We start from the raw sequence: 54,882 nt of genomic DNA on the forward strand, positions 1-54,882 counted from the left end.
GCGGTCCGGGGCCGACGAGGCGGGACCGTCCGGGGTCCGCCCGGGCTGCCCGGGAGCCGGGTCGGCGCGCGGTGCGTCGTTCGCGCCGCGCGCCGGGTCGGCGGAACGGCTGTCGGCCTCGTCCGCGCGGCTCGGCGCGGTGCTGTCCTGCTGCGCGGGGGTGCTGTTGGGCTCTGCCGGGGTGCTGCTCGGCCCCGCCGGGGTGCTGTTGTCCTGCTGCGCGGCGGCGGATTCCGCGCGCGGCGCGTTGTCCGATGGCGCGTCGGCGGTGCGGTCCGTGGCGGCGCTTCCCGGGTCGACAGCTCCCCCAGGCGTGTCGCCACTCGTCTCCGACCGGGTATTCGCGCCGTCCGTGCCCGCCTGGTTGTCGCCGTCGTTGTTGTCGGTCTTCGCGTCGCCGGGCGGGGTGGGCGGGGCGGGCGGAGCCTCGCCTTCGGGCCGGGCGGGCGAATCGCTGTCACCGTCCTGCCCGGTGGTGTCCGAGCCGGGGTCGGTGGCGTTCTCGGGCGTCGTCCCGGCCGCGGGCGAGGTCTGGGGGGCGGGGTCGCCGGTCGAGTCGGCTTCGGGACCGGCGGTGTCCGGGGCGGCGCCCTCGGGTGCGAGACCCGCTCCGTCCGTGCCGCTCCCCGTCGGATCCGCGGCGCCGTCGGTGCCGGTCGGGTCGGCGCCGTTGGTCCCCGTCGGATCGGCGCCATTCGTGCCGGTCGGGTCGGCGCGGTTGGTCCCGGTGGGATCGGCACCATTCGTGTTCGCCGGATCGGCACCGTTCGTGCCGGTCGGATCGGCACCATTCGTGTTCGCCGGACCGGCACCGTTCGTGCCGGTCGGATCGGCACCATTCGTGTTCGCCGGACCGGCACCGTTCGTGCCGGTCGGATCGGCACCGTTGGTCCCCGCCGGATCAGCGCCGTTCGAGTTCGAGCCGAGGGGATCCGGAGTGCCGCCGATACGCGGTTCCGGGTCGGGTGGCGGCGCCGGATACCACTCGGGATGCCGGTTCTGATAAAAACCGTCGGCCAATGATCGGCTGGCGCCCGACATCGCGCCGTTCGACATGCCCGCGGTGAGCATTCGCGGGTCGAATTCGGTCTGCTTGGCGGTCTCCCACGCCTTGTCCCAGCCGTCCTGGTAGGCGTCGATCCCGAGCTGGGTCAACACGCTTCCGCCGAAGCCGGCCACCGATCCCACCAGACCGGCCGTCGTTCCGACCACCGCACCGTTGATCGAATGGTGCCCGAGGTTCGGCAGTTTCTTGCCGATCCAGTCGCCGAAGGGGCTTGCCGCACCCGCGCCCACCGCGGAACTCGCGGCGGTCACGGCGACCTGCTCCCAGTTCATGTTGTCGCGGTGGCCCGCCTGGACCTGGTAGCCCTGGATCGCCACTTCCTGGAAGGTGCCGATGATGGTGTCGAGGGCGATGTGCCGGACCAGGAAACTCGCCGCCCGCTGGCCGACCAGTCTTGCGGTCAACTGCACGATCCGGTTCATCACCCGCTGGGCGAGGAGCCGGATTCCGACGCGAGTCAAGCCGATGGCCACGGCCTCCGCGGCGGGGGCGGTGGGCGGGAAGATCCACGCGGCCGCGATCTCCGCGGCGAGCAGCGCCAGCGAGCTGATCATCATCAGCTGGGCGTATTCGATCTCGGTGCCCACGTCGTCGGCGGAATCGCCGATCTGGTCGAAGAACTTCGCCAGTTGCTCCAGCGAATTGTCACCGCTGCGCAGCGCGTCGAAGGACTTAAACATCTTCTCCATGCCCTCGCCCTGCGGGTAGGCCGCGAGGGTGGTGCTCTTGGCGTGGTCGATGTCGCCCAGGATTTCCCGCAGGCCGTTCGCCGCGGTGCGCCAGTCGCCGGCGATGTCCCACATACCCTCGGGTTCGCCCGCAGGCCAGTCGGAGCCGGCCACCCATTCCAGCCACCGCAGGTAGCCGGGCAGCTCAGCCATCAGTGCCTACCACGGTCACCAACCGGAATCGGTGACTCCACGGTCACGCTCCACCGGATCGACCGCCTCGACATCGGTGAACCGCAGCGCCTTCGACTCCTCGTCGGATTCGGTCGTCGACCGCTCCCTGGCCGACGGCGGCGCCGTCGAGACGACCGGCGCGACCGGTATCGCGGCGCCGAGATCCGGCATGCCCTCGACGAGATCGGAGAGTTTGGGCAATCGCGCGCGACGGTCCCGCAGCGTGGACATGAGCTCCTGCCCGCGCCGGGAGACGTCGGCGGCCGCCTGCTGCGCCGCGTCGGTGACCGCCTTCGCGATCTCGGGATAGGTCAGTTCCTCGATGGCCGAGCCGAATTTGGTCTCGATCACCACACCGTCGGCGTTGACCGTGACAGTGACCTGCTTGCGGATCGTGGCGGTGGCCGTCAACTGGGCGCGGTCCCGCTGGACGCGCGCGATCACCCTCATCTGCTGCTGGACCTCGTCCAGCACCGACAGCATCTCGGCTTTCGCGAACTCGTTGGTCATCTACGCGGACCGATCTACGTCGTGTACTGGTTGCCGTTGCCGTGATCCATCTTTCGCAACTCCCGGGCGGCGTCGGTCTGCGTCTTGCTGAAGTTGCCGAAGCTGGTCGCCATGTTCTCGGCGCTCTTCTCCAGGTTCTCCCTCGACTTCGTATACCCGTGGTCGCCCTCGGCGAACTGCTTGCCCAACTTGTCGTTGCCCCAGGGTTCGCCACGCGAGGCCAGCGAGGTCGCCAGGGTGTTCAGCACACCGTTGATCCGATCGCGGACTTCGCCGGTCGCCTGCGCCGCCTTGTCGAGCAGCGGCGGATAGTTCTCGACAGTCATGCCCTCGACTCCTCGACACTCGCACCGATCCCTCGACGGTGCCGGAGGCGGGCGACCGAGCGGTATCGGCAGCGTGAACGCAAGGTGCCGTGCTATTTACAGTCGGGCGCGCGAGGCGATCAGCCCCGCATCTCCCAGTGGCTCTCGGTGCGCGCGAGCATGTCCTCGATGACGTCGTCGACCTTCTTGGTCAGCCACTTGCGTCCCATTCCGACGGCAAGCGGTGCGACAGCGGGTAATTCGATCACGTAGCGGCCGTCACCGGGCAGATCGCGCCACACCAGGATGTGCTCGACGAGACCGCGCGGTCCGTACATGGAGTGGCCCTGATGCACGGTAATGGCGCCGGTCCGATCGGCCGGAGTCTCGAAGAATCTTCTGCTGCGGCTGATTTCGGGGTCATCTGCGGTCTCGGTGACCAGCGAACGCGGAAGTTCGTATTCCTGCATGACATCCACCTGATCGGCGACGAGGGGAATCGTGCCCGCCCGTCCCGCATCGACCCCCGGCGGGAGCAAATTCACGATCGCCTCCGCCAGGCCGCGCGGTCCACAGTCCATGACGGTGTAACCGCCACTGTGACCGATGGTTTCGCCGGGCTTCTGAACGACGAGATACCCGTGCGCCCCGGTGCGGCCGGCACGCGCGCGAACCCACAGCTTCGGATCGTCGCGCCCGCGGTCGTGCCAGCTGAGGACCCGGACGGAGACCTCGGGACGGACCAACACCCGAGTCATCTCGGCGAACCTCGGGTCGCCCGTGGCGCGCAACCGTTCCCAGGTCGATATCTTCTGACGCTCGTAGTCGTCGGCGGACTCCGCGCGGCCCTGGTACGTCAGCGGCGGCGGAATATGGCTGTCGGCGTGGCGTTCACAGAGCACCCGGAACTCGAGGTCGGTCAGTTCCCAGCTGTGCATCAGGGCCGGACCGCCGGGCGGGACTCGCCGAGCGATTCCTCCTCCGCCACCAGTTGTTCCGTACCGAAGTCGATCTGCCGGATCAGCGGCTCCGAGCCGGTGGATCGCGCGATCACGCCGGGGACCACCGCGCCGCTCTCGGTCTCGGAAGATACGCCCGCCCCCCATGAAGCGTCCGAAATCGTGGCATCGGCGTCACCGGAAACCGGTGCCGGGGAGAACTTGTCCGGAGTCGAGAAGAGGTTCAGCGGAACATCCGGTAGGGCAGCGCGCGGGAACAGGTGCGTCGAGTGCTCGGCTGCTGATCCCGAGCCGAAGTACGCCCCGGTCTCTTTCGACTCGACCTCTTTCGACGCCGTATGCGCGGCGATCGCTTCCTCGGGTATTCCGAGCAACCCGGCGAGTGGGCGCAGTTCCGGGTGCTCGGCGATCAACTGCGTGAGCTGCGGCGATTCGGCCAAGGCGGCGCGCAGGTCCGGGAACTTCTCCAAGAGCCCGCTCAGCGGGCCGAGATCGGGACCGCCGGAGACGGGGTGCAGTTGCTGCAACGACTCCAAGAGGGTGGGTAGCGCCTGCGCCAACGCGGGCGCCGTCGAGGACAGGGCGCTCACCAGTGAACTGAGCATCTGCGCGGCGCTCTGTCCCGCGCCGGTGTCCTGCGAACCGGGGGCGGGTGAGCCATTCCCCGGTGAGCCCGCACCCCCCGGCGACTTCCCGGGCCCCGGGGCGCCGGCTCCGGGAGTTTGGCTGTTCTGGTTGTTCTTCGGATCGTTCTGGTTGCCCTTGGGGTCGTTCTGATTCTTCGGATCGTCCCCGACGGCCTTGGGCTCTTTCTGGTTCTTCGGATCGTCTTTGAGGGCCTCGGGCGTGCTCGCGGGTGCCATGTTCTGAGTGGGACCGCCCTGGCCTGGTCCCGCGCCCGGCCCCGCGCCCGGCCCCGCGCCCGGCCCCGCGCCTGGTCCCGCGCCCGGATTCTGTCCCGGATTCTGTCCCGGATCCGTCTTCGCATTCGGGTCCTGCTTTGCGGGGTCCACCTTCGGCGGCGCGGGAGGCGCGCCGGGAACCGGCGGGCCTTCCAGCCCGGGGAACTGCTTTTCGGAGGCGCGCGCACCCGTTCCGTAATACTTGTCGAAGTCCTCCCGGATATGGTCCAACTGCCCCGAGCCGCACGGTTCTTCCGCTTCGGTCGGCATGTGCTTCTCGGTCAGATCCAGCCAGTCGGCGGTGTATTCGTAGTTCAATTCCAGCGCGCGGGAAGCATCGCTGAGCGCGAGCACCGTCCCGGCGTATTTTCCGATCGCCGCGAGCGCCTGCTCGCCGCCCTCACTTTCCCAGCTGTCGGCGGTGATCTGCTTGAGGCCGTCCATGAGCTGCGTGGCTTCGTTGTTGGCCCGCTTGGCGATCTCCCCCCATATCGGAGCCCGGACCATCAGGCTCTCGGCCTCGATGGCCTGGCCGACCTTGTACAGATCTTCCCAACTCAAGGTTTCGCCCGCTTCCGGCCTGGCGGCGATGGGCACTGCCGTACCGAGCTTCACGCCTTCGGGTTTGACGAGCCCTTCCGGGACCTTCAAGTCCTGGTGATACCCGCCACCGTTGGAAACGGGCGTCTTGTGATAGGTGCCGCTATCGAGATCCCACTCGCCATCCTTCTTGCCGGGCAACTTCCAGGGAATGGACTCCGCGCCGGGGTCGGTCTTCACGTCTTTGAGAGCGTCGAGAGTCGCCGCGGATTCCTGCTCGTTCTTCTTGTACAGATGGTCGGCGTTCTGGAAGAGCTCGATCAGATCCTGCAATGTCTTGATGTGATTGCCGAGCTGCTCATAGAAATTGCCCGCGGCTTCGTTGAAACCGTGGGCGAGACGCCCGCCCGAAGGCAGATCACCGAAGTCCTTCTGCGTCAGCTTGTCCATACCGACACTGTCGAAGAGCGCCTTGTAGCCCTTGAACGCGGCGATGGCGTCGGAGCAGGCTTTCGCGGCCGCGAGGGCGGCGCCGGGAGCGACCTTGACCTTGCGCGACTTCGCCAACCCTGACCAGGCTGTGTTCTCTCCCACGCCGATACTCCTCGATACCTGCCACCGACCGCCCCGGGGCACCTTAAGCTCGATCAGTGACGAGTCTATGACACCGCGGTGAATCATCGGCGGGAGATGTCTCGGGCTCGTCGACGAAAGAGGCTGTCGCACTTGCCGATAACAACCGGCGCACCTGTTTGCCGGTATCGACGTGACCCGTTCCGACCTGGCCGCGGCGGGGCATCCCGAGATGGGAAGATCACCCGATGCGGGTACTCCTCCAGCGTGTCAGCTCCGCCCAGGTCACCGTCGACGGTGAGCTCGTCGGCCGGATAGAACCCGACCCACAGGGTCTCGTCGCGCTCGTCGGCGTCACGCACGGCGACACGGTCGACACCGCGCGCGCCCTGGCGGAGAAGTCGTGGCGGTTGCGCGTCCTCGACGGAGAACGATCGGCGGCGGAGACGAACGCACCGATCCTGGTCGTCAGCCAGTTCACGTTGTACGCCGACACCGCCAAGGGCCGCCGCCCGTCCTGGTCAGCGGCCGCGCCGGGAGCGGTGGCGGAACCGCTCGTCGAGGCGTTCGCCGAGACACTGCGCGCACTGGGCGCGACCGTCGCCACCGGCCGCTTCGGCGCGCACATGCGTATCGAACTCGTCAACGACGGTCCGGTCACCGTCCTGCTGGAAGGGTGAGGCGGACCTACCGACCTCCGCCCTGACGACCGCGACCACCTGTGACGAACTGTGCCGCTACGAGGACGGCACGCCGACCCGGTACGCGCCGCTGATCGATCACGACCACGTGCTGCATTTCCGTACCGAATCTCCCTGACGGGCAGGTGATCCCACCTCCGACTCGCCCGGCCGCGGTTCGATCCACCCCTGCTCTGACAGCGGATGTTCTCCTTGAGTTCACTTTCCGGCTGTGGCACAGTCAAGTGTTCACGTGTTGTCGTCCGGCAGACGCGACCCGGAGGGGAGTCCACCATGAGCAGAGTTCGAGTGACCTCGCAGAGCGTGGCGAAGCTCGCGGGGGACGTGGAGGGGTTCGGCGGCCGGCTGCGTAAGATCGCCGACGCGGCCGAGGCGGCCCTCTCCCCGAAGAGTTCGGCGTGGGGCGACGACAAGTTCGGCAGCGAGTTCGCCGACAAGGGCAAGTTCGACGGCAGCGCGACGACCATGCGCGACAACACCCGCAAGATCGCCGACACCTTCGACAACCTGGCCGAAGGGCTCTCCGACGCCGCGCGCGGGCTCCGGCGCACCGAACGCGCCAACACCTTGCGGTTCTAGGTCGGAGGGGCGAGGGTGCCGAACGAATTCGCCCGGCAGGCGACCTCCGACATCCTGGACGGGTTCGCCGCGCAGATGCGCGCCGTCGCGGCGGCCGCGCAGCAGCGCGCCGAATTGACAGCGACGGCGTTCGCGCAGGGCAAACGGGTCAAGGTCACTGTGAACGCCGACGGCGTCGTGCTGGAGACCCGCTTCTCCCCCCACATCGGCGACCTCACCTACGACGAGATCGCGCGAGCCGTGACCACCGCCGCCCAGGAGGCCGCCAAAGAGGCGGCGAAGAAGGTGGAGGCACTGGTGGCGCCGATCAACGAGCAGCGCGCCCGCATGCCGAAGCTCTCGGATCTGATCGACAACCTGCCGGATCTCGAGTCACAGCACCCGGTCATCCCGCCGGCCTCCACGGTCCCGCTGAGCGCCAGGAAGCACGCCGCGGGCGACCCGGACACCGGCGGAACCGACCCGGACGCCGCCGGTGCCGAGTCGGCGGAGGAGTACCGAGCGCGGTGGGACAGCCGGGGCAGCGTCACCGACCAGGGCTGGTGAACGCCCTCACCAGGTCGACAGAGTCCCCGCGTAGTGGTCGCGGATCGCCTCGAGCCGCGCGCGGGTGAACCTGCCGGGCTCCCGCTCGTACACCGCCCGCCCGTCCATCGACGAGAACGCCGTCGCCGGGACCGCCTGCGCGGAGTCGGGCAGGAACTTCAGCACCTCCTCGACGGCGGCGAGCGCGGTCGCCAGCGTGTGCCGGGCCGCGCGCCTGCCGCGGTCGTCGAGGTTCGCGCCGCGCTCGGGCACCTGGCGCGCGCACTGGTCCGAATACCACAGCCACATACCGGGATCGAGTAGTTCGGAAGGGTTGTCGGCGCCGAACCGGACGGTGTCCGTGGGCGGCGGCAGCACCTGGTCGGGCATGCGGAACTCGTACTGCCGGGTGGTGCCGCAGCCGGCGCATTCTCCGCTGTAGCGACTGGCGAGTTCGCCGTCCACGGTGACCACGGCACTGCGGAACGCGCAGTCGGCGGTCCCGCACACGTGACACGGCTGCAGCCGCAGGAAGAGCCTGGCCTCGGCGTTCGTTCTGGCCGGCGGAAGAGTCTGTGGCACAGCCGCTCCCCTCACTTCGATCCGTCGGGTAGGTGAGCGTAGTTGGCTCGCTGGACCGGGGACAACCGCGCGACGGCGAGTTCACCCGCGCCCTCGCAGATGGGGCAGACGCGCCGATCGAAGCACTCCGGGCAGCGGCGCCGGCCGAGACGCTCGTCGGCGATCCATCCGCGGCCCTCGCACACCGGACACCATCCCGTGCCGGCGCATTCGTAACAGAGGACGTGACCGGGATCGACGGTGTCGGCGGAACGCGCGGGCGGGCGGCGGTCCGGCTCCGGGGTGGTGAGCGCGATCGCGGGTGTCTCGCCGGTGTAGAGCACGACGGTCGACGTCGTCGAGAAACGCACGCGCAGTTGCGATCCCTCGCTCGAGCCGTCGACGACCAGCCCGCCCGCGGACTCGTCCCGATTCGCTGCCGAGTTCTGCGTGTTCGCGGCGGCGACCTGCCATTTCGCGGCGGTCAAGGCGGCCGTGACCTGGGCCGCCAGGGTCTCCGGCGATACTGCCGGGTCGCGCGATCCCCGGACGGTGAGGCTGTGCCGGTAACGCGGGGGCTGCTGCCAGTCCGCCACTTCCGGCTCGCCGAGCGCAGGCATAGCGGCGAGCGCGTCCGGTGTACAGAGCGCGACGAGTTCGGCGATCCGCTCGTGCAGCTCGCCACCCCTGCGGTCCAACTCGGCACGCGCGGCCGCTGTCTGTGCCATCGGTCCTCCGGATCTCGACGCTACCACCGACCCGATCACGCGCGGCGGCGCCGCGGCAACCGGGCCCCTCCGAGTATCGTTCGTTTCCCGGCCCACCGTTGTTCGTATTGTCTTCACCGGGCGGTTGTGCGAAAGTCGACAGTGCAACACCGATCGAAAGACGGTACACGGCAGGGTTTTACGCGGTCGCCGAGTCCGCGTTCCGCGCGGATGCCAGGCCGGCGCGTCGAGCGAGGAGCTGAAGTGGGAGGGTTCACGCCATCGGCCGCTCGCTGCGATCGCCGCCTCGCTCACCTCGGTGAAGGCTGAGACCGCCGGTGGCACTGTCGTTTCCGAGCTGGGCCGAGCCGATCGAATGGCTCGTCGGCGCCGACTGGCCGCACGGCAACGAAGACCTCATGCGCGAGATGGGCCGCGACCTCGACGATGTCGCCAAGGACATCCGCGCGCTGATACCGGAACTCGACGGCATCATCAGCGGCCTGAAAGAGGTCTATCCGGAAGGCAGCGGCGGCGAGAAGATCGTCGCCTGGATGCAGCCCCTGCGCGACAGCGCCGACGGCAACCACGGCTCGCTGGAGAAGTTCGCGGCCAACTACGAACTGCTCTCCCAGTCCGCCGATTCCATGGGCGACCAACTCGAGGCCGCCAAACTCAACTTCTACATCTCCTTCGGTTGGGTGCTCGCCGAACTCGCGCTGGCCGCGATGAGCGGGCCGGTCGGATGGTTCTCCTCCAGCGCGATCTTCGCCACCGCCCGCGCCGCGTTCCGCGTGATCGCCAACACCCTGTTCGGGCGGATCGCGGCGATCATCGCACGGATCGCGGGTGGACGGATCAGCGAAGCGATGGTCAAACGCGTGCTGATGGAAGGCCTGCAGGAAGCGTTGGTCGAGACGCTGCAGGGCACCTCCCAGGAACTGCTGGTCCAGACCATCCAGAAGCAGTCGGGCAATATCGACGGATACAACTGGGACGCGGTCTGGAAGAACGCGGCCGTCTCGGCGGTGGCGGGCGGCGCGGGCGGGCTCACCGGCGGACTGGCGAGTCTGCGCTTCGACACGAGGATGGGCGGCAGGCAGGGCGCGCTGAACGGCGCTGTGGTGGGCGGACTGGGCGGCTTGGGTGGCGCATTGGCGGCCGGCCTGGTCACCGGTGAGTTCGATCCGCGCAGCCTCACCGGCGGCATCTTCTCCGGCGCGGGGCCGGGGGCCATCCGCGGGTTGCGCGGCAACGGCACGGTCGCGGTGAACATCGACCGGATGCCGACCGCCCCCACCCTCGACGGAGCGGTCCCCACGGTCGAGCCGGTCACCGCGGCAGACCCGGCCGCGGCCCTCGCCCAACCGGCCCAGGCGGGGGACCCGAATTCCCCCGCGAACAGCCCGCAGTCGACCCAACCGGCCGGTTCGAGCGGCGACCCCGGCAAGGGGGCCACCGAATCGCCCGAGGCGGGCGATCCCGCCGCCGCTCGAGCCACCGAGTCCGAGCCCACGGACAGCGCACCGCCCGCGGCGGACAGCCGCCGGGACAGCGACGCCCGAGAGACCTCCGACGAGTCGGGCGCGCCGCGCGACACCACGGGAACCACCCAGGCGAACTCCCCGGACTCGGGCGCCTCCCACCAGTCCACCGGCGACACCGGACCGGCCGACCGAGGAAGTCAGGACCGGTCGAACGCCGGCGATCCGGCGGCCGACACTCGATCCGCCGCCTCCCCCGACCCGGCGACCTCCGAGGCGAGGGCCGCCGCCGATTCGACCAATTCGGGGACCGACTCCACCGCCACCTCGGCCGATCGTCCAGCCGACACCACCCCCGCCTCGGCGAGTCCGAACGGTCAGGCGCCGAGCGCGGGCGCACCGAACGGCCTCACCGGGGCATCTCCGGCAGCCCCGACGGCGGCGGCGCCCGGCACGTCCGGTCCCGGTACCGCGGGCGCGCAGTCCGCCGCCTCCGCACAGCCGGCCGGGACCTCGCCGGCGGCGCCGAATACCTCGTCACCGGCCGCGCCACCCCCTTCGGGGTCCACCGCCACACCGGGCTCGTCCACACCCGGCTCGTCCACACCCGGCTCGTCCACACCCGGCTCTTCAACGCAGAATCCGGCGCCGTCCCAGCAGCCCGCCCACCCGCACGAATCCGGCCGGACGTCCCGCCCGGACGGCGCCGCATCGCTCGACGCGACCACCGACGGTTCCCGGCCGCCGGTGGTCGCCTCGCCGTCGCGGGCCGGGCTGGTCGACGCCGCGCAGACATCTCCGTTCACCGCCGCGCCGCAGGCGATCTCCACCGGCGTCGCGGTCGATCCGGCCACCTCAACCTCCTCAGCCCCCTCAGCCACTTCGGCCACCGACACCGACTCGACGCCGGCGGCCGCTCTGGTCGCGCCGGTCGCGCTGTTCGTGGCGGCCACGGACACGCCGCGAACCGCACCGCGGATGCCGTGGGACGGCCGTGACAGCGGGCAGCGCGGAACAGCGAGCCCGGTCGGCGAGTTCCACGGCGACGCCCGACCGGCCGGCCAGCCGGATCTGGACACCGCCCAACTGCTGACCGCGATCAGCGACAACCTGCTGCTGATCACCCCCGAGACCGTGTCATGGAACCGGGATGGCGGCCATTTCGTCCTTCCGGACGGCCGCCGCATCCACCTGACCATCGCCGCGACCGCGAACGGCGCGGTCGCACAGTTCGGTCCCGCCACGGACGGCGACGGCTACGAGGTGCGCGTCTCCCCACGCGCCCGCACATCCGACGTGCCGCGGGCGCTCGCGCACGAACTCGCCGAGATCGCGCTCTCGCTCGACCCGGACATCGATATCGACCCGGTCACCGAGACACCGACCACGATGACGACCCACCTCGGCGGGCGGTTCGCCGAACTGCGCGTGCTGCTCTCGCAGGTCGACCGCGCCACCTTCGATCCCGCGCGCGCGGCCGAACTGCCCGCGCTGCGCCGCGATCTCGCGGATCTGTCCGCCCATCTCGATCTCGACGACCCGGCCGGCAGCCGGAATCGTGACCTCTTGCGCGACCACGATCCCCGCCTGGCCCAGCGATTCGGCCTCGAACAGAACAATCCGTTCGCCGCGCGGCCCACCATCGGCCCGGATACCGACCTGGCCGAGGACACTGCTCCCTACGACGCGCGCCTCGAAGGGCACCTCGATGGCGAGTACGCCGACAGCCTGCGCCGGATGGAGAACGCGGGCTTGCAGGGACGAATCCGCGAGGAACTGGCACGCCGCGTCTTCGATCCGCTGTTCACCGGCCCGGAGGCGAAGGCCGCGCGCAGGACGGTCCCCACCCCGGACCTGCTCTCGGCACTGGACCCGATCAACGCCGCGCTGAACGACACGACGACGACGGAAGCCCAGCGCGCCCGCGCCGTCTCCGCCGCGATCGACGGCTTCCGCGACGCCATGCCGCAGGCGTTCCGGGACACCTTCGGCGACAGCGGTTTCCAGCGCATGTACGACGCGGCGGCCGACCTGGCGAACCATCCGCGACGGATCACCGCCGAGCTGGACCAGAATGCCGGAACGGTCACCGTCGACGGTCGGCCCCTCTCGTTCGTCGACTTCCTACGCGACGTCGACCACGCCAATCGCGGTGCGACCGCCCTGGGTGTCGACGTCGAGTACACCGTCGTCGTGCACGATCCGGTCGACGGCAGATCGGCGGTCGAGATCCTGCCACGGCCCAGGCCCCAGCATCGGCTCCCGCTGCCGCAGAACGTCTTCGGCGAGGACGACCATCGCATCGAGCACCAGCCGCGGCCCGCGGCCTCGGCGACCGCGGCGGGTGCGCACACCATCGACGTGGGTGTCGGCCGCAGCGCCTTCGGCGTCGAGATGACGCCCGCGGCGGATCGCGCCGCGGGCGGATTGATCATCAAGACCGAACTCGCCTCCGAGTTCCCGGTCGCCGCCCAGCGCCGCCGCGACCGCGGCATCCTCGATCCGGGACCGCTCACCGCACCGGGAACGGTGATGGTCTTCGGCGACCTGCTCTCCAACGGCGGCGCCCTCGTCCACGGTGGCACGGGCACCGTGGGACGCATCTTCATCAACAACGTCAGCGCGCACTTCGACCCGAGCCAATACGACGCGCTCGCTGCCCAGTTGGTGCGGAGTCTGGCTCCCGGCGGACGCATCGAACTGCAATGGGACACCAAGCCGGAGAGCGAAACGGGCTATGTCAACGACCGCGGCCACATCGACGGCGATCGGCTCTTCGCCGCGCTGCAGCGGCTGTACCCCGACACCGACCTGCCGTTCCGGGTGCAGGAGCGCACGGAATTCCCCCCGCCGGGTAACTCCGACTACGACTACACCATCGACGCGGGCGGCAGCAATGTCCTGAACCGGCAGAAGATGGCCGAGTTCTCCGCACCGCGCCCCGACCACCGCATGGTGATCGTCTACGAGCCCGCCGGCGCCGGGGGGCCGTCCGAGCATCGTGGCGCCGCGGCGGCGGTCGGCGACTTCCACGGCCACGCCCGCCCCGACGACCGACCCGACCTCACCGACCCGACCACCGAGGTCGACTCCACACCCACCGTCGACACCGACACCCCCATCGACCTCGAAGCAATCCACAACCAACACGCCGAACACACCCCCGCAGGCATCTCCCACCACCGCGGCGACCCCACCATGGGCGACCTCCCCCACCGAGTCCCCCCAGACCCCAACCACTACACCGCAGACACCCACATCACCCCCGACGGCCACGCTCAAATCGGCAACCACACCCTCACCCCCCAGCAATACGCCGACCTCCTCCGCCGCTCCGGCTGGGACGGCGTCACCCCCATCCGCCTCATCGGCTGCGACGCCTCCACCAACGGCTTCGCCCAACAACTCGCCCGAGAACTCGGCGTCGACGTCCTCGCCCCCACCCACGCCGCCTGGACCGACACCAACGGCAACATCTACAGCAGCACCCCCATCACCAACCCCGACGGCACCCGCAGCCCCCGCATCCCCCCCGACGGCCAATGGCAAACCCACCACCCCAACGGCACCACCACACTCGCCGGACCCGACGCGAATCCGCCCGGAACGGCGGCGCCGATGGCAATCGATACGAGCAGTGCTGTCGATCGATCACAACCGGCCCAGTCACCGAATGCCGCTCAGAGTCCGTCAACCACCGGAACCCCCACTCCTGCCTCGAACACGACGAGTACTCCACCGGGATACCAGACACCGTTCGGTGACCGTCGGGACGCAGTGCGTGATCGAATCACTCCTCCTCAGCGAGTAGTGGACGCACCTCCGCTCGCTCCCAACCAAACCGGCGTTCATGGTGTTCTGCGCAACGATTACCCGATTCCGATTCCAGCGGGTGACCCGACGAAGATCATCAACGGGAAGACGGCATCCGGCGAACCGTTCACCGATCACATATTCGGAGATCCCCCGAAGGAAACGGTGGTCCGGAATTACCCACCCCGCGCGGTGGATTACCCGAGGAGCGCGAGGCACGGTGGCGGCACCTTCACGGTGATGCGCCACGAGCAGCACATCATCTACCCACCGGATGACAAGGGAAATGTCCGATCGATCTCTCGATCCCAGGTCGGCGACAACGTGGTGAGCACCGAATCCCTGAACGGCCGTCACGTGCGGACCGAAGGTGTCATCCGACATGACTTCGCCAGGTCCGACCGGGTCGACCGCGATGATGACAGCCGCGAGAGCACTGCGGCAACAAATACCGGACACGAAGGCGTGGACCCGACCGGAACTGGCTTGACGTACGATGGCGGCCACGCATCGAGCTACCGGACCACACTGGACAGAGGACTGGTGAATCTCTTTGCACAAGAACGAGTATTCAACCAGGTTCAGTTCAGGGTGTTGGAGAATGCAATTGCCGACTGGGCAAGATCGGGCGCCGGAAGGGAAACACAGATCAAGATCGAAACCACTCCCGCAGGCGCTGTCACCCCAGACAGAGTGCGGGGGCGCATACGAATGGTGGACGGGAAAGGCAAGATCTACAGATCGATTCCGATCAACTTCAGCAACCAGGGCGGAAACGTGTTCGATCGCAAGGGTCACGGCATCCGATTGATCGACTACAAAAAGCATGTCGACGGCAGGTGAGAGGAGAGTTCATGGCCGATCTCGATGAGTCCGAGATCATTTCCGAATTAGTTGTAGCGACCGGCGAAGCTGCCGCTCTGGCATATCCGGACTGGACACATGCAGTGTCCACCAAGGTTTACCCGTCCCGCGGCGTAAGCACATGGGAGGTCGTGGCATACAAGGGCGACAACGGCCAACATGTCGATCTGTTCGACCACGACGACATCGATCGACGAATTTGCGATCATGCGGACAGCTTGTTCCAGGCCCAGGGTTCCGACTGGGTAGGCATGAAGTGTTCGATCGCCCGCTCGGGGCAATTCCGGATCGAATATTCCTACGACACCGACGAAGCGATCAAATGGGCAGGGGACTTCTTCGGAGGAAGCACGCCCGAGGAGTTGGTCGAGATATTGCGGCCTGTCGATCTGTGACGCACGCGGCCGACTCGGAAGGGAAACAGTGAGGGGCGAGGTCGCGGCATCGGCCGAACGTATTCGAGATGCCCTGCTGGAAAAAGGTTTCAGCGCTCGATCGGAGCGCGGTACCGGCAAAGCCTCTCGCTACGAGGAGTTGACCGGTGTGGCGGCCCCGCCGGAGGTAGTCGAGTTGTGGTCGGTCCTGGGTGGGGTCGATGTCGCGGGTATGTGGCTGGAAGACACGGACTCGGCTGGGCAGGCGTGCGCGGCACGCGCGAGGGAGGCCGAGGAGAGCGGGCCCGGCGTGCCCTATGAAGAATTGGACGGCTCGACCGATGGCGCGGTTCGGATGGTCTGGTGGGATCGCGGTTGGTGCCCTTTGATTCTGACCGCGGACAATGCCATTGCCGTCGACGGTCACCCCGGAGAAGCCGGCCGCATCGGGCAGGTGGTGTACTGCAGTTTCGAGGTGTACTCGGACCGGGAAGCGGTATGGGAGTCGGTCGCGGAGTTCCTCGGCGACGTGCTGACGGTCATCTCGTCGGAGGCGCTGATCATCGACGATGGGTACGGGTTGCTGCGAGGCGATGACGGCCGGACCAAGACCGTGATGATGGCCGCGGTGGAGATCGGACGAGCGCGGCGAGACGGCAGGCCCTCACGGTTCTCCACAGTAGTCTGAGCGGGAATTCGCCGACGACGGCCGGGTGGCGGTGTTGCGCAAATGGGACGAGGACGGCAACCCCATCGAAATCGTCGGCCGCCGCGCTCGTCCCGGTTCTCGAGGCCTACTCCGGCCGCAACGTCAGAATCCGCGGCCCGTCCTCGGTCACCGCGACGGTGTGCTCCCAATGCGCGGCGCGACTGCCGTCGGTGGTGACCACGGTCCAGTCGTCGTCGAGGATCTTGGTGTCGACGGTGCCGAGGGTCAGCATCGGTTCGATGGCCAGCACCGAGCCGACGACCAGTTGCGGCCCGCGGCCGGGGGCGCCCTCGTTGGCCAGGAACGGGTCCATGTGCATCTCACGGCCGATGCCGTGACCGCCGTAGCCGTCGACGATGCCGTAGGCGCGGCCGTGCTCCTTCTCGGCGGCACGGGTGCCCAGTTCGATGGCGTGCGAGATGTCGGTCAGGCGGTTGCCCGGCACCATCGCGGCGATGCCCGCTTCCATCGACAGCCTGGTGGCCTCGCTGAGCAGCCGGTCGGCCTCGATGACGTTGCCGACGCCGAAGGTCCACGCGGAGTCGCCGTGCCAGCCGTCGAGGACGGCGCCGCAGTCGATGGAGACCAGGTCGCCTTCGGTCAGGATCTCCCCGGCGCTGGGGATACCGTGCACGACGCGGTCGTTGACCGACGCGCAGATCGAGGCCGGGAAGCCGTGGTAGCCCTTGAACGAGGGCACCGCGCCGGCCTCGCGGATCACCGTCTCGGCGACCTCGTCGAGTTCCAGCGTGGTGACCCCGGGCTCGGCGGCATCGCGCACGGCGACGAGGGCACGGCCGACCACCGCGCCCGCCGCCGCCATCGCGTCGAGTTCACCGGCGGTGCGGAAAGGCACCACCTTCTTGTTCTTCCGGCCGAAGACCACTGGGCTCAGCGCTCCTGTGCCGTCATCAGCGGCCGAGCGCGGCCAGCGCGCGGGCGTTGACCTCTTCGACCTCGCCGACACCGTCGACGGAGACGACCAGACCCGCGTAGTGATCGAGCAGCGGCTCGGTCTCCTCGCGGTAGACCCGCAGCCGGTTGCGGATCACATCTTCGCTGTCGTCGGCACGGCCGCGCGCGAGCATGCGCTCGACCACGGTGTCCTCGGCGACGACGAAGCACAGGACCGCGTCGAGCTTCTTGTCGATGTCGGCGAGGATCTTCTCCAGCGCGTCGGCCTGATCGACCGTGCGGGGGTAGCCGTCGAGGACGAAGCCGTTGGCGGCGTCGGGCTCGCCGACGCGCGCCTCGACCATGCGGTTGGTCACGTCGCTGGGCACCAGATCGCCGGCGTCCATGTACTTCTGCGCCTCACGGCCCAGCGGGGTCTGCTGGCTGATGTTCGCGCGGAACAGGTCCCCGGTGGAGATGTGCGGGACGCCCAGTTTTTCCGACAGGAGGACGGCCTGCGTGCCCTTGCCGGCACCGGGCGGACCGAGCAGTACAACTCTCACTTGAGGAACCCTTCGTAATTTCTGTTCATCAACTGGCTTTCGATCTGCTTCACCGTGTCCAGACCGACGCTCACCATGATCAGCACCGCGGTACCGCCGAACGGGAGGTTCTGGATTCCGCCGGAATTACCGATGTCGAGGAACACATTGGGCAGGACGGCAACCAGGCCGAGGTAGATCGAGCCGGGCAATGTGATGCGGCTCAGCACGAAATTGAGGTAGTCGGCGGTGGGCTTGCCCGGACGGTAGCCGGGGATGAAGCCACCGAACTTCTTCATCTCGTCGGCGCGTTCCTCCGGATTGAAGGTGATCGCCACATAGAAGTAGGTGAAGAAGACGATGAGTCCGAAGTAGATCGCGATGTAGATCGGATTGCTCGGATTCACCAGATACTTCTGGATGATCTCCTGCCACCAACTGGGATCGGTCGCGTTCTGCGCGCCGGTCAGCTGCGCGATCAGGTTCGGCAGGTACAGCAGTGAGGACGCGAAGATCACCGGGATGACACCGGCCTGGTTGACCTTCAGCGGGAGGTAGGTCGAGGACCCGCCGTACATCTTGCGGCCGACCACGCGCTTGGCGTACTGCACCGGAATCCGGCGCTGGCCCTGCTCGACGAAGATGACCGCGACGATGATCAGGAACGCCGCCACGCAGACCAGCGCGAAAGTGATGTTGCCCCGGCTGTCCAGGATCGCCTTGCCCTCGGTCGGGATCCGCGCCGCGATGCCGGCGAAGATCAGCAGCGACATGCCGTTGCCGACGCCGCGCTCGGTGATCTGCTCGCCGAACCACATCACCAGCGCCGCGCCGGCGGTCATCACCAGGACGATGATGATCATGCCGAAGATGCTGGTGTCGGCCAGGATGTCCTGCTGGCAGCCCTGCAGGAGCTGGCCTCGGGCCGCGAGGGCCACCAGGCCGGTCGCCTGCAGGATCGCGAGCGCGATCGAGAGATAACGCGTGTACTGCGTCATCTTCGTCTGGCCCGATTGGCCTTCCTTGCGCAATTCCTCGAACCGCGGGATGACCACTGTGAGCAATTGCACGATGATGCTCGCGGTGATGTAGGGCATGATGCCGATCGCGAAGACCGACAACTGCAGCAGCGCACCACCGGAGAAAAGATTGATCAGCTGGTAGATACCGGCGTTCTCACCGCCGGAGACCAGGTCGACGCACTCCTGAACAGCCTGGTAGTCGACGCCGGGAGAAGGCAGCGCGGCGCCCACCCGGTACAGCGCGACCAACCCCAGCGTGAAGAGAATCTTCCGCCGTAAGTCCGGAGTCCGGAAGGCCGATACGAAGGCGGAAAGCACAGATCCTCCTGGCGCGAACGACATGGTCAGGACATGGGAATTTTCGGCAGGGTAGATGCCGAAACCCATGGCGAGGCTTGGCAGAACTATTGAACTCTAACAGTGGCACCGGACGAGGTCTCACTCGTCCGGTGCCACCAGTTGTAGAGCCTACCGTCAGCCCAGCTCGGTGACAGTGCCACCGGCGGCGGTGATCTTCTCCTTGGCGGAGCCGGTCACCTTGTCGGCGGTCACCTGGACCGCGACGCCGATCTCGCCGTCGCCGAGGACCTTCACGAGCTGGTTCTTGCGAACCGCGCCCGCGGCCACCAGCTCGGCCTTACCGATCTCGCCGCCCTCGGGGAAGAGCTCGGCGATGCGGCCCACGTTCACGACCTGGTATTCGGTGCGGAACTTGTTGGTGAAGCCCTTGAGCTTCGGCAGCCGCATGTGCAGCGGCATCTGGCCACCCTCGAAGGCGGCCGGGACATTCTTGCGCGCCTTGGTGCCCTTGGTACCACGGCCCGCGGTCTTGCCCTTGGAGCCCTCACCGCGACCCACACGGGTCTTCTCGGTCTTGGAGCCGGGGGCGGGACGCAGGTGATGCAACTTGATGGTCATGTCAGACCTCCTCAACTGTCACGAGGTGGCGCACGACGTTGATCAGCCCACGGTTCTGGGCGTTGTCCTCACGCACCACCGACTTGCGGATGCCCCGCAGGCCGAGGGTACGCAGGCTGTCCCGCTGATTCTGCTTGGCGCCGATCGAACTCTTGATCTGGGTCACCTTGAGATCTGCCATTTACCTGGCACCTCCAGCCGCCTGAGCGCGTGCACGCAGCATGCCCGCAGGAGCGACGTCCTCGAGCGGCAGACCACGACGGGCCGCCACTTCTTCGGGGCGCTGCAGCATCTTGAGGGCCGCAACGGTCGCGTGCACGACGTTGATGGCGTTGTCGCTGCCGAGCGACTTCGCCAGGATGTCATGGATACCGGCGCACTCCAGCACGGCGCGCGCCGCGCCACCGGCGATCACACCGGTACCGGGCGAGGCCGGACGCAGCATGACCACACCGGCCGCCGCCTCACCCTGAACCGGGTGGGTGATGGTCGAGCCGATCATCGGGACGCGGAAGAAGCCCTTGCGCGCTTCCTCGACACCCTTCTGGATGGCCGCGGGAACTTCCTTGGCCTTGCCGTAGCCGACGCCGACCAGACCGTTGCCGTCGCCGACGATCACCAGGGCGGTGAAGCTGAAGCGACGACCACCCTTCACGACCTTGGAGACGCGGTTGATCGCGACGACGCGCTCGAGCTGGTTCTTCTCGGCCGCGTTGTCCCGACGGTCGCCGCCACCGCGGCGATCGCCGCCACCACGACGGTTGTCGCGGCCGCCCTCGGGGCCGCTGGTGTTCTGTCCGGCGGGTCCGTTGCCGCCGTCACGCCGCTGACGTCCCGGCATCAGACGTTCCTTCCGTTGGTGAAATCGAATCGCGAGCTGTGCTGAATGCTCGCTCCGCAAGCTCCGCTCATCAGAACTTCAACCCGCCTTCACGAGCGGCATCGGCCAGCGCCGCGATGCGGCCGTGGTAGTCGTGACCACCACGGTCGAACACGACGGCGTCGATGCCGGCAGCCTTGGCGCGGGCCGCGATGAGTTCGCCGACCTTCTTGCCCTTGGCGGTCTTGTCGCCGTCGACCGCGCGCACATCGGCCTCGATCGAGGACGCCGACGCGATGGTCTTGCCGACCGAGTCGTCGACCAGCTGCGCGTGCAGGTGCCGCGAGGAGCGGTGCACGATCAGACGGGGACGCTCGGTGGTGCCCGCCACCTTCTTGCGAAGGCGGAAGTGGCGACGCGCCTTGGACAGGCGACGCTTGGTGGCGACGTCCTTGCCCAGCGGAATGCGCTTGGCTTGCTTCTTTTCCTGGCTGGCAGTCGTATTAGCCATGATCACTTACCCGTCTTTCCGACCTTGCGGCGAACAACCTCGCCCGCGTAGCGGATGCCCTTGCCCTTGTACGGGTCGGGCTTGCGCAGGCCGTGGATGACCGCAGAGATCTGACCGACCTTCTGCTTGTCGATTCCGGACACGGAGAACTTGGTGGGCGATTCCACCGCGAAGGTGATGCCTTCCGGCGCCTCGATCGGGACCGGGTGGCTGTAACCCAGGGCGAACTCCAGGTTCGAGCCCTTGGCCGCCACGCGGTAGCCGACGCCGAAGATCTCCATCTTCTTCTCGTAGCCCTTGGTGACACCCTCGATCATGTTGGCGATCAGGGTGCGGGTCAGGCCGTGCAGCGAGCGGTTGCGGCGCTCGTCGTTGGGACGGGTGACCTCGAGCTGGCCGTCCTCGCTCTTGGCGACGGTGATCGGCTCGGCGACGGTGTGCGAGAGGGTGCCCTTGGGCCCCTTCACCGACACGGTCTGGCCGTCGATGCTGAGCTCGACGCCCGCCGGGATTGCGATGGGCTTCTTACCAATACGCGACATTAGTCCTGACTCCCTTACCAGACGTAAGCGAGGACTTCGCCGCCCACGCCGCTCTTGGCCGCCTGCTTGTCGGTGAGCAGTCCCTGCGACGTGGAGATGATCGCCACGCCGAGGCCGCCCAGGACCTTGGGCAAGTTGGTGGATTTCGCGTACACACGCAGACCCGGCTTGGACACCCGGCGCACACCGGCGAGGCTGCGCTCGCGGCTGGGGCCGTACTTGAGGTCGACGATGAGCGTCTTGCCCACCTGCGCGTCCTCGGTCCGGTAGTCGGCGATGTAGCCCTCGCGCTTGAGGATCTCGGCGATGTTCGCCTTGAGCTTCGAGTGCGGAGCCTTCACCTGATCGTGGTACGCCGAGTTGGCGTTGCGCAGACGGGTCAGGAAGTCTGCGATCGGATCGGTCATGGTCATGGTTCGACCTCGACACCTTTCTCGCTGCGGTTCCCATACAGCACCCACGCGCTTACGCACGCGAATGGTGGGCCTACAACAATTCGGCTGGTCCGGCCGGCAAACCTGCCGACCGCTGGGTACTGCCACCGGGCGCCGCCCGCACGAATGCGGACAGATGGGTGCCCAGGCAACCGCTCTAGTGTAGGCAACCCCGCGACCTGGACAAAATCGGGGTCCGCCGAGGTCGCGGCGGGTCCTTTCGGACGGACACTTGCGTCCGTTGGCTAATATCATTAGCCTAATGGCTATGAACATTAACCACACGCCATCCGACACCATGATTCTGGAGGTCGAGGGCGGTCAGCTGGCCTACGACGTGGCGGGCGGCGGCCCGCTGTTCGTGCTGGTGCCGGGAATGGGCGAGAACAGGTCGTCGTTCCGCGCGGTCGCCGACCGCCTCGTCGCCGCCGGTCACCGCGTCGCCGCCATGGACATGCGCGGTCACGGCGAGTCGAGCCTGGGCTGGGACTCCTACACCCGCACCGATGTCGCGGCCGACATCCTGGCCCTGATCAGGCACTTGGGCGGCCCGGCCGTCGTCGTCGGCCACTCGTTCGCCGGCGGCGCCGCCACCATCGCCGCGGCACAGGCGCCCGAGCTGGTCGAGGCCGTCGTCGAGATCGGCCCGTTCACCCGGCGCCAGCAGCCCGACCTGCGCGCCCTGCTGACCGACAGCCGCTACCGCAAAGGCATGCTCCTGCTGGCAGGCGCCGCCGGGCTGCGCAGTGTCGGATTGTGGAAGCGCTACCTCGACCATGCCACCCCGGGAACGAAGCCCGCGGGCTTCGACGAGCGGCTCGCCGCCGCGGACGCCGATCTGCGCCGTCCGGGCCGGATGGCCGTGCTGAGCAAGTTCGGCAGTGCGGCGCCCACGGACGCCGGCGACGAATTGGCCGGTATCGGCTGCCCCGCGTTGGTCCTGATGGGCACCCTCGATCCTGACTGGGCGGATCCGAAGGCCGAAGGCGAAGGCATCGTGTCGGAGATGCCCACCGGGCTCGGCCGCCTCGAAATGGTCGAAGGCGCGGGCCACTACCCGCATGTCCAGTTCCCCGAGCGGGTCGCCGCGAGCATCCTCGCCTTCGTCGCGGACAGCGCCCGTGGCTAGGGCCGCGCTGTCCCCGGCCGCGGTGGTCGAGATCGCGCTGGCGATTCTGGACGAGAGCGGCCCCGAGACGCTGACCCTGTCTTCGGTGGCGGGCAAGGCCGGGGTGGCGACGCCGTCGCTGTACAAGCATGTGCGGAATCTGGCCGAACTGCGCGCGCTGGTTTCGGCGCGCGTCCTCGGCGACATCGCCGACCGGGTGGGCGCCGCGGTGCTCGGCCGTTCCGCCGACGACGCCATCCGGGCGCTGATGACCGCGTGGCGCGAGTACGTGCGGCAGTACCCACACCGCTACGCGGCGGTCGTCCAGCGCCCGGATCCCCTGACCGAAGAGGCAGGCGCCCGCCTGGTCGGCATCGTCACCGCCGCCCTGCGCGCCTACGGCCTGACCGATTCCGCCGCCGTCCACGCGACCCGCTGTCTGCGCTCGTCTGTGCACGGGTTCGTCGTATTGGAGGCCCAGGGCGGGTTCGGGCTGCCGGAGAAACTGGACGAGAGTTACGACCTGCTGATCGGCATGACGATCGCCGGTCTGCGCGCTGATCGACACGAGAATCTCCGGTGAATGCCCGCGCGATCGGCTGCCGCGTATTCGATCCCCCGGATTCCCCGGCGCCCCCGAATACCATGGTGATATGGCACGTCCTGCCCCACAGCGCCCAGACCTCCCGGAACGGATGACCTGGGAGGAACTCGCGCAGCTACCCGAGGAGATCGCGCGCAATATCGAGCTGTGGGACGGCCGTGTCGTGTGGCTGCGACGAGGTCCGGCCGAGCATCAGGAATTCACGAATCTGATGTGGAGCGGACTGCGCCGGTGCGCGCGCGAGGCCATGGCGAAGAATCCGGCGGAATGCAGGCGGGTTCATACCGAGACGAATGTGTTCTTCGGCGCGCACGGCAAGTCGGACTTCGTGACCCCGGACTTCCTCGTCCAGCGCTGCCTGCCCGAGCCGTACCAGGATCTTCGTGCCGCCGACGTTCAGCTCGTCGGCGAAGTCCTGTCCCCAGGTAACAGCCAGACCGACATCGATGCCAAGCGCAGGCGTTACGCCGCGGCAGGCATTCCCTGGTACTGGGAGGTGAAGCTCGAGCGGGAGAAGAGCGCGATCGCCGTGGTCCACGCCTATGCCCTGGAGACCAGGCCCGGTGAGCTGCCCGCCGGAGTCCGGCCACTCCACCCGGCGAACTATCTGCTGGTCGCCGAGTGGTCGCCGAAGGACACCGATGGCATCGTCATCGACTATCCCTTCCCCATCCGCATACCGTGGGCCGAGCTCGAGTTCTGACCGAACGGCGGCATCACCGTAGGCGCGTTCCTCGTCGCCGGATCAGGTACCAGGTGAGGAGAATTGCCGATACGGCGAGGAATCCGCAGGTACCGGCAATCGCGGCGAGCGTCGGGCTGGACGACCGATCCTGCGCCGTCGCTTCGGCCGAGTCACCCTCTGCCGCAGGGGTTTTGCCCACATCTTCGGTTTCGCCGAAGACACCGCCCGCGACGGGGTTCGTGTAAGTCGGTCCCGATTCCGGGTCGCCGGAAACAGTGAGATCAATTGTCACAGTGACCGGCTGGGCGGTCTCGTCATCGCTGCTCGGCCCGACCTTGACCGCGATGTAGTACCAGCCGGCCACGGATTGGGCGGCCCGTTCACGTCGCAGGTCACGGTTAGCGTAGCGGATCGGGATGGTGGCCAGCGGTCCGTCGTCCGGGAGGCGGACGAGTTCCTCGCCGTTGTATCCGCTGCCGTCGTAGCCGATTTCCTCGGCCCACGGCGAGTACAGCTCGGTGCGGATGCTCGATTGCCGGGTGTTCCGCGGGTCCGCCGCCTGTTCGAAGCGCACGCGGTAGGCCAGCCCCTGGCCCCAGTCCAGGTGCACCCGATAGAACACGATCTCGCCGCGCCGCAGCACATCGGTGTACCGGCCGCTGCCGGGCAACTCGGTCGCGACCGTGAACGAACCGCCGCCGACGACCGGCACGGCGGGTCCGGCCGGTTGCACCATCGCCGTCGGTGTCTTGTCCGGTTCCGGTCCGGGATCGGTCACCGCCGATTCGATACCGACCAGCACCTCCAACGGCAAGGTCTGCGGCATCTTCTCCGAAACCATCTTCCACCTCAACGAGAAGTAGTACCTGCCTGCCCCACGGCACATGTCCTCGGAACGACCATGGCGCTCGGGCGGCCGGGTGGCGCCGCGCCACACCTGGGCGACGGTGGCGGTCTGCCCGTCGCGGCTGTGAGTGGCGTACCCGGATTCGAACTCGCCGCAATCCTCGCCGTCGCGACCGTAGACACGGCTGCCCACCGAGTTGTTGTCGGTGATGATCGAGAGGCCGGGTGTCCGGGGATAGGTCACGATGCCGGTGAAGTACACCGTGGCACCCTCCGGCACATCCACGGCGTAGTACTTGGTCTCGTACTGGTCGATGGTGTCCAGGTAGTGGCCGGAGGTGATCACCGGCGCGGAGGTGTGTTCGGGTCCGCCGGTGACGGGCGTGCCGGTCGCCTGGTAACTGCGCAGCGCTGCGGCGGCGACCCTCGGCAGAGCTCGCTCCAAGGCCGGACCGTCGGAGGCATCGGTGTAGGAACCACCTGTCGCGTCCGCCAGACAACTGAGTTGCGCACGCGCCTGCGCGTCGACCGCGAATCCGATGGCATGAACCGTCAGATCAACTCCCGCCGCGTCCAATTCGCGCGCGACTTCACACGGATCGGGCGGGGCGCAGGTGTCCTCGCCATCGGAAACCAGCACGACCGAACGTGGGTCGGAATCCGGGAGAGCCTGCGCCGCCTGCCGCAGGGCAGCACCTACCGGGGTCCACCCCGATGCCTGGATACCGTCGACCGCGCTGATCAGTGCGGCTCGGTCCAATGGTTCCGGCTTGTGCAGAATCTTCACATCCGCACAGCCCGCGGCCTTCTCGGCCTCGTCGTTGCTCGTCCCGGTCCCATAGGCCGCCAGACCCACCCGAGACTGCTCGGGCGCCGACTCGACGAAGGACCGCACCGCGTTCTTCGCCGCGTCCATCATCGTGCCGCTCGGATCAGGCCGAAGCATCGAACCCGACGCGTCCAGCACGATCATTGTCGGGGCATACCGCGTCTGCTCCGGCACGGCGGCGACCGGGGCCGTGCTCAGCAGCACGCCGAGCACACCCGCGATCGCGAACGCGATCGGCCTGCTGTACCTGAACAACATCGCCCACCCCTCCGCGCCGGTCCGCGGGCTCACACGCGCGTGACCGCGAGATCCGGCGAAATACGCACCCCGACAAGGTAGCCCGCGACGCGGCAGAAATATGCCGCCATTTTCCGGGGCCTGCGCTGTCCGCCACCCAGACGGCGAGGGCCGCGCCGACGATCGCTCAGCGCGGCGGCAGCGATGACATCACCTTTCGCCTGCGGATCAGGTACCAGAAGCCCAGCCCGATCAGCACCGCCACGAACCCGCCCGCACCGGCGATCGCGGCGATGACCGGCACGGCGGACCACCCGGCCGACTGATCCTGCCCGGCGGCCACGGGTTCGGGAGCGTCCGAGGAGGCCGGGGATTTGCGCGGTCCGCCGATTTCCCCGAAGATGCCGCTGTCGACCGCCTCCACGTAGGTCGGCCCCGGCTCGGGGTCGCCCGCCACCGTGAGATCGATCGTCACCCGGACCGGGTTCCCGGGGTCGGAACCCGAGACCGATCCGACCTTGACGGCGATGTAGTACCAGCCGGGCAACGCCTGCCTGCGCTGGTCGATATCGCCGTTGCGATTGTCGTAGCGCACCGGCACCGTGGTGATCGGATCGCCCGTGGTGGGCAACACGTCCTCGGTACCGAGGTAGGCCGAGGTGTCCATCTCGAATTCCTCGGCCGGCGGCGAGAACAACGACGTCCGGATGTTCGAGATCTCTCGGTCGTCGACTCCGGAGAAGTGCACGCGGTAGGCCAGACCCTGCCCCCAGTCCAAGCGCACCCGGTAATACACGAGCTCACCGCGCTGCAACACGTCGGTATAGCGGCCGCTGTCAGGAAGAGTGGACGCGACCTTGAACGATCCACCACCGATGACCGGCACGGCCGGACCTGCCGGTTCGACCATCGCCGTCGGTGTGTCGACGTGTTCGGGGCCGGGCTCGCTCACCGCCGGTTCGATGCCGACCAGCACCTCGAATGCCAGCCGCTGCGGGAATTTCTCCGAGGCCGTGGCCCAGGTGAAGGCCAAATAGTACAGGCCACCACCTCGACACTTGTCGCTGGCGCGTCCGTCTCCCTTGACCTCCTCGGCCGCGCCCTCCCACGCTTCGACGATGGTCAGGGCCTCTCCGTTGCTGGACCCGGGCGCCAGTTCGGTGCCGAACTCGAGGCAGTCCTGACCGTCGCGGCCGTAGATTCGTCGCTGCATGGTGTTCAGGTCATCGAGAACGGCGACGCGAGGGACCCGGGGGAAGGGCAGGATGCCGGTGATGTACGCGGTGGCGCCGGCGGGTACATCGACCGCGTACCAGCGGGTTTCGCCCTTGCCGATGGTGTCGAGGTGATGACCGGGGCCGAGCACCGGCGCGGTCGTGTAGTCGGCGCCGCCGGTGATCGGAATGCCGGTCACCTGGTAAGTGCGCAGCGCCGCGGCCGTGACTCGCGGCAGAGTACGCTCCAGCGCGGGACCGTCCGCGGCGTCGGTGTAGGAACCACCTGTCGCGTCCGCCAGACAGCTCAGCTGCGCGCGTGCCTTCTCGTCGACCGCGAAACCGATGGCATGAACCGTCAGGTCGACACCCGCGGAATCCAATTCGCGCGCCACCTCGCACGGATCCGGCGGAGCGCACGTGTCCTCACCATCGGAAACCAGCACCACCGAACGCGGTCCTGAATCCGGAAGTGCTTGCGCGGCTTGCCGCAACGCCACACCCACCGGCGTCCATCCCGACGCCTGAATCCCGTCGACCGCGCTGATCAGCGCAGCCCGATCCAACGGTTCGGCTTCGTGCAGGATCTTCACATCCGAACAGCCCGCCGCCTTGTCGATGTCGGCATTGCTCGTGCCGGTGCCGTAAGCCGCCAATCCCACCCTGGACTGCTCGGGCGCCGACTCGACGAACGAACGCACCGCGTTCTTCGCCGCATCCATCATCGTGCCGCTCGGATCAGGCCGAAGCATCGAACCCGACGCGTCGAGCACGATCATCGTCGGCGCGTACTGCGCCTCCTCCGGGCGGGCGGCGACCGGCGCCGCGACCGCCATGGAGCCGAGCAGCACCGCGCACAGGATCGCCATCGGACGGTCGTACCTGATCAAGCCGCCTCCCCTCTCGCACCGGTCGCACCTGCGGATCATTTCCCTAACAGGGGTCCGGCGAAATGACGACAAGGCCAACGTAACCCGCACCGAATCGCGAGAGATGCCACCAATTCAGGGGGGGCGCCCGGGCAGGTCGACATCCACCGAGCGGCGCCCTCGCGCCGGCGTCGGTGTCCGTCTCAGCGAGGCGGCAACGGCGAACCCGCGCCACGCCTGCGGATCAGGTACCACACGCCCGCGCCGATCAGCACCGCGACGAATGCACCCGCGCCGAGAACCGCGGCGACGATCGGCAAGGCCGACGACTCGCCGGGCTGATCCTGTGCCACGGGCGCAGGATCGTCCGGCGCGGCGGACGGTGCGCGAGGTCCGCCGGTTTCACCGAAAACCCCGCTGTCGATTGCGTTCATGTAGGTCGGTCCCGGCTCGGGGTCGCCCGCCACCGTGAGGTCGATCGTCACCGTGACCGGGCTACCGGCCCGTAGCCCCGAGTTCACTCCGACCTTGACCGCGATGTAATACCAGCCGGCCACCGACTGCTTGCGCAGGTCGAAATCGCCGGTGCGATTGTCGTAGCGGACCGGCGCCGTGCTGATCGGGTCGCCGCTGCGCGGCAGAGAATCCTCTTCACCGAGGAAGGCCGTGGTGTGCATCGCCAAATCCTCGGCCAACGGCGAATACAGCTCGGTGCGGATGTTCGACGTTCCTCCATCGGTTCCGGAGAAGTGCACGCGATAGGCCAGGCCCTGTCCCCAGTCCAGTCGCACCCGATAGAACACGATCTCACCGCGGCGCAACACATCGGTGTACCGGCCGCTGCCGGGCAGCGTAGGCGCCGCCGTGAAGGAACCGCCGCCGACGACCGGCACAGCCGGACCGGCCGGTTCGACCATCGCCGTCGGCGTATCCGTGTGCTCGGGGCCGGGATCGATCACCTCCGGCTCGATGCCGATCAACACTTCGAACGGCAAACGCTGTGGCATCTTCTCCGAAGTCTTTTCCCAGGTGAAAGCGAAGTAGTACAGGCCGCCGCCCCGGCAGTTGTCAGCGGCACGACCGTCACCCTTGACCTCCTCGGTGGCGCCGCGCCATGCCTTGACAATGGTGAGAGTCTCGCCGTCGCTCGAGGACGTGGACAGGGCGCTGTCGAACTCGTGGCAGTCGTGGCCGTCACGACCGTAGATGCGGCGCTGCACGGAGTTGAAGTCGTCGAGGATGGAGACGCCGGAAACGCGCGGGAAAGAAATGATGCCGGTGGTGTAGGCGGTGGCGCCGGCCGGTACATCGACCGCGTACCAGCGGGTTTCGCCCTTTCCGATCGTATCCAGGTGATGACCGGGATCCAGTACCGGCGCGGTCGTGTAGTCGGTGCCACCGGTGACGGGAAGGCCGGTCACCTGGTAGCTACGCAGCGCGGCGGCAGTGACCCTCGGTAGCGTCCGCTCCAGCGCCGGACCGTCCGCGGCGTCGGTGTAGGAACCACCCGTCGCGTCCGCCAGACAGCTCAGCTGCGCGCGTGCCTTCTCGTCGACCGCGAAACCGATGGCGTGCACGGCCAAATCGACGCCGCCCGCCTCCAATTCGCGAGCAACCTCACAGGGATCGGGCGGTGCGCAGGTGTCCTCGCCATCGGAGACCAGGACCACCGCACGGGGGCCGGAATCCGGAAGCACCTGGGCGGCTTGCCGCAGGGCCACACCTACCGGAGTCCAGCCCGACGCTCGGATACCGTCGACCGCACCGACCAGAGCCGCCCGGTCCAACGGTTCGGGCTCGTGCAGGATCTTCACATCCGAACAGCCCGCGAGCTTGTCCGCCTCGTCATTGCTCGTCCCGGTCCCATAAGCCGCCAACCCCACTCGCGACTGCTCGGGTGCGGATTCGACGAACGAACGCACGGCGTTCTTCGCCGCATCCATCATCGTGCCGCTCGGATCCGACCGCAGCATCGAACCCGATGCGTCCAGCACGATCATCGTCGGCGCGTACTGCGTCTGCTCCGGGACCGCGGCGACCGGGACCGCGGCGAGCACGACGCCGAGCGCCCCCGCGATGAGCGCCGATACCGCCCTGCCGTACTTGCGCAACATTCACGATCCCCCGTCGCACTCGGTTTCTCCCCGCACCCTACGGGCACTGCCTGCGAAATCTCCATGGGCCGACGCCATCACCCCCTCGAGCACCCCTCTGATCAGCGGATTCGTTCGCGACAGACGGCAGTTGTCCCCTCCGGCAGCGCATCGACCACCGATATGGCACACTCGGCGAGCACGCGGGCGGATCGCCGCGTCGGAAGGTGAAGCAAGAGTTGAAGATCGCGATGGAGCTGAGCGCGATCGAGCGCCAGGTGGCGGTGGATCGCAGCGCGGCCAGAGATCGCACGGCCGAGAGCGAGCTGCGGTTGGCGGCTTCGCTGTGTGAGCTGGCCAAGGCGCTGGTCGAGACCAGGACCAACGGCGCGCCGCGGGATCGCACATCCGAGGCGATCGCCCCGGCTCAGGAGTCCGTCGGCATCCGGTTGCACTGGCTGATGAACGGCTACGTCACCGCCCAGCACGCCGGGGCCGTGCAGGAAGCGCTGCGCGTGTTCGAGACCGTCACCCGCCAGACCGGTCATCGCGAGCTGGCGGTCAACACCATCCGCAACGCCTGCCACACCTACCGTGAAGTGGCCCAGAACTACCCGAACGTGGCGGGCACCTGCGCCGACGGTCTCGGCAAGTGCGGGGTGTGGCTGGGCAGGCTCGATCAGGACGCCGCCGTCGCCGCCACCGTGGACGCCGCCCGCATCCGGGCCGAGCTGGCCGCCGCCAACCCGGAGCTGGCGGGCAAGTACCTGGCCAGCCTGAGCACACTGCTGCGCACCCTGATGGTCGGTCGCTCACGCAAGCAGGCGATCTCGATGTACCGGGAGCGGTATTCGGCGTTCACCCCGATGAGTCTGCAGATCCGGTTGCGCGCCTGCGGTATTCGCGATCTGGATCTGACACCGAAGTCACTGGCCGCGCTGACCGAGCTGGAGTGCCGCACTCTCGAGGCGGCGGGCCGGTTGACCCAGCAGCAGATCCTGCGCAAGACCTCCGGCGATCTGTCGACCGTCGAGGAGATCAACTGGCGGCTCGCGCTGGTCGGTCTGCGACCGCTGGTCCCCGGCTCCGATCCCGAGCCGCCGTCCATGCCCGTCGAGATCGGCCCGACCTTCGGCGCGCTCGGCGTGCGCTGCACCGACCGCGACGCCATCGACCAGATCAAGGCGGCGATCGTGGCCGCCTACGCGATGGACGACGCGCGGCCGGTGGACTCGAGCACCTACCGCGCGGAATCCGAATCGTTCTGGGGAATCGGCGAAGCCGAGATCAACCGCGCCACCGCGCTCGGCGACGACATCGTCCTCATCGAGATGTCCTACGGCGGCTGGGTCACGGTGATGAGCCTGAACTGGGAACTCGCCCCGGTCGGCATGCATCCGCTGGCGCTGCGGCTGTCCACGCAGTGGCCGGTGATCAGCGTCTGCGCCACCGACAACACCACCTACGAACTGTGCCGCTACGACCAGGGCAAGCCCATCCAGTACGCCGCGCTCGGCCGGGTGCCCGGCGGCGGCACGACCGAGCCGCTCGGCCCGCTGGATTTCGAATGGCTGGCCACCTACGGCGCGCATTTCGCCACCGAGAACAAGCTGCGGGTGGCCTTCGGCAACACCCAGAGCTTCGCCAACCTCACCTATCTGCCCAGCAACGGCCTGCGCCAGATCCGCAAGACCATGCCGCTCATCGACCACGACCACGTGCTGTTCTTCCGCACCGATCCCGCGAACTGAACTCTGCGCCAGGCGCATTCACCGCCGATGCGACGCTACGGGGCAGGCACGCCCTCGGAGTGAGCGGCGCTCAGAAGTATCGCGCCCACAGATAGCCGAACGCCAGCAATGTCGAGGCCGCGGTGACCACCACGCCGTATCTGGTGAACTGCCAGAACGTGATCGGGTGCCCCGCCCGCCGCGCGATCCCGAGCGCGACCACATTGGCCCCCGCCGCGACGGCCGTGCCGTTGCCGGAGAACCCCGCGCCGAAGGCGAACGACCACCACAGCGCCTGCCCGGTGTGGTGGTCGGGCGTCTGCGCGACCAGTTCCTCCACCACCGGCGCGACGGTCGTCGTGTAGGGGATGTTGTCGATGAACGCCCCGGCCACCGCGGACCCGAACACCAGCGCCGCCGAGGCCGCGAGCGGGCTGTCCCCCACCACCGCGACCGCCGCCGACGCCAGCCGATCGACGACGCCGGTGTGGATCAGTCCCGCCACCATCACGAACAACCCCATGAAGAACACCAGCGTGCCCCACTCCACCTCGCGCAGGATCTCGTCGATGTCGAGATCGGCGACCAGCATCATCACTCCGGCGCCGATCAGCGCGACGATCGACGGCGCGATGTCGACCACGGTGTGCGACGCGAACCCGATCACCACGCCGGTCAGCACGGCCAGCGCCCGCCACAGCAGCCCCGGGTCGGTGATCGCCGCCCGCTCGTCCAGCGTCAGCACCGCCTCCACATCGCGCGCGGGCCTGCTCAGTGGCCCGCGGAACAGCACCCTGGTGCACACCACGAACAACACGAAGATGACGGCCACCGCGGGCGCCATGTGGATGAGGAAGTCGTTGAAGCTCAGGCCGGCGCGACTGCCGATGATGATGTTGGGCGGATCGCCGACCAGCGTCGCCGCCCCGCCGATATTGGCGGCCAGCACCTCGGCGATCAGGAAGGGCTGCGCGGGCAGATCCAGCTGATCGCAGACCACGATGGTCACCGGCGCGACCAGCAGGATGATGGTGACGTTGTCGAGAACCGGCGAGGCGATCGCGGTGATGGTCATCAGCATCACCATCAACCGGAACGGATCGCCGCGCGAATGTTTGGCCGCCCAGATCGCCAGGTAGTCGAACAGGCCGGTCTGCTTGACCACGCCGACGATCACCATCATCCCGAGCAACAGGAAGATGACGTTCCAGTCGATACCGATGTGCGGGTCGAAGAAGATGGCGTCGCTGGGGATCAGCCCGAGCACGGCCATCAGGCCCGCAGCGGACAGCACCACCTTGATCTTGTCGAACCGTTCGATGGCGATGCACCCGAACGCGATCGCGAAGATGACCACCGCCAGGACCTGGTTCACGACAGCCGCCGCCTCGGGCCGCCGCCGCGCGCGCTCACGGCCGTTTCATGCTCGCGATCGCCGCTCATGACGCCGCACCCGGCCGCTGACCGACCTCAGTCGCCGGGTCCGTCGGTGCGGTCGATACCCATCCTCATACGCTCCTCCGCTGTCCGCGGATACCGATGATCTCCAGTCTCCCGCCGCACCGGGCGAGACGCTATAGCGATCAAAACTTGTGTCCGCGCCCATAAGTACGGTTACAGTGCTGTCGCGGCCGACCCGCAGAGACAGGGGGGCCGTGTCGTTACCGCTACAACAGTGAGAAACGTGTGATGAAGCCGCGCAACACAGTTCCCGGAGCCCTGCGAAGAACCGACGGCAGGCTTTCCGCCCGGCTCCTACCCACCTGGATCGTGCTCGTGCTGGGCGCGGTGTGCCTGCTGAGCGCAGGCTGCGGCGGCGACTCGAGCGCCGGATCCGAGCGCAAGGCGACACAGATCCCGGTGCCCGCCCGCAGCACCCTGCCGGTCCGTGACGGCCAGTTCGAATTCATCGTCGCGAGCATCGAGTCCGGTATCCCCACGATCGGCGGCCCTTCCTCCGGACGAGACGCGGACGGGCAATTCGCCGTCGTCCACGTCCAGGTCACCAACACCGGCGACACCCGAAGCGTCTTCGACTACTCCTACCAGGAACTCCTCGACGACAAGGACGCCACCTACGCCCCCGACCTCGTCGGCAACATGTCGCTCAACGGCGAATTCCGCCACGAGTACGGCCCCGGCGCGGCCACCACCATCCAGCTGGCCTTCGACATCACCGAGGACGCGACCCCGGCGACCCTCGTCTTGCGCTCTTCCGAGGGCTCCCCCGGCGCCCGCATCGACCTCTCCTGACCGGTCGCCCTGCTGCCGTGATCTGCTGGTACATCCATGCGGGGGCTACCGATCCGACAGCCATGACTCTCCTCGCGAATTCCGTCGCTCCGGCCACTGCCCGTGCCAAGGTTTCAGGCATTGCGCTCTCAGCTGCCCACGCACCGCCGAACCGAACGGAGACCATACGATGCCTACCCCCGCCTGGCGCGAACGCGCACTGCTGGTCATCTTCCTGACCGCCTTCATCGGCCAGAACGCCATCGCCATCCCCTATGTGCAGAAGAACGGTCCGCGGTCGGTCGCCGACTTCTTCGTCGGCGACATCCTCCGGACGACGCCTGGCCGCTTCGCGATGACCGACCTCGGGTTCGTCGTCATCGGCTTCCACACCTGGGCCTTCGGCGAGGCCAAACGCCTGGGCATCCTCCGGTGGTGGGCAGCCTCGATGGTGCTCACCTTCGGTGTCGGCATCGCGACGGCGATCCCGTTCTTCTTCCTCGCCAGAGAGCGCGCGCTGACACGGGCGGTTTGAATCCCGACTCAGAGCGCTCAGACAGCCGATCCATCCGGTTGCCATGCCCGAGTCGGAAATTCGACATATTCGCGCCCGGGCACCCTGGAGCTCAACGCTCCGTTCTCGTAGTCGATCGTGTATCGAATGACCGGTTCACCGAAAGGCTCGATCGGCACCGACAGAAGAATGCCCGAGGTGATAATCGAACGCAGCGGCGCTTGGATATCAGCCATGGAGAAGGGATCGTCACGTGGAATCATGAGCGTGACGCCGAGGCCGAGGCCGACGAGAATACCGTCTTCGGTTCGAGTGAGCGTGAACGGAGATCCTGAAATCCGCGGAATGGCGGCGAGGATTTTCGTTTCCTTGTCCAAGAGGAAAACCCCTTCCCTTACGAACTCGGCCGAGAGCCATGAATGCAGATCCTCCATTACCCGACCGAAATCGTCCATCCTGGCTCTCTCCTACTCGTTAACGGCGACCGTCAGCACTCCACGCGCGACTCGGGCCCGTATCCATTCTGATAGTTCTTATAGGTCTTTCCGTCTACAGTCAGGAAACCTTCGGCGATGCCGATGTACACGCCTGGGACACATGGGGTTCCGTTCTGGGACATCACAGTGTACTTCTTGCCTGCTGTCGGGTGGTGCACGGTGCGTTGCACGACACTGCTGTCGACCTTCGTCCAGGTCGAGCCTTCGAGCTTCGCGAAATAGATGAAGACATCGGCGCGGTCCACGTCCCCCTCGCATACCAGAGATCCCTTGACATCCATCAGCCCAGGCGAGCCCTTCGATTGGTGTACATTGTGGACTTTGACATCGCAACTTCCGGCGCCGGCATTTGCCGTACCCGGACTCGCCAAAATGGTCCAGCCGAGTGCTGCAACCAAAATGGCGAACGAGAACAGAATTGCGCATGATCGTGCCGCAGCAACGGCAGGCCGGAAAAGACTGGTTCGCATAATTCCCCCCGAATTAATCCCCTGTTTGTCCACAGCCGACGAGAAGAGTCTACTTCACGACGCCAGTCGGGACGTGACCAATGTATCCAGCGCGGTTCTGCCGGTCAAGGCATTTCAGAGATCGCTGGTGTAGACCAGGTTGAGCACGCCGGTGCCGAAGGTCTGCGACGACAGCAACCGCAGCGGCAGGGTGGGGCCACCGTCTTCGAACAGCCGCTCGCCCTTGCCGACGACGATGGGATGCACCAGCAGGTGCAGTTCGTCCAGCAGTCCGGCGGCCAGCAGTTGCCGGACCACCGACACCGACCCACTCATGGCGATGTCGCCGCCGGGCTCGTTCTTCAGCGCGGTCACCGCCTCGATCAGCTCGCCGCCGATGACCTCGGAGTTACGCCAGTGGGACTCGAGGTTCTGTCGGGTGACCACGATCTTGCGAGCATCGCCGAGCTTCGCGGCGAACGCGGCATCGTCGCCGCCCGCCGCCTCCCGCTCGGGCCACGCGCCCGCGAAACTGTCGTAGGTCTTGCGTCCCAGCAGCAGCGTGTCGGCAGTGCCGAGCTGGGCGTCCACCGCGGCCCCCATGTCATCGTCGAAATAGGGGAAGTGCCAGTCCTGCGGATCCTCGACCACGCCGTCGACCGCAATGAACAAGCCCGCGGTGATCTTCCGCATCGTCTACTCCTCTGTCGGTGAATCGCTGTCGGAAGTTCAGACGGAGCGAGCGATAGGGATTCATCGGTGCCGGGAACGCACTATACGGCTGCGGCCGTGCCTGCCCTTCGCCTCTGGGGAGAGGGCTGACGGAATCCGCTGCGCGGGTTCAGAACTCGAGTTCCGACCAAGGGATGTGGATCGGGAACGGCACATCGAGGGCGATCCCGGCCGAGGCTCCCGCTGCCCATTTGCCGACCAGCAGATAGTTGGCCGGATACAGCGGACGCACGCCCGCGGGCAGCCGCCCGTGCGTGGTCTCCAACGCGTAGGCGTGGACATAGCGGATGGCGCTGCGCTCTCGATCCAACGCCACCTCCCAGTACCAGGGGATGCCGGCCTTCGCGTAGCGCGCCTTCTTGTCCTCGATATCGGTCTGGGTGTTCGACGGCGAAAGCACCTCCCCCGCGATCAGAACATCCTTGGCGCGAATGTCCTGGTAAGGAACGACGGGGCACCGGTAGACCAGGAAGTCCGGTGTCACGAAGTCGGATTTTCCGGTTTCACCGAAGAACACATTCGTCTCGAAATCCGCACGCCAGCATTCGTCCGGCCGGTGCATCTTCGCTTCCCGAGTGCAACGCTTCAGCGCGGCCGTCAGCGCGAAGGTGAACGCCTGATGCTCCGCGGGTCCCCTCCGCAGCCACACCACTCGCCCTTCCCACAGCTCGATCTGGCTCGCGATCTCATCCGGCAACTGTTCGAGTTCTTCCCAGGTCAAATACTCGGGAAGGTCCGGACGCTCGGACTGCGGACTCGGCATGCCGCAATGGTAGCCCCGCCGCCGAGCAGCGGGAGCGACCTCGATCAGGCCGGAACCGCGCACCTCTTCGATCTCGAACTCGTCAGAACAATCCCAGTTTCAACATCAAACCGCGATCGAGGTCGCGCAACTCCGTCGCGTCCAGGCTGCCTTTGAACTCGCCGAGACGCTCGGGCGCGACTGTGTAGATCTGATCGGTCAGGATTCTGGTTCGCGTCCCGACGAATTCGATCTCAGGCCGGTAGATCGCGGGACCGGCGCTGGTGGAGGTGAGGGCGACGAGGATCGTGCTGGACGGAAATCGATCGGATTGAATGATGACCGCGTACCGGCGACCTTGTTGCTCGTGCCCGCGCGCGCCGGGCATCGCCTTGATTTCGTAGATCGCCCCCCGGGAGATCACGCAACGCCCATGAATCGCTGAATCGCCAGCATCTCCGCCTGATCGTCGGCGTCGGCCGCCAACCGATCGGCATCGGCCGCAGCTTGCTCCAGCAGCAACTCTTTATAGGCGCGCAGCAATGCGTACCGCACTGCATCCGAACGGGTCCGGCCGGTGCCTTCGGTCAGCTTCTCGAGCGCGGTCTCCATCGCCTCGTCGGTTCGCACGTTCAGTGTTCCCATACAGCCACTGTAATACATATCGTGATACGCACGGTGGCGTCCAGGCGATCGAACGCGGCCATTTGCCGACGACAGCTCGAATCGCCCATCGACACACGAGGGCACGGACTTGTCGAAAGTCCGTGCCCTCGTGGGATCTTCAGTTGGGGACGCTCAGCCGAGCGTCAGCTCACCAGGAGCTCTTGTGCACGCCGGGCAGCTCGCCCTTGTGCGCCATGTCGCGCAGGCACACGCGGCACAGGCCGAACTTGCGGTAGACCGCGTGCGGCCGACCGCAACGCTGGCAGCGGGTGTAGGCGCGGACCGCGAACTTCGGCTTCCGGTTGGCCTTGTTGACCAGAGCTTTCTTCGCCATGGCTCAGTTCTCCTTGAACGGGAAGCCGAGGTGCTTCAGCAGGGCACGGCCTTCTTCGTTGTTGGTCGCGGTGGTGACCACGGTGATGTCCATACCGCGCGGACGGTCGATGGAGTCCACGTCGATCTCGTGGAACATCGACTGCTCGCTCAGACCGAACGTGTAGTTGCCGTTGCCGTCGAACTGCTTCGGCGACAGACCGCGGAAGTCGCGGATACGGGGCAGCGCGATGGAGACCAGGCGATCCAGGAACTCCCACATGCGGTCGCCGCGCAGGGTGACCTTCGCGCCGATCGGCATGCCCTCACGCAGCTTGAACTGCGCGATGGACTTGGTGGCCTTGCGGACCAGCGGCTTCTGGCCGGTGATGAGGGCCAGGTCCTCGACGGCGCCGTTGATCAGCTTGGCGTCACGGGCGGCGTCGCCGACACCCATGTTCACGACGACCTTCACCACGCCCGGGATCTGCATCACGTTGGCGTAGTCGAACTCGGCGTTCAGCGCGTCCTTGACTTCCTCGCGGTAGCGAACCTTGAGGCGCGGCTGGGTGTTCTCAGTCGTAGTCATGCTCAGATGTCCTTCCCGTTGCGACGGGAGATGCGGACCCGCTTGCCGTTCTCGTCGGTGCGGTAGCCGATGCGGGCCGGCTTGCCGTCGGAGTCGACGACCATCACGTTGGACACGTGGATGGGGGCTTCCTGGGTCACGATGCCGCCGGAAGAGGCGCCGCGCTGGTTGGCCGAGTCCGCGACGTGCTTCTTGATCCGGTTGACGCCCTCGACGAGGACGCGGTTGTCCTGCGGGTAGGCCTGGATGACCTTGCCCTTGGCACCCTTGTCCTTACCCGAGATGACGAGCACGGTGTCGCCCTTGTGCACCTTCATGTCAGAGCACCTCCGGAGCCAGCGAGACGATCTTCATGAACTTCTTGTCGCGCAGCTCGCGGCCCACGGGGCCGAAGATACGAGTGCCGCGCGGATCGTTGTCCGGCTTGATGAGAACGGCGGCGTTCTCGTCGAACTTGATGTAGGAACCGTCCGGACGGCGGCGCTCCTTGACGGTGCGCACGACGACGGCCTTGACCACGTCACCCCGCTTGACGTTGCCGCCGGGGATGGCGTCCTTCACGGTGGCGACGATGATGTCGCCGATACCGGCATAGCGACGCGACGAACCACCGAGAACGCGGATGCAGAGGATTTCCTTCGCACCCGTGTTGTCGGCGACGCGCAGTCGCGACTCCTGCTGAATCACTTCAGCCTCCTTGACCTGGATGTAAAAGCACGCCGGATTTCCGACCCGACGGGCATGGTCGCGCTGCCCCCGGAAACGCGCGCCTACCAGCGGATTTTCACACCACCGGGGGTTCACGGCCGAGTTCGCGGGAAAAGAGCGCCCGCAGGCAACCGGTCAAGTGTATGGGAACGCGCAGGTCGCACCCAAATCGGGGGTCAGCCGATCGGGGCGACCTGCCAGCCGCCCGCCTCGCCCGCGAGTTCCAGGCGCTGGGTGTGGTGCTGGTCGACGGTGCTGCGGTGGGCGACGCTGACCAGGATGGTGTCCGGGACCTCGGTGCGGATCAGGTGATAGAGGGAGTACTCGAGGCCCTCGTCCACCGCGGAGGTGGCCTCGTCGAGAAAGACGACCTTCGGGCGGATCAGCAGGATGCGGGCGAAGGCCAGGCGCTGCTGTTCACCGGGCGAGAGGGTCTTGGCCCAATCGTGCTCGTCGTCGAGCCGGTCGACCAGATGGCCGAGGTGCACCGAGGTCAGCGCGGCGCGCAGGGCGTCGTCGCCGATCTCGTCGGGCCGGGCGGGGTAGGCGACGGCGCTGCGCAGATCGCCCAGCGGCAGATACGGGATCTGCGAGAGGAACAGGGTGTCGTCGCCTTCGGGCCTGCGAACCTCACCGTCCATATAGGGCCACATCTGTGCCAGGGCGCGCAGCAGAGTGGTCTTGCCGCTGCCGGACGGCCCCTTCACGACCAGGGCGTCGCCGGGGGTCAGGCGCAGGGTCAAGTCGTCGATGAGGACCGAGCCGTCGGGTTTGCGCACATCGATCTTGTCGAATTCGACAGCGTCGTCCAGGTCGGTCACCGTCAGCTCGGGCAGGTGACGCGATTCCTCGCTCGCCACCAGCAGACCGTCGAGACGGATCAGCGAGGCGCGCAGGGCCGCGAAGGTGTCGTAGGACTCGCGGAAGAACGACAGCGAGTCGTGGATCTCGCCGAACGCCGTGGCCGTCTGATTGACCCCGCCCAGGGTGACCTCGCCGCTGAAGAAGCGCGGCGCCTGGATGATCCACGGGAAGACCACGGCGGTCTGATTGACACTGAGGTTCCAGCCGTTGAACTTGATGTTGCGGAACACCATCTGCCAGTAGACCTTGATGACCGCGGCGAAGCGAGCGAGCAGGCCGCGCCGCTCCACGTTCTCGCCCTGGTAGAAGGCGACGTTCTCGGCACTGTCGCGCAACCGGACGAGGGCGTAGCGGAAGTTGGCTGTCGCCATCTCGTAGAGGAAGTTCAGACGGATCAGTGGGCGGCCGATCCAGAACGCGATCGCCGTCGACAGCAGCACATAGATGAGGACCAGGAACATCATCGCGCGCGGAATCTCGACACCGAGCAGAGTCAGCGGTCCGGACAGATCCCACAGGATCTTCGTGAACGAGACGACGGTGACGACCGAGCTGACGCCGCCGAGCGCCAGCGTGCGCGAGTACATCACGAAGTTGGTGATGTCGGCCTGGATTCGCTGGTCCGGGTTGTCGATCGTGTTGTCGATGAATCGGGTGCGGTAGTAGGCGCGGTCGCGCAGCCAGTCGGTGGTGACGTGCTCGGTGAGCCATTCACGCCAGCGGATGTCGAAGGCCTCGCCGAGGTAGTAGATCAGCAGCGCGCGGACCACATGGATGGTGGCCAACACGGCGAACAGGATCATCGAGTTCCAGAACGCCGTCTCGGCGGCGTCGAGACCGGCCTGATCATCGGAGGCCAGAGCGCCCGCCCCGTTCTGCAAGGCGGTGAACATGTCGTTGCCCTGGTAGGAGAAAAGCACGTTCATCCGCACCGCGAACACCGTCATGAACAGCAGCAGCGCGATGAAGGCGATGGTCCAGCGCCCCTCGCGACCATAGAAGAAGCCGCCGGTCAGATGCCAGAACTGCCTGCCCCACTTGGTCAGCCACAGCAGCAGAGCGACGATCACGGTGAAAGCGACGGCGGTGATCGTGAAGGCGATGGCCAGCCATTTCAGGGTCGCGACGAGCTCGTTGCCCCAGTCCCTTGACGTTTCCAACCGAGCTCCCCATCCGCGCCGAGCACAAAGTCGGCGAAGTCTAACCCGCGGCGGCAACGCGCGCAGACCGGTGTGTCCGAGGCGTGAAACAGCAGGTGATCATAGGCGCGCGAGTGAAGATAGGTTAGCCTTGCTTCAACCATGGCCGCGGCGTTGCCGGGGCCGTCGCGCGAGTTCTCGTAGAGGAGGGTGCAGGCGATGAGAGCTGTCGACAGAACTCGGTTGTGGGCACGCACCGCGGTCGCCGCGGTGGCGGGCGCGCTCGTGCTCGGTGTCACCGCGTGCGGATCCTCGCAGGACAGCGATTCGGGTGCGGGGATCACGATCACCCACGCCCTCGGCGCGACCGTCGTCGACGGCGTCCCGGCCAAGATCGTCACGCTGGGCGCGCAGTGGCTCGACACCGCTCTCGCGCTCGGCGTCACCCCGGTCGGCTACATCGACAATGTCGCGGTCACCGCGCGCAACGCCTCGCCCTGGCAACCCGAGGGCGCGCTGGCGTCCGCGACCGAGATCAGCACCACCGGCAATGTCGCCGAGCAGGTCGCCGCGCTCGAGCCGGACCTCATCCTGGCCGATCCGTTCATCGCCGATCAGGAGACCTACGACGATCTGAGCAAGATCGCCGCCACCGTGCCCGGACTGTCCGCCTCGATCATCACGCCCTGGCAGGACCAGGTCACCACGCTCGGCGACGTGCTCGGCAAGCAGGACCAGGCGAGCCGGGTCGTGTCCGGTGTCGACGAGAAGATCGCCGCCATCACCGCGGCCAACCCCGGCCTGGCGGGCAAGACCTTCGTCAGCACCTGGCTGGCCGGCCCCTCGCAGCTGATGGTGCTCACCGACCCGAAGGACGGCTCGTCGAAGATGTTCGCCGACCTCGGCATGACCATCCCGCAGAACCTGCAGGACCTGCCCGCCCACCAAGGCCGCGTCACGCTGTCCCCCGAGCGGGTCGACGAGCTGACCGCGGATCTGCTGCTGGCCGGATATTCCCCCGGCATGGACGAGCAGTACCGCGGGCTGCCCGGCTTCGGCGAACTCCCCTCGGTCCGGAAAGGTTCGGTGGTGTTCCTGACCACCCAGGAGATCAGCGCGGTGAATCAGCCCACGGCACTGTCGGTTCCGTACATCCTGGACAAGCTGGACCCGGCGTTCGCCGCAGCGGCACAGTAAGAAGTCAGATCGTTCAGTTCCCCACGCGGAGGTCAGCGGTTGCCCACCGTCACATATTCCGAACAGACCCGATACGCACTCTGTGACGGCGTCACCTTCACCACGACCTCGGCGGGGGCCAGTCTCTATGCCCCGCCCCGCAATGTGGAACTCACCGATCTGGCCGACGGCCAGATCCTCGCCCTGCGCACCTTGAACCAGGGTCCGAAGACGGTCTCGGAGATCGCGGCGCAGGCCGGTGGCGCGGATGTCGCCCCACTCCTCGAGCAGCTCGCCGACGGCGGCTGGCTGGCGGTCACCATCCGCGACGGCGGCCGCGACCTCTACACCATCCGCCCGTTCGACCGCCCCGCGCCGCGACCGACGCATCCGCTGCCCTCGTGGTCGGCGACCCTGTCGAAATTCGCGGTGCTGCACCGGGACTGCGAGGGTTTCGTGCTCGAGCACCCCCGATCGTGGTGCACCTTGCGCATCCACGATCCGCGGCTGCTGGCGCTGCTGGACGGTCTCGGCTCGGCCGACGCCAACATCCCGATCGCCGTGAAGACCCAGTTCGCCGATGATCTGCACTGGTGCGGGTTCCTGGTCGCCGACGACCGGACCGAGGAGCTGGAGGCGGGCACGCGCCGCTGGGGCGCGGCCGACCTGTGGTTCCACCGGCGCAGCACCTCGGGCGCAGGCACCGGCGAGCACCGGTCCGAGTTCGGCGACGGCGGCGCGGAAAGTTCGCGAGTGCCCGTGCGCAGGCCGGGCTATGCGGGCGAGGCGGTGCGGTTGTCCGCGCCCGATCTCAGGGAGCGGCGCGCGTCGGACCCGAGTCTCGCCGCGGTGATGGAGGATCGGATATCCACCCGCGCCTTCGACGACGCCCGGCCGATGACCGTCGAACAACTCGGCGAACTCCTGTACCGCACGGCTCGCAGCCGCGGGAGCGATGCGCGCTCGGCGGCGCGGCCGTATCCGTCGCGGGACGACGCCTACGAGATCGAGCTGTATCCGGTGGTGCGCGATGTCGCCGGCCTGGCGCCAGGGATGTACCACTACGACTCGTTCGAGCACGAGCTGCGCCCGGTCGCACCCGCGGATTCGCTGTCGGTGCGGCGGCTGCTCGATTCGTCGACCAACGCACAGGCGGCAAGCGGCGCCCCGCGCGACGGCGCGCCCTCGGTGAATGGCGCACCGCCCGGCGCAGGCGCTTCCCCCGTCGGAGCCGGAGGACCGCAGGGCACAGCCTCGCCCGCGGGGCAACCGCAGGTGCTGATCGTGCTCTCCGCGCGCGCAGGGCGCGCGTTGGACTCCTACGGACAGGTCGGCTACGCGACGATCCTCCAGCACGTCGGCGCGCTCACCCAGACGCTGTATCTGGCCGGCACCGCGATGGGGCTGGGTATCTGCGCGCAGCCGTTCACCGAACCGGCGGCGTTCGCCGCGGCGACCGGTAACGACGAGCTCGACGAATGCGGCGTGGGCGCGATCGTCGTGGGGACACCCGCGCGCCGGTAGGGTGGCGGTCGACCGGCCTGACGGGGGGCGGTCTGTCGATCAGGGGCGGTTCCGGGCGGGCTCGAACCACGCGCGGCCGGCGCGGCGCCGTGACCACGAAACGAGCCGGTGATGTCGACCTTCGACGTGATTCTCGTCGTCCTCACGCTCGGCCACGCCGTCGCGACCTTGGTGGCGCCGCGAGTGGCGATGTTCGCGCTACCGGTCGTCGGGCCGCTGTTGTTGTTCGGCTGGCCGATGCAACTGCTGTTGGAACACTTCTACTGGCAATTCCTCCCGCTCTATCTCCTGTTCCCGATCAGCGCGGTGGTGTCCTTCGTCGTGGGGACTCGGCGCCGGACCGGTGCGGGCCCGATCGGCGCGCGCGTCGCCGTAGCCGTCCTCGCGGTCATCGCGCTGCCCGCACTGGCCCCCGTGCCGGTGCCGCGGCTGCCCGAACCGACCGGGCGCTACGCGCTGGGCTCGGAGATCTTCCGGTGGGTCGACGAGCAGCGCGCGGAGCCCTCGTCCACTGCCGAGCGGCGCAATGTCGTTGTGCAGGCGTGGTATCCGTCCGACGGATTGTCCGGGCGGCAGTACCTCTACCTCGACGGCGACGGTGAGCTCCCCGGCAGCGTCGCCGGCGTGCCAGGTCGGCTGATGCGCGGATACGACTTCATCGACAGTCACGCGTTCGCCGACGTGGCCGTCAGCGACGACAGGGAACGATGGCCGGTCGTGCTGTTCTCCCCCGGCAACGGCGCACCGCGCGCCTTCTACACCGCGCTCGTCACCGACCTGGCCTCCCGTGGGTTCGTGGTCCTGGCCGTCGACCATCCCTACGATTCCGCGGTCACGAAACTGGCCGACGGCCGGATCGTGACCACCACCCCCGACACCGCCACCGACGACGCCGAGGCCCAGGCCGCGATGGGCGAGCGGCAGCGAACCCGCGCCGCCGACCTGAGCTTCGTCGTCGACCAGCTCGCCCGCCCCGACCTGCTCGGCTCGCTGGCCGGCCGCCTCGACACCGATCACATCGCCGCTGTCGGACATTCCCTCGGCGGCGCGAGCGCGCTCGCCGCCCTCGCCGACGATCCCCGCCTCGACGCCGCGGTCAACATCGACGGCACCCTCTACGCCGACCTTCCCGATCGCTCCCTCTCCCGCCCTGTCCTGCTGCTGGAGAGCGACCGCGACCGCACCGATCACTCCCAGCGCTACCTCGACGGCAACGGCGCCCTGCTCGGCAACCTCACCGCACCCGGCTACCGCTACGCACTCGGCGGCGCCGACCACTACGGCTTCACCGACGCCCCCTACTTCCTCGCCGGGCCGGCCCGCTTCGTGCTCGCCGGATTCCCCGGCGGTCCCCGCGACCCCGCCGACACCCAGCGCACCGCCAACGCGCTCGTAGAAGCCTTCCTCCGCGAACCGCTCGGCGACCCGCCCGCCGATCTCGCCGCCACGGCCGCGGCCGCCGACGACGTCACCGGCGGCCCCGCCGGCCCCGCCTGAGGGACACGGAAGCATCCGCCGGGCCACCCGATCCCGGCACTCACCGTGAGGCCACGCGGCGGCGGGCCTGGCCGCCGGACACCGGCCCTGAGCGGCAGGCTCGAGCGGCGCGGCCGATAGAGTTCGAGTCGATGAGACGCAGGCAGCAGCCACCGTTGCCCAAACGGCACGGCCTCGATCCCGCCCGGCTGAGGATGCCGGAAGCGGGCGACTGGACGACGATCCGTGATCATCTGGTCGAGCGGTTGCCGCGCGTCTCTCCCGACCGCATCGACGAATTGCTGCACGCGGGCGAGATCGTCGACTCGGCCGGCCCGATCGCCCCGGACGCGCCCTATGTGCCCGGCGGCGCGGTCTGGTTCCACCGCGACCTGCCCGACGAGGTCGACGTCCCCTTCGACATCACCGTCGTGCACCGCGACGACACCGTGCTCGTCGCCGACAAACCGCATTTCCTCGCGACCATCCCGCGCGGGCAGCACATCCGCCAGACCGCGCTGGTGCGCCTGCGTGAACAACTCGACCTGCCCGACCTGATCCCCGCGCACCGGCTGGACCGGGTGACCGCCGGGCTGATCCTGTTCGTCGTCGACCCCGCCCGGCGCGGGGCGTATCAGACGATGTTCCACAAGCGCACCGTGCGCAAACAGTACGAGGCCATCGCGCCGTACGACCCGGAGCTGACGCTCCCGTGCACGGTGCGCAGCCGGATCGTCAAGGAGAAACACGTGCTCGCGGCGAGGGAGGTCCAGGGCGAGCCGAACGCCGAGACACTGGTCGAACTGCTCGAACACCGCGACGGTCTCGGCCGCTACCGGCTCACCCCGCACACCGGCCGGACCCACCAGCTGCGCCTGCACATGAACAGCCTCGGGGTGCCCATCCTCGGCGACGACTTCTACCCCGTGATCACCGACAAGCCCGTGCACGAGTTCACCCGCCCACTGCAACTGCTGGCCTCGACGTTGGAATTCACCGACCCGGTCACCGGCGAACCGCGCCGATTCCAGAGCACCCGCACGCTGCGGGCGTGGACCGATTACCGGGGCTGGGCCGGCTGACCGACCTCAGGACCCCATGAAACCCAGCGGTCCGGCGCCGCACGTGGCGCTGCCGCTGACCGTGGGTTCGGCCACGTTCACCTTGATCTCGTACGCCAAGCCCTGCAACGCGGCGAGCGTGTGGGTGCCCGACTTCGACGGCTTCCACTGGATCGTCGCGACGCCGTCGACCGGCTTGACCGGGCTGCCCGAGATGATCAGGGCATTGTCGTAGAACCAGACCTCGAACCAGTGATTCACCTTCGCGGTCAGCTGGTAGACGCAGCCCGCCTGCGGACTGCTGCTCGAAACCGTCAGTTGCTCGACCGTCGCGGCCGCGTGCGGGGCACCGGCGACGACAGCACAGGTCATCGCGGCCAGCGCGCCCAGCCCGGCCCTGAGACGACCGACGTTCCTGCTCTTGCTCATGGCGACTCCTCTACGGTCCACTGTGGACGCTCGGACTGTATCGCCCGTCCAGTTCCCTTGCGGCCGGTTTGCCGAAAATCTGAAATGCAACCCATTCAGTTTTTCCGCACACCGTCGCCCGCGCCACGGCGGCCGACTCGAAGCCGTGGCGAACGCCGCAGTGCGCGCACCTCCCGGCTACGTACACTGGGGCAAGTGCACGAACCCGCCGCCGTGGCCGTGATCGAACCCCATGCCGTGACCGAGCCCGGTCGCCATCGGCTGCACACCTATATCGACGTCGCCGTGGTGATCGCCGTGCTCGCGGGCACCAACCTCATCGCCCACTTCACCACCGCCTGGGCCAATATCGTCAGCGTCCCCGTCGCCGCGATCGTCCTGCTCGCCCTGGTCCGCAAGCGCGGCCTCGGCTGGGCCGAACTCGGCCTCTCACCCCGGCACTGGCGGCGCGGCTCGGTCTACGCGCTGGCCGCCGTCGGCCTGGTCCTCGCGGTCGTCGCCATCGGCGCACTGTTGCCCGTCACCCGGCCGTTCTTCCTCGCCGACCGCTACGCCACCCTCTCCGGCGCGCTCATCGCCTCCATGATCGTCATCCCGCTACAGACCGTCATCCCCGAGGAACTCGCCTTCCGCGGCGTCCTGCACGGCACCCTCGACCGCGCCTGGGGCGCCCGCGGCGTCTTCGCGGCCGGTTCGCTGCTGTTCGGCCTCTGGCACATCGCTTCCTCGTTCGGCCTCACCATTGGCAACCAGGGCCTCAGCGGCCTGCTCCCCGGCGGCATCGTCGGCCAGGTGATCGGCATCCTGCTCGCCGTCATCGCCACCGCCGCCGCGGGCGTGGTCTTCACCTGGCTGCGGCAACGCAGCGGCAGCCTGCTCGCCCCCATCGCGCTGCACTGGTCGGTCAACGGACTCGGCGCGCTCACCGCCGCCCTCGTCTGGCACACCACCCTGGCCTGACCCACCGCATCGAGGTTGGGCACCGCCGATCACCGGTGCGTTCTCCGATGCTCCGGCGACTCCTGCCGCCCCCCGTAGTGCCGTCGCCACCGGCCCCCGTAACAGACCGATCGGAATGTGAAACAAACTGTCTTCACAGAGTTGCGCTCCACTAGCCTGGGCCGGAATCGCCAGAAAGGTCATACCGTGCACCGCATTCTCCGCGCAGGCATCGTTCTCGCCGCGACCCTCGGCCCCATCGCCTCCCCCGCTCTCGCGACAGCGGAGGCGCCCACCGCGCACCCGCCGACTGCGCGCGCCGTGGCCGAGACGGGCAGCGGCGAACCCATCGAGACCGGCAGCGGCTCCAACTGCAACAGACTCCCCTGCTCCCCACCACAGGTGAACCTGTGGAACGAGATCTTCGAGGTCTTCTACTCGATCCTCGTGACAACCGGATCGGCGAACTGGGGCGATCTCCGCGGCCAGGACACCGATCCCGAACCCTCCTTCCCCGGTTCCGGTTCCTCCGGTTCGGCCGGATAGCGAACCTTCTCCCCTCCGCATTGCTTCGAAGGACCCAGCATGAAACGCAGTCTCGCCGCCACCGCAGTTCTCGCAGCCGTGCTCGGCGCACCCGCCGCGCCCGCGCTCGCGGACACGCCTGCCGTGATCGCCGACGAATCCACGGGTAGCGCCCTGTCCGGTAGCGCCCTGTTCGGCCCGAACAATCCCGTCGAGGAGCTCATCGAGGCCGTCTACGTGGTCATCCTCTACAACATCCAACAGGGATCGTTCGGCTCGGCGCAGTGACGCCGGCACCCGGCGCGCAGACGCCGTCACTCCGCGGTGAGCGTCATCGCCGCAGGTTCAGTGCGAGTTGTCCGGGAGAAGCCGAAAAGCGGGGTAGCGGTTCAGCGGGCGGATCGCCCGGAAGTCCCGCCGGTCCAGCGTCAAGATCGCATCTGTGTCGAACTCATCCGCCAGCGTGACACACACCGCGTCGACGAGATCCAGATTCAGTCCGTCGTACTTCGCGCGAACATCGATCGCCTTTCGGAGCTGGGAGGCGGTCGTTTCGCCGATCACGATCCTGGTCGATGCGATGCGATCGGACAGCAACCCCAGGATGGCGTCGGCGGCCCCGCGACCGGCTCGCACGCTCGCGACATGGTGAACCTCGGTCAGCGCGAGCGGGCTGATCACCAGTGCGCCGGCTTGGTCGGCAGCCCTGCGCACGGCGAAATGCTCTGGGTCGGAGCGATTGAACAATGCCAGCATTCCCGAGGTATCCGCGATGACGATCATGCAGGCCGGTTCATCGCGTCGCGAATATCCTCTTTGCCGATCGGTCCGCCGAGATCGAAAGTCTCCTCGTCGCTGAGCAGCGGGGCATCCCACCGACGATGCCGCATCAGGTAGTCGCGGACGGCGTCGCGCGTGATCTCCTGCTTCGAACGGCCCTCGAGATCGGCTTGCGCCGTGAGCGCCGCCTCTTCCTCATCCGAGAGTCGCATGGTCCAAGCCATGCCACCGATGGTATCAGTACTGATACCGACAGCTGAAGCCCAACTGCTCCCGCGGGTAAACATTCGCCTGCCGCCGGTCGATCACTGTGCAGCCACCGCGTCGACGGTGCACACACCGAGGAGCAAAAACCATGAATATCACGATGAAGAGCGCGCTGGGCGTATCGCTCGGCGCGGCAGCAGGTTTCACCGCGTATGAACTCTGGACCCGCAGCCGCGACCACACCTGGCCCGAAGGCGCCGCGGGCTGGCTCACGGTCGCCGTCACCGCGCTCGTCGTGGGCCTCGTGACCGCGATCGTCTACCACCTCGTGCTCGGCCTCCGTGAGCGCCGCGCGCGTGGGACGACTCGCTGAGCGCGACGCGCCATCCTCGGCATCACCTACCGACTGCGTGGTCCGGAGAGCCGGCGGCCCGGACACGACGAAGGCCCGCCTCCCTGCGCGGGAAACGGGCCTTCGTTGTTCGAGATGTCAGCCGAAGGACAAAGCCTTACTTGGCCTTCTCCAGGACCTCGACCAGACGCCAGCGCTTGGTGGCCGACAGCGGACGAGTCTCCATCAGCGCGACGCGGTCGCCGACGCCGGCGATCTCGTTCTCGTCGTGCGCCTTCACCTTGGAGGTGGTGCGAATGATCTTGCCGTAGAGCGGGTGCCGGTGACGGTCTTCCAGCTCGACGACGATCGTCTTGTTCATCTTGTCCGAGACAACGTATCCGCTACGAACCTTGCGGCTGTTACGGTCCTGTCCCTTCACGTTCTCGCTCATGCCGCATCTCCCTTGTCAGCGGGTCCGGTGGCCAGACCGAGCTCACGCTCACGCATGACCGTGTAGATGCGCGCGATCTCGTGACGAACGACGCGCAGACGACGGTTGTTGTCGAGCTGACCCGTCGCCATCTGGAAGCGCAGGTTGAACAGCTCTTCCTTCGACTCACGCAGGCGGGAGACGAGTTCGTCCTCGGTGAGCTCGCGGAGCTCTGCGGCCGGTGTTCCGGTAGCCATCAGAACTGCTCCTCCCTGGTCACGATCCTGCACTTCATCGGGAGCTTGTGCATCGCGCGGCGCAGGGCCTCGCGAGCGATCTCCTCATTGGGGTACGACATTTCGAACATCACGCGACCGGGCTTGACGTTCGCGACCCACCACTCCGGCGAACCCTTACCGGAACCCATGCGGGTTTCGGCCGGCTTCTTGGTCAGCGGGCGATCCGGGTAGATGTTGATCCAGATCTTGCCGCCACGCTTGATGTGGCGGGTCATCGCGATACGAGCGGACTCGATCTGCCGGTTGGTGACGTAGGCGGGCTCGAGAGCCTGGATGCCGAACTCACCGAAGGACACGGCGGTGCCGCCCTTGGCCATACCGGAGCGACTCGGGTGATGCTGCTTGCGGTGCTTGACCCTACGAGGCATCAGCATGCGTCAGCCCTCCTGATTCTCTGCCGGAGCCTCCGCCACCGCGGTGGCGGCCCGTCCGGCCTCAGTGCTGGTCGCGGTGGTGCCGGTGGAACCGGAACGACGCGGACGGCTCGGCCGCTCGCGGCGCGGACGATCACGATCGCCTGCCGGAGCGCTCGCGGCGGTCAGCTCACGCTTGCCACCGACGATGTCGCCCTTGTAGATCCAGACCTTCACGCCGATGCGACCGAAGGTGGTCTTGGCCTCGTAGAGGCCGTAGTCGATGTCGGCGCGCAGCGTGTGCAGCGGCACCCGACCTTCGCGGTAGAACTCCGAGCGCGACATTTCGGCGCCACCGAGGCGGCCCGAGCACTGCACGCGGATGCCCTTGACGTTCGGCGAACGCATGGCCGACTGGATGGCCTTACGCATCGCGCGACGGAACGCCACACGGTTGGACAGCTGCTCGGCCACACCCTGGGCGACGAGCTGGGCATCCGATTCGGGGTTCTTGACCTCGAGGATGTTCAGCTGCACCTGCTTCTTGGTGAGCTTCTCCAGCTCGGCGCGGATGCGGTCGGCCTCGGCGCCGCGACGGCCGATCACGATGCCCGGACGCGCGGTGTGGATGTCCACACGCACACGGTCACGGGTGCGCTCGATCTCGACCTTCGAGATGCCCGCCCGCTCCATGCCGGTGGCCAGGAGCTTGCGGATCGCGACGTCTTCCTTCACGTAGTCCGCGTACTGCTTGTCCGCGTACCAACGCGACTTCCAATCGGTGGTGATACCGAGGCGGAAGCCATGGGGGTTGATTTTCTGTCCCATTTACTTTGCCCCTCCCTTCCGGCGGCTACGAGTGGCGCCGGCGGTGGGCACGCTCTCGACCTCGATGGTGATGTGGCTGGTGCGCTTGCGGATCCGGAACGCGCGGCCCTGGGCCCGCGGCTGGAAACGCTTCAGGGTCGCGCCCTCGTCGACATACGCGGTCGAGATGACCAGCGTGGCCGGGTCGAGGCCGAGGTTGTTCTCGGCATTGGCCGCCGCGCTGGCGACGACCTTGGCAACCGGTTCGCTCGCGGACTGCGGAGCGAACTTCAGGATCGCGAGGGCGTCCTCGACCCGCTTGCCACGGACCAGGTCCACGACACGACGAGCCTTCATCGGAGTGACGCGAACGTGCTTGGCGGTAGCGCGCGCAGTCGGGTTCTGAGTCTCAGTCGTCATCGCCGCTTGCTCTTCCGATCGTCCTTGACGTGGCTCTTGAACGTCCTGGTCGGCGCGAACTCACCGAGCTTGTGCCCGACCATGTTCTCGGACACGAACACCGGCACGTGCTTGCGGCCGTCGTGGACCGCGAAGGTGTGACCGATGAAATCCGGGGTGATGGTCGAACGACGCGACCAGGTCTTGATGACCTGCTTCGTGCCCTTGTCGTTCTGCACGTCCACCTTCGCCTGGAGGTGGTCGTCGACGAACGGGCCTTTCTTGAGGCTGCGTGGCATTTCTTACCTCCTCCTTCAGCGCTTCTTGCCGGTCTTGCGACGGCGGACGATGAGCTTGTCGCTCGGGCGGTTGGGCTTACGGGTGCGGCCTTCCGGCTGACCCCACGGCGAGACCGGGTGGCGACCACCGGAGGTCTTGCCCTCACCACCACCGTGCGGGTGGTCGACGGGGTTCATCACGACACCACGAACCGTGGGGCGACGGCCCTTCCAGCGCATACGGCCGGCCTTGCCCCAGTTGATGTTCGACTGCTCGGCGTTGCCGACCTCGCCGACGGTGGCGCGGCAGCGCACGTCGACGCGGCGGATCTCACCGGAGGGCATACGCAGCGTGGCGTAGGGGCCTTCCTTACCGAGCAGCTGGATGCTCATGCCCGCGGCACGAGCCAGCTTGGCGCCGCCACCGGGACGCAGCTCCACGTTGTGGATCGTGGTACCGGTCGGGATGTTGCGCAGCGGCAGGTTGTTACCCGGCTTGATGTCGGCGGTGGGGCCGGACTCGATCGGGGTGCCCTGCGAGATGCCCTTCGGCGCCAGGATGTACCGCTTCTCGCCGTCCACGTAGTGCAGCAGCGCGATGTTGGCGGTCCGGTTGGGGTCGTACTCGATGTGAGCGACCTTGGCCGGGATGCCGTCCTTGTCGAGGCGACGGAAGTCGATGATGCGGTAGGCCCGCTTGTGCCCGCCACCACGGTGGCGAGTGGTGATGCGACCGTGTGCGTTACGACCACCGGTCTTGCTCAGCGGACGCAGCAGCGACTTCTCGGGAGTGGACCGGGTGATCTCGGCGAAGTCCGAAACGGACGACCCACGCCTACCGGGGGTTGTCGGCTTGTACTTGCGAATTGCCATGAGTTCTTCTCTGCTTTCTGGAATCCCGTCCGCTTACGCGACCGGGCCTCCGAAGATCTCGATGGGCTTGCTGTCGGCCGAGATGGTCACGAGCGCGCGCTTGGTGTTCTTGCGCTTGCCGTAACCGAAGCGGGTCCGCTTGCGCTTGCCCTGACGGTTGGCGGTGTTGACGCTGGTGACCTTCACACCGAAGACCTTCTCGACGGCGATCTTGATCTGCGTCTTGTTGGAGTCCGGGTGCACGATGAAGGTGTAGGTGCCTTCCTCGATCAGTCCGTAGGACTTCTCCGAGATGACCGGCGCCAGCAGGATGTCGCGGGGGTCGGCGATGGTGGTCACTTGCTCTCCTCCTGAGCCGCCACAGTGTCCTGCGGAGATTCCGCGGGACCGTGAACAAAGCTGTTCAGGGCCTCGACACTGAACACCACGTCGTCGCTGTTGAGCACGTCGTAGGTGTTGAGCTGATCCGGGGCGATCGGCTGCACGTTCTGCAGGTTCGCCACGCTCTTCCACGCGGCGACGTCCTCGCGGCCGACGACGACCAGGAACTTCTTGCGGTCCGACAGCTCGGACAGGAAGCTCTTGGCGGTCTTGGTCGACGGGGTCTGGCCGGCCACCAGCTCGCTGATCACGTGGATGCGATCGTTGCGGGCCCGGTCGGACAGCGCGCCGTGCAGCGCGGCACGGATCATCTTCTTGGGGGTGCGCTGGCTGTAGTCACGCGGCTGCGGGCCGTGGACGGTGCCACCGCCGGCGAACTGCGGCGCGCGGGTCGAGCCCTGACGGGCGCGGCCGGTGCCCTTCTGCCGGTACGGCTTCTTGCCGCCGCCGGAGACCTGGCCACGCGTCTTGGTCGCGTGGGTGCCCTGACGGGCCGCGGCCAGCTGCGCGGTGACGACCTGGTGCATCAGCGCGATGTTGGCGGTCACGTCGAAGATCTCCGCGGGGAGCTCGACGGTGCCGTTGGTCTTGCCTCCGACTTCCTTGACAGGAAGCGTGAGGTTCGCCTTTTCGGTTTCCTTCTGAGTGCTCACGGCGCTCATGCGTGCGCACCACCCTTCACGGCGCTCTTGACGATCACGACGCCGCCCTTGCGACCCGGGATCGCACCCTTGATCAGCAGCAGGCCGTTCTCGGTGTCGACCTTGTGAACCGACAGGTTCTGCGTGGTCACGCGGTCGTTACCCATGCGGCCCGACATGCGCATGCCCTTGAACACGCGACCGGGGGTGGCACAGCCACCGATGGAACCCGGACGACGGTGCACGGCCTGCGCACCGTGCGAGGCACCCTGGCCGGCGAAGCCGTGACGCTTCATGGTGCCCGCGAAGCCCTTGCCCTTGGAGGTGCCGGTGACGTCGACGTAGCTGCCCTCTTCGAACACGTCGGCGTTGATCTCCTGGCCGACCTCGAAGGCGGAGGCATCGGCGACACGGAGCTCGGCGAGGTGACGGCGCGGGGTGACACCGGCCTTGGAGAACTGGCCGGAGACCGGCTTGTTCACCTTGCGGGGGTCGATGGCGCCGAAGGCGACCTGCACGGCGCTGTAGCCGTCGCGCTCCTCGGTGCGGATCTG

Annotated in this window: 64 protein-coding genes (1 of these 64 only partly in view); 20 read left to right on the top strand and 44 right to left on the bottom strand. The window is 67.5% G+C overall.

All coding sequences use genetic code 11. The features are described from left to right. From NS3_RS17460 to NS3_RS29540, 5 genes are all read right to left on the bottom strand, one after another. Positions 1–1,947 (bottom strand): WXG100-like domain-containing protein (locus NS3_RS17460; protein WP_444980679.1); only part of this gene is annotated, 1,947 nt, incomplete at its 3' end. 15 nt (positions 1,948–1,962) lie between these two features. Then, entirely contained in the window at positions 1,963–2,478 is a 516-nt protein-coding gene (locus NS3_RS17465) for a YbaB/EbfC family nucleoid-associated protein (RefSeq protein ID WP_067860973.1), read from the bottom strand. 14 nt (positions 2,479–2,492) lie between these two features. After that, the gene (locus tag NS3_RS17470) at positions 2,493–2,804 is read right to left on the bottom strand and encodes a hypothetical protein (RefSeq protein ID WP_067860975.1); all 312 of its coding nucleotides are present in this window, start codon (positions 2,802–2,804) and stop codon (positions 2,493–2,495) included. A gap of 119 nt (positions 2,805–2,923) precedes the next feature. Then, a complete protein-coding gene (locus NS3_RS17475) occupies positions 2,924–3,721 on the bottom strand; it encodes an ESX secretion-associated protein EspG (protein ID WP_067860977.1) in 798 nt (265 codons plus the stop codon). Beyond that, positions 3,721–5,751 (bottom strand): hypothetical protein, encoded by a 2,031-nt coding sequence (locus tag NS3_RS29540; protein WP_067860979.1) that lies wholly within the window; start codon positions 5,749–5,751, stop codon positions 3,721–3,723. The genes NS3_RS17475 and NS3_RS29540 overlap by 1 nt, the downstream gene beginning before the upstream one ends. Positions 5,752–6,005: 254 nt before the next feature. Here NS3_RS29540 and dtd point away from each other — a divergent pair, with 254 nt between their 5' ends. The 3 genes from dtd to NS3_RS17495 all read left to right on the top strand — a co-directional run bounded on the left by dtd (position 6,006) and on the right by NS3_RS17495 (position 7,583). Beyond that, positions 6,006–6,437 (top strand): D-aminoacyl-tRNA deacylase, encoded by a 432-nt coding sequence (dtd, locus tag NS3_RS17485; RefSeq protein ID WP_067860981.1) that lies wholly within the window; start codon positions 6,006–6,008, stop codon positions 6,435–6,437. A 294-nt stretch (positions 6,438–6,731) separates the two neighbouring features. Beyond that, positions 6,732–7,037: a WXG100 family type VII secretion target gene (locus tag NS3_RS17490; protein ID WP_169811657.1), complete on the top strand. Its 306-nt coding sequence runs from the start codon at positions 6,732–6,734 to the stop codon at positions 7,035–7,037. 15 nt (positions 7,038–7,052) lie between these two features. Further along, positions 7,053–7,583, top strand: a complete 531-nt coding sequence (locus NS3_RS17495; protein ID WP_067860985.1) for a YbaB/EbfC family nucleoid-associated protein — start codon at positions 7,053–7,055, stop codon at positions 7,581–7,583. 6 nt (positions 7,584–7,589) lie between these two features. Here the strand turns inward: NS3_RS17495 and NS3_RS17500 are convergent, their stop codons facing one another. Then, entirely contained in the window at positions 7,590–8,144 is a 555-nt protein-coding gene (locus tag NS3_RS17500; RefSeq protein ID WP_067860987.1) for a hypothetical protein, read from the bottom strand. An 11-nt stretch (positions 8,145–8,155) separates the two neighbouring features. Continuing rightward, positions 8,156–8,851, bottom strand: a complete 696-nt coding sequence (locus NS3_RS17505; protein WP_084495697.1) for a hypothetical protein — start codon at positions 8,849–8,851, stop codon at positions 8,156–8,158. Between the two features lie 317 nt (positions 8,852–9,168). Between NS3_RS17505 and NS3_RS17510 the strand changes: the two genes are divergently transcribed. The 3 genes from NS3_RS17510 to NS3_RS17520 all read left to right on the top strand — a co-directional run bounded on the left by NS3_RS17510 (position 9,169) and on the right by NS3_RS17520 (position 16,053). After that, complete coding sequence (locus NS3_RS17510) at positions 9,169–14,970, top strand: DUF8616 domain-containing protein (RefSeq protein ID WP_067860989.1); 5,802 nt, start codon at positions 9,169–9,171, stop codon at positions 14,968–14,970. A gap of 11 nt (positions 14,971–14,981) precedes the next feature. Then, positions 14,982–15,386, top strand: a complete 405-nt coding sequence (locus NS3_RS17515; RefSeq protein WP_157101396.1) for a hypothetical protein — start codon at positions 14,982–14,984, stop codon at positions 15,384–15,386. A gap of 148 nt (positions 15,387–15,534) precedes the next feature. Further along, entirely contained in the window at positions 15,535–16,053 is a 519-nt protein-coding gene (locus tag NS3_RS17520; RefSeq protein WP_157101397.1) for an SMI1/KNR4 family protein, read from the top strand. Between the two features lie 106 nt (positions 16,054–16,159). Here the strand turns inward: NS3_RS17520 and map are convergent, their stop codons facing one another. The 9 genes from map to rpsH all read right to left on the bottom strand — a co-directional run bounded on the left by map (position 16,160) and on the right by rpsH (position 21,736). Next, positions 16,160–16,960: a type I methionyl aminopeptidase gene (gene map, locus NS3_RS17525; protein ID WP_067860996.1), complete on the bottom strand. Its 801-nt coding sequence runs from the start codon at positions 16,958–16,960 to the stop codon at positions 16,160–16,162. 25 nt (positions 16,961–16,985) lie between these two features. After that, on the bottom strand, positions 16,986–17,531 hold the full coding sequence (locus tag NS3_RS17530) for an adenylate kinase (RefSeq protein ID WP_067860998.1): 546 nt from the start codon (positions 17,529–17,531) through the stop codon (positions 16,986–16,988). Continuing rightward, entirely contained in the window at positions 17,528–18,850 is a 1,323-nt protein-coding gene (secY, locus tag NS3_RS17535; protein WP_067861000.1) for a preprotein translocase subunit SecY, read from the bottom strand. Before secY ends, NS3_RS17530 begins: the two co-directional genes overlap by 4 nt. A 156-nt stretch (positions 18,851–19,006) precedes the next feature. Continuing rightward, positions 19,007–19,450, bottom strand: a complete 444-nt coding sequence (gene rplO, locus NS3_RS17540; protein ID WP_067861002.1) for a 50S ribosomal protein L15 — start codon at positions 19,448–19,450, stop codon at positions 19,007–19,009. Position 19,451: 1 nt separating this feature from the next. After that, positions 19,452–19,631, bottom strand: coding sequence for a 50S ribosomal protein L30 (gene rpmD / locus NS3_RS17545; RefSeq protein ID WP_014349110.1), 180 nt, complete (start codon positions 19,629–19,631; stop codon positions 19,452–19,454). Further along, positions 19,632–20,291: a 30S ribosomal protein S5 gene (gene rpsE, locus NS3_RS17550; RefSeq protein ID WP_067861004.1), complete on the bottom strand. Its 660-nt coding sequence runs from the start codon at positions 20,289–20,291 to the stop codon at positions 19,632–19,634. A gap of 70 nt (positions 20,292–20,361) precedes the next feature. Beyond that, a complete protein-coding gene (gene rplR / locus NS3_RS17555) occupies positions 20,362–20,781 on the bottom strand; it encodes a 50S ribosomal protein L18 (RefSeq protein WP_067861116.1) in 420 nt (139 codons plus the stop codon). A 2-nt stretch (positions 20,782–20,783) separates the two neighbouring features. Further along, positions 20,784–21,323, bottom strand: a complete 540-nt coding sequence (gene rplF, locus NS3_RS17560; protein WP_067861006.1) for a 50S ribosomal protein L6 — start codon at positions 21,321–21,323, stop codon at positions 20,784–20,786. A gap of 14 nt (positions 21,324–21,337) precedes the next feature. Continuing rightward, on the bottom strand, positions 21,338–21,736 hold the full coding sequence (rpsH, locus tag NS3_RS17565; protein WP_040794535.1) for a 30S ribosomal protein S8: 399 nt from the start codon (positions 21,734–21,736) through the stop codon (positions 21,338–21,340). A 289-nt stretch (positions 21,737–22,025) separates the two neighbouring features. Here rpsH and NS3_RS17570 point away from each other — a divergent pair, with 289 nt between their 5' ends. The 3 genes from NS3_RS17570 to NS3_RS17580 all read left to right on the top strand — a co-directional run bounded on the left by NS3_RS17570 (position 22,026) and on the right by NS3_RS17580 (position 24,172). Then, on the top strand, positions 22,026–22,886 hold the full coding sequence (locus NS3_RS17570) for an alpha/beta fold hydrolase (protein ID WP_218018253.1): 861 nt from the start codon (positions 22,026–22,028) through the stop codon (positions 22,884–22,886). Further along, positions 22,879–23,448 carry a TetR/AcrR family transcriptional regulator gene (locus NS3_RS17575; protein WP_067861010.1) on the top strand — a complete coding sequence of 190 codons (570 nt, stop codon included), beginning with the start codon at positions 22,879–22,881 and terminating at the stop codon, positions 23,446–23,448. Before NS3_RS17570 ends, NS3_RS17575 begins: the two co-directional genes overlap by 8 nt. Positions 23,449–23,518: 70 nt before the next feature. After that, positions 23,519–24,172, top strand: a complete 654-nt coding sequence (locus tag NS3_RS17580) for a Uma2 family endonuclease (protein ID WP_067861012.1) — start codon at positions 23,519–23,521, stop codon at positions 24,170–24,172. Between the two features lie 13 nt (positions 24,173–24,185). Here the strand turns inward: NS3_RS17580 and NS3_RS17585 are convergent, their stop codons facing one another. The 3 genes from NS3_RS17585 to NS3_RS17595 all read right to left on the bottom strand — a co-directional run bounded on the left by NS3_RS17585 (position 24,186) and on the right by NS3_RS17595 (position 30,263). Beyond that, positions 24,186–26,087 (bottom strand): vWA domain-containing protein, encoded by a 1,902-nt coding sequence (locus NS3_RS17585; RefSeq protein WP_067861014.1) that lies wholly within the window; start codon positions 26,085–26,087, stop codon positions 24,186–24,188. Positions 26,088–26,253: 166 nt separating this feature from the next. Then, positions 26,254–28,170, bottom strand: coding sequence for a VWA domain-containing protein (locus tag NS3_RS17590; RefSeq protein WP_067861016.1), 1,917 nt, complete (start codon positions 28,168–28,170; stop codon positions 26,254–26,256). A 182-nt stretch (positions 28,171–28,352) separates the two neighbouring features. After that, on the bottom strand, positions 28,353–30,263 hold the full coding sequence (locus NS3_RS17595; protein ID WP_067861018.1) for a vWA domain-containing protein: 1,911 nt from the start codon (positions 30,261–30,263) through the stop codon (positions 28,353–28,355). Between the two features lie 206 nt (positions 30,264–30,469). Between NS3_RS17595 and NS3_RS17600 the strand changes: the two genes are divergently transcribed. After that, positions 30,470–31,993: a hypothetical protein gene (locus NS3_RS17600; RefSeq protein WP_245649672.1), complete on the top strand. Its 1,524-nt coding sequence runs from the start codon at positions 30,470–30,472 to the stop codon at positions 31,991–31,993. Between the two features lie 70 nt (positions 31,994–32,063). Here the strand turns inward: NS3_RS17600 and NS3_RS17605 are convergent, their stop codons facing one another. Next, on the bottom strand, positions 32,064–33,347 hold the full coding sequence (locus tag NS3_RS17605) for an ArsB/NhaD family transporter (protein ID WP_067861020.1): 1,284 nt from the start codon (positions 33,345–33,347) through the stop codon (positions 32,064–32,066). 314 nt (positions 33,348–33,661) lie between these two features. On the opposite strand from NS3_RS17605, the gene NS3_RS17610 reads away from it, so the two are divergent. Next, entirely contained in the window at positions 33,662–34,225 is a 564-nt protein-coding gene (locus NS3_RS17610) for a DUF4352 domain-containing protein (protein ID WP_067861022.1), read from the top strand. A gap of 169 nt (positions 34,226–34,394) precedes the next feature. After that, positions 34,395–34,739 carry a DUF2834 domain-containing protein gene (locus tag NS3_RS17615; RefSeq protein ID WP_067861025.1) on the top strand — a complete coding sequence of 115 codons (345 nt, stop codon included), beginning with the start codon at positions 34,395–34,397 and terminating at the stop codon, positions 34,737–34,739. A gap of 17 nt (positions 34,740–34,756) precedes the next feature. Here NS3_RS17615 and NS3_RS17620 read toward each other — a convergent pair whose 3' ends face one another. The 11 genes from NS3_RS17620 to NS3_RS17670 all read right to left on the bottom strand — a co-directional run bounded on the left by NS3_RS17620 (position 34,757) and on the right by NS3_RS17670 (position 41,437). Continuing rightward, a complete protein-coding gene (locus NS3_RS17620; RefSeq protein ID WP_067861027.1) occupies positions 34,757–35,173 on the bottom strand; it encodes a hypothetical protein in 417 nt (138 codons plus the stop codon). A 32-nt stretch (positions 35,174–35,205) separates the two neighbouring features. Beyond that, complete coding sequence (locus tag NS3_RS29170) at positions 35,206–35,718, bottom strand: hypothetical protein (RefSeq protein WP_157101399.1); 513 nt, start codon at positions 35,716–35,718, stop codon at positions 35,206–35,208. Between the two features lie 81 nt (positions 35,719–35,799). Further along, on the bottom strand, positions 35,800–36,357 hold the full coding sequence (locus tag NS3_RS17630; protein WP_067861031.1) for a dihydrofolate reductase family protein: 558 nt from the start codon (positions 36,355–36,357) through the stop codon (positions 35,800–35,802). 148 nt (positions 36,358–36,505) lie between these two features. Continuing rightward, the gene (locus NS3_RS17635) at positions 36,506–37,159 is read right to left on the bottom strand and encodes a Uma2 family endonuclease (RefSeq protein ID WP_067861120.1); all 654 of its coding nucleotides are present in this window, start codon (positions 37,157–37,159) and stop codon (positions 36,506–36,508) included. 82 nt (positions 37,160–37,241) lie between these two features. Continuing rightward, positions 37,242–37,562, bottom strand: a complete 321-nt coding sequence (locus NS3_RS17640; protein WP_084495701.1) for a type II toxin-antitoxin system PemK/MazF family toxin — start codon at positions 37,560–37,562, stop codon at positions 37,242–37,244. Next, on the bottom strand, positions 37,559–37,783 hold the full coding sequence (locus tag NS3_RS17645) for a ribbon-helix-helix protein, CopG family (protein ID WP_067861033.1): 225 nt from the start codon (positions 37,781–37,783) through the stop codon (positions 37,559–37,561). The genes NS3_RS17640 and NS3_RS17645 overlap by 4 nt, the downstream gene beginning before the upstream one ends. Before the next feature lie 169 nt (positions 37,784–37,952). Beyond that, the gene (locus NS3_RS17650; RefSeq protein WP_011207308.1) at positions 37,953–38,138 is read right to left on the bottom strand and encodes a type Z 30S ribosomal protein S14; all 186 of its coding nucleotides are present in this window, start codon (positions 38,136–38,138) and stop codon (positions 37,953–37,955) included. Between the two features lie 3 nt (positions 38,139–38,141). Next, the gene (gene rplE, locus NS3_RS17655) at positions 38,142–38,705 is read right to left on the bottom strand and encodes a 50S ribosomal protein L5 (protein ID WP_067861035.1); all 564 of its coding nucleotides are present in this window, start codon (positions 38,703–38,705) and stop codon (positions 38,142–38,144) included. Between the two features lie 2 nt (positions 38,706–38,707). Further along, complete coding sequence (gene rplX, locus NS3_RS17660) at positions 38,708–39,022, bottom strand: 50S ribosomal protein L24 (RefSeq protein ID WP_067861037.1); 315 nt, start codon at positions 39,020–39,022, stop codon at positions 38,708–38,710. Between the two features lies 1 nt (position 39,023). After that, positions 39,024–39,392, bottom strand: a complete 369-nt coding sequence (gene rplN, locus NS3_RS17665; RefSeq protein WP_067861039.1) for a 50S ribosomal protein L14 — start codon at positions 39,390–39,392, stop codon at positions 39,024–39,026. A 197-nt stretch (positions 39,393–39,589) separates the two neighbouring features. Next, on the bottom strand, positions 39,590–41,437 hold the full coding sequence (locus NS3_RS17670) for an ABC transporter ATP-binding protein/permease (RefSeq protein ID WP_067861041.1): 1,848 nt from the start codon (positions 41,435–41,437) through the stop codon (positions 39,590–39,592). Positions 41,438–41,635: 198 nt separating this feature from the next. Here NS3_RS17670 and NS3_RS17675 point away from each other — a divergent pair, with 198 nt between their 5' ends. The 4 genes from NS3_RS17675 (at position 41,636) to NS3_RS17690 (ending at position 46,674) form a co-directional block, all read left to right on the top strand. Next, positions 41,636–42,613, top strand: a complete 978-nt coding sequence (locus NS3_RS17675) for an ABC transporter substrate-binding protein (protein WP_067861043.1) — start codon at positions 41,636–41,638, stop codon at positions 42,611–42,613. Between the two features lie 39 nt (positions 42,614–42,652). Then, complete coding sequence (locus tag NS3_RS17680; protein ID WP_067861045.1) at positions 42,653–44,116, top strand: nitroreductase family protein; 1,464 nt, start codon at positions 42,653–42,655, stop codon at positions 44,114–44,116. 111 nt (positions 44,117–44,227) lie between these two features. After that, positions 44,228–45,613, top strand: a complete 1,386-nt coding sequence (locus NS3_RS17685; RefSeq protein ID WP_067861047.1) for an alpha/beta hydrolase family protein — start codon at positions 44,228–44,230, stop codon at positions 45,611–45,613. 131 nt (positions 45,614–45,744) lie between these two features. After that, positions 45,745–46,674, top strand: a complete 930-nt coding sequence (locus NS3_RS17690; RefSeq protein WP_067861049.1) for an RluA family pseudouridine synthase — start codon at positions 45,745–45,747, stop codon at positions 46,672–46,674. Between the two features lie 6 nt (positions 46,675–46,680). Here the strand turns inward: NS3_RS17690 and NS3_RS17695 are convergent, their stop codons facing one another. Then, positions 46,681–47,082, bottom strand: coding sequence for a hypothetical protein (locus NS3_RS17695; protein WP_067861051.1), 402 nt, complete (start codon positions 47,080–47,082; stop codon positions 46,681–46,683). Between the two features lie 213 nt (positions 47,083–47,295). On the opposite strand from NS3_RS17695, the gene NS3_RS17700 reads away from it, so the two are divergent. From NS3_RS17700 to NS3_RS17710, 3 genes are all read left to right on the top strand, one after another. Beyond that, positions 47,296–48,042, top strand: a complete 747-nt coding sequence (locus NS3_RS17700; RefSeq protein WP_245649674.1) for a CPBP family intramembrane glutamic endopeptidase — start codon at positions 47,296–47,298, stop codon at positions 48,040–48,042. 186 nt (positions 48,043–48,228) lie between these two features. Further along, the gene (locus NS3_RS17705) at positions 48,229–48,567 is read left to right on the top strand and encodes a hypothetical protein (RefSeq protein WP_067861053.1); all 339 of its coding nucleotides are present in this window, start codon (positions 48,229–48,231) and stop codon (positions 48,565–48,567) included. A gap of 39 nt (positions 48,568–48,606) precedes the next feature. Then, on the top strand, positions 48,607–48,834 hold the full coding sequence (locus tag NS3_RS17710) for a hypothetical protein (RefSeq protein WP_067861055.1): 228 nt from the start codon (positions 48,607–48,609) through the stop codon (positions 48,832–48,834). Between the two features lie 57 nt (positions 48,835–48,891). Here NS3_RS17710 and NS3_RS17715 read toward each other — a convergent pair whose 3' ends face one another. Both NS3_RS17715 and NS3_RS17720 read right to left on the bottom strand, forming a co-directional pair. After that, entirely contained in the window at positions 48,892–49,329 is a 438-nt protein-coding gene (locus NS3_RS17715) for a type II toxin-antitoxin system VapC family toxin (RefSeq protein ID WP_067861057.1), read from the bottom strand. Beyond that, positions 49,326–49,550: a YlcI/YnfO family protein gene (locus NS3_RS17720; RefSeq protein ID WP_157101400.1), complete on the bottom strand. Its 225-nt coding sequence runs from the start codon at positions 49,548–49,550 to the stop codon at positions 49,326–49,328. The genes NS3_RS17715 and NS3_RS17720 overlap by 4 nt, the downstream gene beginning before the upstream one ends. A gap of 131 nt (positions 49,551–49,681) precedes the next feature. Here NS3_RS17720 and NS3_RS17725 point away from each other — a divergent pair, with 131 nt between their 5' ends. Beyond that, positions 49,682–49,906 carry a hypothetical protein gene (locus NS3_RS17725; RefSeq protein ID WP_067861061.1) on the top strand — a complete coding sequence of 75 codons (225 nt, stop codon included), beginning with the start codon at positions 49,682–49,684 and terminating at the stop codon, positions 49,904–49,906. Between the two features lie 136 nt (positions 49,907–50,042). Here the strand turns inward: NS3_RS17725 and rpsQ are convergent, their stop codons facing one another. The 10 genes in view from rpsQ to rplC are tightly spaced (at most 33 nt apart) and all read right to left on the bottom strand, a layout consistent with a single transcriptional unit that may run on beyond the window. Next, positions 50,043–50,318 carry a 30S ribosomal protein S17 gene (gene rpsQ, locus NS3_RS17730; RefSeq protein ID WP_040794489.1) on the bottom strand — a complete coding sequence of 92 codons (276 nt, stop codon included), beginning with the start codon at positions 50,316–50,318 and terminating at the stop codon, positions 50,043–50,045. Continuing rightward, entirely contained in the window at positions 50,315–50,554 is a 240-nt protein-coding gene (rpmC, locus tag NS3_RS17735; protein ID WP_040794488.1) for a 50S ribosomal protein L29, read from the bottom strand. The genes rpsQ and rpmC overlap by 4 nt, the downstream gene beginning before the upstream one ends. Further along, positions 50,554–50,970: a 50S ribosomal protein L16 gene (gene rplP / locus NS3_RS17740; RefSeq protein WP_067861063.1), complete on the bottom strand. Its 417-nt coding sequence runs from the start codon at positions 50,968–50,970 to the stop codon at positions 50,554–50,556. Before rplP ends, rpmC begins: the two co-directional genes overlap by 1 nt. A gap of 3 nt (positions 50,971–50,973) precedes the next feature. Further along, positions 50,974–51,777 (bottom strand): 30S ribosomal protein S3, encoded by an 804-nt coding sequence (gene rpsC / locus NS3_RS17745; RefSeq protein WP_067861065.1) that lies wholly within the window; start codon positions 51,775–51,777, stop codon positions 50,974–50,976. Continuing rightward, positions 51,778–52,176 carry a 50S ribosomal protein L22 gene (rplV, locus tag NS3_RS17750; RefSeq protein ID WP_067861067.1) on the bottom strand — a complete coding sequence of 133 codons (399 nt, stop codon included), beginning with the start codon at positions 52,174–52,176 and terminating at the stop codon, positions 51,778–51,780. It abuts the gene before it with no gap. After that, positions 52,173–52,454: a 30S ribosomal protein S19 gene (gene rpsS / locus NS3_RS17755; protein WP_067861069.1), complete on the bottom strand. Its 282-nt coding sequence runs from the start codon at positions 52,452–52,454 to the stop codon at positions 52,173–52,175. Before rpsS ends, rplV begins: the two co-directional genes overlap by 4 nt. Before the next feature lie 15 nt (positions 52,455–52,469). Beyond that, positions 52,470–53,306, bottom strand: a complete 837-nt coding sequence (gene rplB, locus NS3_RS17760; protein WP_067861071.1) for a 50S ribosomal protein L2 — start codon at positions 53,304–53,306, stop codon at positions 52,470–52,472. A 33-nt stretch (positions 53,307–53,339) separates the two neighbouring features. Continuing rightward, a complete protein-coding gene (gene rplW / locus NS3_RS17765; RefSeq protein ID WP_040794483.1) occupies positions 53,340–53,645 on the bottom strand; it encodes a 50S ribosomal protein L23 in 306 nt (101 codons plus the stop codon). Further along, complete coding sequence (rplD, locus tag NS3_RS17770; RefSeq protein ID WP_067861073.1) at positions 53,642–54,349, bottom strand: 50S ribosomal protein L4; 708 nt, start codon at positions 54,347–54,349, stop codon at positions 53,642–53,644. Before rplD ends, rplW begins: the two co-directional genes overlap by 4 nt. After that, positions 54,346–54,882: the 3' portion of a 50S ribosomal protein L3 gene (gene rplC, locus NS3_RS17775; protein ID WP_067861075.1), read on the bottom strand. Its footprint extends 129 nt past the window's final position; only the last 537 of its 666 coding nucleotides appear in the window; its start codon lies off the right edge, out of view — the gene reads right to left on this strand; it ends in the stop codon at positions 54,346–54,348. The genes rplD and rplC overlap by 4 nt, the downstream gene beginning before the upstream one ends.

It is taken from the genome of Nocardia shimofusensis NBRC 100134, from assembly GCF_001613125.1.
In the GTDB taxonomy this organism is placed as follows: Bacteria; Actinomycetota; Actinomycetes; order Mycobacteriales; family Mycobacteriaceae; genus Nocardia; species Nocardia shimofusensis.

Excerpts from the sequence above, each read along its gene's own strand:
- NS3_RS17465 (WP_067860973.1), bottom strand. The coding sequence starts at position 2,478 with ATGACCAACGAGTTCGCGAAAGCCGAGATGCTGTCGGTGCTGGACGAG.
- NS3_RS17470 (WP_067860975.1), bottom strand. The coding sequence starts at position 2,804 with ATGACTGTCGAGAACTATCCGCCGCTGCTCGACAAGGCGGCGCAGGCG.
- NS3_RS17475 (WP_067860977.1), bottom strand. The coding sequence starts at position 3,721 with ATGCACAGCTGGGAACTGACCGACCTCGAGTTCCGGGTGCTCTGTGAA.
- dtd (WP_067860981.1), top strand. The coding sequence starts at position 6,006 with ATGCGGGTACTCCTCCAGCGTGTCAGCTCCGCCCAGGTCACCGTCGAC.
- NS3_RS17490 (WP_169811657.1), top strand. The coding sequence starts at position 6,732 with ATGAGCAGAGTTCGAGTGACCTCGCAGAGCGTGGCGAAGCTCGCGGGG.
- NS3_RS17505 (WP_084495697.1), bottom strand. The coding sequence starts at position 8,851 with ATGGCACAGACAGCGGCCGCGCGTGCCGAGTTGGACCGCAGGGGTGGC.
- NS3_RS17515 (WP_157101396.1), top strand. The coding sequence starts at position 14,982 with ATGGCCGATCTCGATGAGTCCGAGATCATTTCCGAATTAGTTGTAGCG.
- rplO (WP_067861002.1), bottom strand. The coding sequence starts at position 19,450 with ATGACCATCAAGTTGCATCACCTGCGTCCCGCCCCCGGCTCCAAGACC.
- rpmD (WP_014349110.1), bottom strand. The coding sequence starts at position 19,631 with ATGGCAGATCTCAAGGTGACCCAGATCAAGAGTTCGATCGGCGCCAAG.
- rpsE (WP_067861004.1), bottom strand. The coding sequence starts at position 20,291 with ATGCCGGGACGTCAGCGGCGTGACGGCGGCAACGGACCCGCCGGACAG.
- rplR (WP_067861116.1), bottom strand. The coding sequence starts at position 20,781 with ATGGCTAATACGACTGCCAGCCAGGAAAAGAAGCAAGCCAAGCGCATT.
- rplF (WP_067861006.1), bottom strand. The coding sequence starts at position 21,323 with ATGTCGCGTATTGGTAAGAAGCCCATCGCAATCCCGGCGGGCGTCGAG.
- rpsH (WP_040794535.1), bottom strand. The coding sequence starts at position 21,736 with ATGACCATGACCGATCCGATCGCAGACTTCCTGACCCGTCTGCGCAAC.
- NS3_RS17570 (WP_218018253.1), top strand. The coding sequence starts at position 22,026 with ATGAACATTAACCACACGCCATCCGACACCATGATTCTGGAGGTCGAG.
- NS3_RS17580 (WP_067861012.1), top strand. The coding sequence starts at position 23,519 with ATGGCACGTCCTGCCCCACAGCGCCCAGACCTCCCGGAACGGATGACC.
- NS3_RS17585 (WP_067861014.1), bottom strand. The coding sequence starts at position 26,087 with ATGTTGTTCAGGTACAGCAGGCCGATCGCGTTCGCGATCGCGGGTGTG.
- NS3_RS17595 (WP_067861018.1), bottom strand. The coding sequence starts at position 30,263 with ATGTTGCGCAAGTACGGCAGGGCGGTATCGGCGCTCATCGCGGGGGCG.
- NS3_RS17610 (WP_067861022.1), top strand. The coding sequence starts at position 33,662 with ATGAAGCCGCGCAACACAGTTCCCGGAGCCCTGCGAAGAACCGACGGC.
- NS3_RS17615 (WP_067861025.1), top strand. The coding sequence starts at position 34,395 with ATGCCTACCCCCGCCTGGCGCGAACGCGCACTGCTGGTCATCTTCCTG.
- NS3_RS17620 (WP_067861027.1), bottom strand. The coding sequence starts at position 35,173 with ATGGACGATTTCGGTCGGGTAATGGAGGATCTGCATTCATGGCTCTCG.
- NS3_RS17630 (WP_067861031.1), bottom strand. The coding sequence starts at position 36,357 with ATGCGGAAGATCACCGCGGGCTTGTTCATTGCGGTCGACGGCGTGGTC.
- NS3_RS17635 (WP_067861120.1), bottom strand. The coding sequence starts at position 37,159 with ATGCCGAGTCCGCAGTCCGAGCGTCCGGACCTTCCCGAGTATTTGACC.
- NS3_RS17645 (WP_067861033.1), bottom strand. The coding sequence starts at position 37,783 with ATGGGAACACTGAACGTGCGAACCGACGAGGCGATGGAGACCGCGCTC.
- NS3_RS17650 (WP_011207308.1), bottom strand. The coding sequence starts at position 38,138 with ATGGCGAAGAAAGCTCTGGTCAACAAGGCCAACCGGAAGCCGAAGTTC.
- rplE (WP_067861035.1), bottom strand. The coding sequence starts at position 38,705 with ATGACTACGACTGAGAACACCCAGCCGCGCCTCAAGGTTCGCTACCGC.
- rplX (WP_067861037.1), bottom strand. The coding sequence starts at position 39,022 with ATGAAGGTGCACAAGGGCGACACCGTGCTCGTCATCTCGGGTAAGGAC.
- NS3_RS17675 (WP_067861043.1), top strand. The coding sequence starts at position 41,636 with ATGAGAGCTGTCGACAGAACTCGGTTGTGGGCACGCACCGCGGTCGCC.
- NS3_RS17685 (WP_067861047.1), top strand. The coding sequence starts at position 44,228 with ATGTCGACCTTCGACGTGATTCTCGTCGTCCTCACGCTCGGCCACGCC.
- NS3_RS17690 (WP_067861049.1), top strand. The coding sequence starts at position 45,745 with ATGAGACGCAGGCAGCAGCCACCGTTGCCCAAACGGCACGGCCTCGAT.
- NS3_RS17695 (WP_067861051.1), bottom strand. The coding sequence starts at position 47,082 with ATGAGCAAGAGCAGGAACGTCGGTCGTCTCAGGGCCGGGCTGGGCGCG.
- NS3_RS17710 (WP_067861055.1), top strand. The coding sequence starts at position 48,607 with ATGAAACGCAGTCTCGCCGCCACCGCAGTTCTCGCAGCCGTGCTCGGC.
- NS3_RS17715 (WP_067861057.1), bottom strand. The coding sequence starts at position 49,329 with ATGATCGTCATCGCGGATACCTCGGGAATGCTGGCATTGTTCAATCGC.
- NS3_RS17720 (WP_157101400.1), bottom strand. The coding sequence starts at position 49,550 with ATGGCTTGGACCATGCGACTCTCGGATGAGGAAGAGGCGGCGCTCACG.
- NS3_RS17725 (WP_067861061.1), top strand. The coding sequence starts at position 49,682 with ATGAATATCACGATGAAGAGCGCGCTGGGCGTATCGCTCGGCGCGGCA.
- rpsQ (WP_040794489.1), bottom strand. The coding sequence starts at position 50,318 with ATGAGCGAGAACGTGAAGGGACAGGACCGTAACAGCCGCAAGGTTCGT.
- rpmC (WP_040794488.1), bottom strand. The coding sequence starts at position 50,554 with ATGGCTACCGGAACACCGGCCGCAGAGCTCCGCGAGCTCACCGAGGAC.
- rplP (WP_067861063.1), bottom strand. The coding sequence starts at position 50,970 with ATGCTGATGCCTCGTAGGGTCAAGCACCGCAAGCAGCATCACCCGAGT.
- rpsC (WP_067861065.1), bottom strand. The coding sequence starts at position 51,777 with ATGGGACAGAAAATCAACCCCCATGGCTTCCGCCTCGGTATCACCACC.
- rplV (WP_067861067.1), bottom strand. The coding sequence starts at position 52,176 with ATGACGACTGAGACTCAGAACCCGACTGCGCGCGCTACCGCCAAGCAC.
- rpsS (WP_067861069.1), bottom strand. The coding sequence starts at position 52,454 with ATGCCACGCAGCCTCAAGAAAGGCCCGTTCGTCGACGACCACCTCCAG.
- rplB (WP_067861071.1), bottom strand. The coding sequence starts at position 53,306 with ATGGCAATTCGCAAGTACAAGCCGACAACCCCCGGTAGGCGTGGGTCG.
- rplD (WP_067861073.1), bottom strand. The coding sequence starts at position 54,349 with ATGAGCGCCGTGAGCACTCAGAAGGAAACCGAAAAGGCGAACCTCACG.